Below are 53,707 nucleotides of genomic sequence, written 5' to 3'. Positions count from 1 at the left end.
GCGGACCGGACAGGGCGAGGCGCTCCGTTTCGAGCTTGCCGCGCCCAGCCTGTCGAGCCGTAGCGGCGCACGCTTCGCGGGCAGCGCCGACAGCCGCATCGGTTACCTCTTCGCGGCACCGCGCCCCGAAGTCATTGCGACGGGGCGCTGGACCTTCGGCGGCGGCGGCCTTCCGGTCGGCGCGATGGAACTCGACCGCCGTGCCGACGGCCGCATGACCGGGCTGGCGCAAATCGACGCCTATCAGGCGGGGGGCGCGCGTCTGGTGCTCGATTCCGTGCGCTTTTCGAGCGCGCCAGGCACCGCGATGCGCTTTTCGACCAGCGCCACCTTGTCCGGACCGCTCGCGGGTGGGCGGGTCGAGGGGCTTCGCGTGCCGATCGCCGGTGGGCTCGCGGCAACTGGCGGGATGGCGTTCAACGGCGGCTGCCACCGCGTCACCGCGAATAAGGTCGACGTATCGGGGCTGCGTCTTGTCAACAACGGTGTCGATCTGTGCAGCGCCCCCGGCGCGCCGCTGTTCAGCGTGGGACCGGCGGGGGGGCGCGGCGCCGTGCGGCTTCCGGGCCTCAAGCTGCGCGGCACCAGCGGGGCATCGCCCTTTGCGCTCGACAGCGGTCCCGGCGAGATCGATCTGGCGCGGTGGCGCTGGTCGCTTGCCAACGCCGATGTCCGGATCGGGGCCGGGGACAGCGTGACGCATTTCGCCGCCGGACGCCTTTCGGGCGTGGCGGGGGGACAGGGGATGGCCGGAACGCTTGCCGATGCGCAGGGCAAGATCGGCGCCGTCCCGCTCGACATGAGCGAGATTGCCGGCAACTGGCGCTGGGCCGACGGCGCGCTGACGCTCGACGGCGGGCTGGTGCTGACCGATGCGGCGGCGGACAAGCGCTTTGCGCCGCTGATCAGCCGCGACGCGCATCTCCGTTTCGCCGACGGCGTGATCGACGCAAGGGCCGGTTTCGACGAGCGCGAGAGCGGCCGGAAGATACTCGATACGGTGATCCGCCATCGCTTTGCCGACAGTAGCGGCGCCGCCGATCTGATCGTCAAGGAATTGCGGTTCGACGATAATTTCCAGCCCGAACAGCTCACGACGCTTGCGCAAGGCGTCGTTGCCAATGTCCAGGGCTCGGTCGTCGGCGACGGGCGGATCGAATGGAACGCCGACGGCGTGACGAGCCGGGGCACTTTTGCGACCGCCAATACCGACCTCGCCGCTGCGTTTGGCCCGGTGACCGGGCTGACGTCGACGCTGACGTTCGACGATCTGCTGGGGCTCCATTCGGCGCCGGGGCAGACCGTCGCGCTGAATGAGGTCAATCCGGGCATTCCCGTCGTGGACGGCAAGATCGACTATCAGCTGCTCGGCGGCAATCGGGTGCGGATCGAGGGCGGGCGCTGGCCCTTCGCGGGCGGCGAGCTTCTGCTTCACCCCGCCACGCTCGATTTCAGCGCCACCCAGCCGCGCCGCCTGATGTTCGATGTGGTCGGCGTCGATGCCGCGGTTTTCCTTCAGCAGTTCGGGTTCGAGAATATCAACGCGACGGGCAAGTTCGACGGGACGCTGCCGGTCGAATTCGACGGGCTTGGCGGGCGCGTAGTCAATGGGCGGATCGATGCGCGCGACGGCGGCGGGACGCTCGCCTATGTTGGCGAGCTTTCCAATCACAACCTCGGCACGATGGCCAATTTTGCGTTCGGCGCGCTGCGGTCGCTGAAATATGACGATCTGACGATTGTCCTCAACGGCAACCTCGACGGCGAAATGGTGACGGAAATCCGCTTTGGCGGGATTGGGAAGGGCGTCGGCGCGAAGCGCAATTTCCTGGTCGATCAGGTCGCCAAAATCCCGCTGATCTTCAACATTCGTGTCGAAGGGCCTTTCCGCGGCCTGATATTCTCTGCAAAGAGCTTTTACGATCCATCGGTCCTGGTGGAGCAGAATTTGTCGCAGCTCTTGCAAGCGCAGCGCGACGCCGAAGCCGCCGCAGCGGCGAAGGCGGCGCCCGTTCAGCCTCCAGCAAGCGAGCCCGTGCAATGACGGTAAGGAAGACAGGAAAGATGAGGAGAGCGGCCATAGGCGGTCGGTGTCTGTTGCTGACGATCGGAACGATGGGCCTTGGCGGCTGCGTTCAGGTGTCGGCGCCCGACAAGCCGATCGAGATCAACCTGAACATCCGCATCCAGCAGGAAGTGGTGTACAGGATCGACGGCGACGCGAAAAAGCTGATCGAACAAAATGGCTCTATCTTCTGACAGGGACGAAACAAGATGATGAAGCAGATGTTCAAACCCGCAATCGCCGCACTGGCCGCCGCCGGAGCGGTCGCCGCGCTGGTCACGCCGGCGCTGGCGCAGCGCGACCCCGCCTATGAAAATGCGCGCGCTGCGGGCCTGATCGGCGAACAACCCGACGGCTACCTCGGCTTTGTGACCACGCCGACCGATGCGGTGCGCAAGCTGGTCAGCGACCTCAATATCAAGCGCAAGGACGCTTATACGCGCAACGCGCCGGCGGGCAGCACGATCGAACAGTTCGCCTTTGTGACGGGCTGCAACCTGATCCTGAAAACCGCGCCGGGCGAGAAATACCGCACGCCCGACGGCAAGTGGCTGACGCGCGACAGCAGCCCGCCGGTGCGCGATCCGCGGTGCGCCGCCAACTGACAAATTAGCAGCAGGCCTTCGTGCCTCATTATGCCGCCGCGCCCCTAAACGCGGCGGCATTTTTGTGCGCCTGCGCACGGGCATTGACTTAATCGGGCGGCGTTCCTAAACGGGCCGCGCCTTAGGGGTCCCCCGGCTTTTTCCGGGCCTTTTTCGCGGGCGGCACCGATTCTTTTCGGTTCTGTTTCAGGAGGATGGCGGAAGATGACGGGGAAGGGCAGCGATCCGGATCAAACTTCGGAGGATTCGCGCCTGGTCTCGCTCGAAGAGCGATTGGACCGGGCCGAAGCCGCAGAAGCGAAACGGACCGCAGGCACCGCCAGTCCGGAATCCGATGCCAATTACCGGCTCGGGAACCGGGTGCTGGCGGAACTGCTGGGTGGATTGATCGGTGGCGCCTTGTTCGGCTGGCTGATCGACCGCATCGCGGGCACGTCGCCCTGGGGGTTGTTGGGAATGTTGTTCATGGGGATCGTCGTGGCGTTCCGGAACATCATTCGCATCGCTTCGGGTCCACGCAAGTAGCGCGGATCAAAGGGAATTTCTGGCGGGACGGCCCGATGAGCCGCCCCGCAATGCGCGTGGAGTGAAGAGTGGCGGCGGAATCCGGCAAGATCGACCCGATGCACCAGTTCGAGGTGACCCCGCTCGGCGGCGGTTTCCATCTGGGCGGGCACGAAATCCTGTTCACCAACAGCGCGCTGTGGATGGTCGTCGCGGCCATCACGCTCGGCATCTTCATGTGGGGCGGCATGCGCCGTCAGCTCGTTCCCGGTCGCTGGCAAGCTGCCGTCGAGGGCTTCACGGGCTTCATCTCGAGCATGATGACCCAGAATATCGGCAGCGAAGGGCGCAAGTTCACGCCCTATGTCTTCTCGCTGTTCATGTTCATCCTGTTCTGCAACCTGCTCGGCATGCTGCCGCTCGGCGTCTTCGGCATCCATCCCTTCACCGTGACCAGCCATATTGCGATCACCGGCGTTCTCGCGCTTGTCAGTTTCGCGATCGTGCTCGTCGTCGGTTTCTGGCGCCACGGCCTGCACTTCTTCTCGCTCTTCGTGCCGCATGGCACGCCGCTGCCGATGATTCCGATCATCGCGCCCATCGAGTTCGTGTCCTTCATGGTCCGTCCCTTCAGCCTCGGCCTGCGTCTCTTCGTCGCGATGACGGCGGGTCACGTTCTGCTCAAGGTGCTGTCGGGCTTCGTCATTAACGGCTTCAACGCCGAAACCGTCTGGCTCGGCTCGATCGTCTCGGTCCTCAGCTTCATCCTGATGATCGGTATCAGCGCGCTCGAACTGCTCGTTGCCGGTATCCAGGCCTATGTTTTCGCCCTGTTGACCTCGCTTTACATCAACGACGCGGTCAACCTTCACTAATCCCGTTTATATCAAACGCTTACACCCAAGGAGTATTACAATGGACGCAGAAGCAGCAAAGCTGATCGGTGCTGGTCTCGCCGCTATCGGTGCCGGCATGGCCGCCATCGGCGTGGGTAACGTCTTCGGCAGCTTCCTCGAAAGCGCGCTGCGCAACCCCGCGGCCGCCGACGGCCAGCAGGGTCGCCTGTTCATCGGCTTCGCGGCTGCCGAACTTCTCGGCCTGCTCGCGTTCGTCGTCGCGATGATCCTGCTTTTCGTCGTCTGATTTCGGACGATCCGGCGTGGCCGGTCCTCGGATGGGGACCGGCTGCACCGATTTGCAGGTTTTTCATAAGTTTAAGGTTCGCCTTTCATGCCCCAGATAGCCCAGCTAACCGCTGATAACTGGTACCTCGCCTCGCAGCTTTTCTGGCTGCTGGTCGTGTTTGCCGGCATCTACATCGTCATCGGCCGCGGCATGCTGCCCAAGATCGAGGCGACGGTTGACGCGCGCGATCGCAAGGTCGCCGACGATCTGGCGGCGGCCAAGGCCGCACACGCGGCCGCCGACGGCCTCGAGGAAAGCTATCGCCAGCAGAGCGAGGCGAGCCGCGCTGCGGCGCAGAAGGCGGTTTCGGACGCCAAGGACAAGGCCGCTCGCGACGCCGAAAAGCGTCTGGCAAAGGTCGATGCCGAGCTTTCGGAAAAGCTGGCAGCGGCCGAAGCCGATGTGGGCGCTGCGCGTACCTCGGCAATGGCGGAAATCGAATCGGTCGCTGCCGAAGCGGCGACCGACCTAGTGGCCAAGCTGTCGGGCGTGAAAGTTGCCGCAACCGACGCAAAGGCTGCGGTGAAGGCGGTGCTGCATGGCTGATTTCCTGATGATCCTGTCCGAAGCTGCCGGCGCTGCCGGGGAGGCGCATGCCGATCCGACGGCTTTCGGGCTTAACGCCACCGTGTGGGTGTCGATCGCGATGCTCGCCTTCCTCGGCATTCTTGTCTGGAAGAAGGTGCCTGCGATGATCGGCGCGTCGCTCGACAAGAAGATCGCAGAGATTTCGAAGCAGCTCGGCGAAGCCGAACAGCTTCGCCTCGATGCCGAATCGCTCAAGGCCGAATATGAGGCCAAGCTTGCCGATGCGGCGAAGGAAGCCGACGAGCTTCGCGCCCGCGCCGAATCCGAGGCCGAAGCGCTCGTCGCCAAGGCGAAGGGCGATGCGACCGCGCTGATCGCTCGCCGCAAGCAGATGGCCGAAGACCGCATCGCAGCGGCCGAAGCCAACGCGGTTGCCGAGGTTCGTGCCGCGGCGGCCAAGGCGGCGACCGATGCCGCCGCAGCGCTGATCGCGGCCAAGCATGACGCGGGCGCCGACAAGGCGCTGATCGATCAGGCGATCGCGGCCGTTGCCAAGAGCTGATCTTTCCCGATCGGGCCATGAAAAGCGGCCGTCTCGTCTAAGCGAGACGGCCGCTTTTTCGCGTCAATACTCGTCGAAATTGTCGGCCGCATCGCTGAACGGATCGCTGACCGCGGTGCCGCCTTTGCGATAGCAGGCGAAATCCATGATCGCCTCGTTGATGCTGTTGGCGGCGGGCGTCTTGTGCTCGGTGATCGTCTCGGACGGTTCGCTCTCGATGAAGCTGCCGTCGGCGCGATAATAGCTATATTCGAGCGTGCGGAAATAATTGCCACCGCAATCGAGCTCCTCGCGAATTTTTGCACCCACGATCGGTCCGCCGTTGAGCGGTTTGGCATAGACGCTCAGCACGTCGCCGACGATCTTGCCGCTCAGCGCGCGCAGGCTCGCAAGGGCGACATAGGTGCGGGTCGAATCATTGCCGCCCACCAGATACCATTCGGCGGCGGCAGCCGGCGTGGCGAGCGGCAACAGCGTGGCCGCCACAAAAATCATGCGCATAATATCCCCCCTTATGGTGCGCCCCGTGCACGGCCTGCCACAGCCGTTCGGGCGCGCAAAGCCGAAATTGGCGGCCTCAATATTTGATCATGATCCGGCGGGCGAGGGCGGGCGAGACGCTGTTGACGAGTTGCAACAGCTTCACCGCCCCCGCATTCACCTCGCGCTTGCCGGTGCGGATGCCGCGCACGATTTCGGCGGCGCAATCGTGCGCGCTCATCTTCTTCCCGGCGCGACCCGCGGTCATATTGGTTTCCACCACCGGCGGCAGCGCCTCGATCACCGCCACATTGCTGTCGCGCAGCAGGTGGCGGATCGCCTGCGTATAGGCGCGCAGCCCGGCCTTGGTGGCGCAATAGATCGAACCGCCGGCGCGCGGTGCGATCGCGAGCCCCGAGGTCACATTGACGATCGCGGCGGCAGGCTGGGCGCGCAGGATCGGCAGCAGCCGCGTGCAGAGTGCGATCGGCGCGTCGAGGTTGGTACGGATGCACTGCGCCGCGCTGTCGAGAGTTGCCGGCTCGTCCAGCTCATAATCGCTGCCGACCCCGGCATTGTTGACCAGAAGCGCCAGCGGTCGCCCTGCGACCCCCGCGACGACGGCATCGATTCCCGCCGGCTCGGACAGATCGCCGGCGATCGTTTCAAAACCCAGCGCCCGCATCCCCGCCAGTTTTTCGGGTGAGCGGCCCGTCACGACCACCTCGGCGCCCGCCGCCTGCAATTGCAGTGCGATTTCGCGCCCGATTCCGTCGCTTCCGCCCGTCACCAGCGCCAGTTTGCCGTGTAATTCCATCGCCCCCTCCATGCTTTTACCTGCCACACTATGGCGGGCCGCGCGGCCATCGCCTACATGGAAATGATGGTCCGTCCCAACGCTCCCGAACGATTCAACGAAGAGAAGGCCACCTATGTCGTCCGCGGCGAGGGGGAGGGGGCCGACAAGCCCGATCTGGAGCGCGGTGCCGAGGTCATTCGCGGCGTCGTGCGCAAGCTGCCGGTGCGCCCCGGTGTCTATCGGATGCTCGATGCGCGCGGCGACGTTCTGTACGTCGGCAAGGCCCGCGCGCTGAAGAACCGCGTCACCAACTACACCCAGGTCGCGCGGCTGCCGCAGCGGTTGCAGCGCATGGTCGCGCAGACGCGCGCTATGGAGATCGTGACGACGACAAGCGAGGCCGAGGCGCTGCTGCTCGAGGCACAGCTCATCAAACGCTATCGTCCACCCTACAATGTCCTGCTGCGCGACGACAAAAGCTTCCCCTTCATCCTGCTCCGCATGGATCATGACTTCCCGCGGGTACAAAAGCATCGCGGCGCCCGCCGTGCCAAGGGACGCTATTATGGCCCGTTCGCCAGCGCGGGGTCGGTGAACCGCACCCTCAACGCGCTCCAGAAGACCTTTCTGTTGCGCAGTTGCACCGACAGCTTCTTCGCCAATCGTTCGCGGCCGTGCCTGCTCTATCAGATCCGCCGCTGTTCGGCGCCGTGCGTCGATCGCATCGACAAGGCCGATTATGCCGAACTCGTCGGCGATGCGCAGGACTTTCTGGAGGGTCGCTCGACTGCGGTGCAGAAGCGACTGGGCGACGCGATGACGCGCGCGGCCGAAGCCATGGATTTCGAGCTCGCCGCGGTGCTCCGCGACCGGTTGAAGGCGCTGACCTTCATCCAGGGTAGCCAGTCGGTGCATGCCGACGGGCTGGGCGATGCCGATGTCTTTGCGCTGGCCGCGAAGGGCGGGCAGCTCTGCATTGCCGGTTTCTTCATTCGCGGCGGGCAGAATTGGGGGCATCGCAGCTTCTTTCCCGCGCATGTCGCGGGGGTGCCCGAACCTGAGGTGATGGCGAGCTTCCTCATGCAATTTTACGAGGGCGTGCCGCCCCCCAAGCTGATCCTCGTCGATCGCGAGCCCGAGGACGCCGCGGTCCTTGCCGAAGCGCTCGGCGAAACGGCGGGCCGCAAGGTCGAGATCAGCGTCCCGCAGCGCGGCAATCGCAAGCGACTGCTCGAACAGGCGGTGCGTAACGCCGGCGAAGAACTCGACCGCCGCCTTGCCGAAAGCAGCAGTCAGGCGAAACTGGGGCGTGAACTTGCCGATCTGTTCGATCTCGACGAACCGCCGCAGCGGATCGAAATCTACGACAACAGCCATATTCAGGGCACCAATGCGCTCGGCGCGATGGTCGTCGCGGGGCCGGAAGGCTGGATCAAGGGCGCCTATCGCAAGTTCAACATCAAGCGCCCGGAAACGCAGCCGGGCGACGATTTCGCGATGATGCGCGAAGTGTTCCAGCGCCGCTTCGCGCGTGCCCTCGAGGAGGATCCCGAACGCAACAAGGGCGAATGGCCCGATCTGGTGCTGATCGACGGCGGCAAAGGGCAGGTGTCCGCAGCGGGCGCCGTGCTCGCGGAACTCGGTATCGACGATCTTCCTTATGTGGGCGTCGCCAAGGGACCGGATCGCAACGCCGGGCGCGAGACATTCTTTTTGCCCGACGGCCGCGAATTCACGCTGCCCCCGAACAATGCCGTGCTTTTCTACATTCAGCGATTGCGCGACGAGGCACATCGCTTCGCCATTGGCGCGCATCGGCAGAAGCGCGCGAAGGCGATGGGCAGCTCGCCGCTTGACGAGGTTCCGGGCATCGGACCGGCGCGCAAGAAGGCGCTGTTGATGCATTTCGGCACGGCGCGGGCGATCCGCAGCGCCAGCCTCGACGATCTGAAAAAGGCGCCGGGCGTCAGCGCGGCGGTCGCGCAGGCCGTTTATGATTTCTACAATCCGGGAAGCTGAGGAGAAGAACGTGGATTTCGCAGCCGCCATGCCGCTCGCCGGAACGCTGGGCGTGACGATACAGGAAGGGACGAAAGAGCGCGTTACCGGGCGGTTGCCCGTGCGGCCCGACATCTGCACCGCGGGCAATATCGTCCACGGCGGCGCCATCATGGCGTTTGCCGACTGTCTGGGCGCGGTCGGCGCCTTCCTGACCTTGCCCGACGGCGCAAGCGGCACGACGACGATCGAAAGCAAGACCAATTTCCTTGGCGCCGGCCCGGTCGGGTCGGTGCTCGTCGGCGAAGCGACGCCGGTCAAGATCGGGAAGCGCCTGTCGGTCTGGCAGACGCGTATCCGCACCGAAGCGGGCGAAGAGGTCGCGCTCGTCACCCAGACGCAGATGGTGCTTTGGCCGGCCTGACCGCCGATGCCATCGTCTGCGCGGTTCGGGCGCATGGCGAACATGGCGCGATCCTGCGCGCCCTGACCGAGCGTGCCGGCCTTGTCGCCGGCTATGTGCGCGGGGGGCGATCGCGGCGCCTGCGCCCGATACTTATGCCGGGAAACCTCGTCGCGCTCGACCTGCGGGCGCGGACCGAGGATCAGCTTGGCGGCGCCACGGTTGAAATGATCGCCAGCCGCGCGCCGCTGCTCTTCGAACCGCTGGCGGCCGCCGCGATCGACTGGGCGACCAGCCTGACCGCGGCGGCGCTTCCCGAAAGCCAGCCCTATCCGTCGCTCTACGCCGCGCTGTCGGCGCTTCTGGAGGCGATTGCGGTGGCGCCGGCGGCGCGGCTATGGGCAGCGGCGCTCGCGCGCTATGAGTTGCTGTTGCTTGCCGAGCTCGGTTTCGGGCTCAGCCTCGACGAATGCGTGGCGACCGGCACCGCCGACGATCTGGCCTTTGTCAGCCCCAAGTCAGGCGGGGCGGTCGGCCGCGCCGCCGCGGCTGGATATGAAGCGCGGCTGATGCCACTGCCGCCTTTTTTGCGCGGCCGCGATGCCGATCCGTCGATTGCCGACGTCATCGCCGGACTTGCCATCACCGGACATTTCCTCGACCGCGACATTCTCGATGGCCGAAACCGCGACTTGCTGGCGGTGAGGGAAAGATTGCTCGGCAGGCTGGGCAGGGCGGTTGCGTGAGGGGCCGCCGCTGTCTAAGCGGCTCGCGAAGATAGGAAAGGGCGACGCACGTGCAAATCCTGCTGCTGGCTGGCGACGGTATCGGACCGGAGATTATGGTCGAGGCCGAAAAGGTCCTCGCCGCGCTGGCGCTGCCCATCACGATCGACCGCGCGCTTGTCGGCGGCGCGGCCTATGCCGCCACCGGCCACCCGCTGCCGCCTGAGACGCTCGCAAAGGCCAAGGCGGCCGATGCGATCCTGTTCGGTGCGGTCGGCGATCCGCGCTTCGATGCTGTCGAGCGTCATTTGCGGCCCGAGCAGGCTATTCTCGGCCTCCGGTCGGAACTCGGCCTGTTCGCCAATCTTCGTCCGGCCAAGCTGTTCGCGGGACTCGAAGACAGCTCTGCGCTGCGCCCCGAAGTGGCCTCGGCGATTGACCTGCTGATCGTGCGCGAACTCAACGGCGACGTCTATTTCGGCGAAAAGGGCATGCGCACGACCGCGACCGGCGAGCGCGAAGGCTATGACGTCATGGCGTATAGCGAGAGCGAGGTGCGGCGCATCGCGCATGTCGCCTTTCGCGCCGCGCAAGGGCGCCGGAAGCGGCTGTGCTCCGTCGACAAGGCGAACGTCCTTGAAACCTCGCAGCTCTGGCGGGACGTCGTGATCGAGGTTGCGGCCGACTATCCCGACGTCGAGCTCAGTCATATGTATGTCGACAATGCCGCGATGCAGTTGGTGCGCAATCCGGGGCAGTTCGACGTGGTCGTCACGGGCAATCTGTTCGGCGACATTTTGTCCGATCAGGCATCGATGTGCGTCGGCTCGATCGGTCTTCTCGCATCGGCCTCGCTGAGCGAAGGCCGCGAGGGGCTGTACGAGCCCATTCACGGCAGCGCTCCCGATATTGCGGGTAAAGGGATCGCCAACCCGCTCGCGATGATCCTGTCGCTCGCCATGCTGCTCCGCCATTCGGGCGGCGACGCGGCGAGCGCGGCGCGCATCGAGAGTGCGGTAGCGAAAATCCTTGCCGACGGATGCCGCGGCGCCGATTTGGGCGGATCGATGGGCACCGCAGCGCTTGGCGATGCGGTTGTCGCGGCTTTGAACGGATAGAGCGAGATGAAAAAGACGACGGGATTCGATCGCAGCAAGACGAGGAACTGGCGTCCGGCGACGCAGGCGGTGCGCGGCGGGACGTGGCGCAGCGAACATGGCGAAACGTCCGAGGCCCTGTTCCTGACCTCCGGCTATACCTATGACAGCGCCGAGGAAGTCGCGGCCCGCTTTGCCGGCGAGGCGCAGGGCATGACCTATTCGCGCCTGCAAAACCCCACCGTCGCGATGCTGGAGGAACGCATCGCGTTGATGGAGGGGGCCGAGGCGTGCCGGACGCAGGCCACTGGCATGGCGGCGATGACGACGGCGCTGCTCTGCCAATTGTCCGCTGGAGACCATGTTGTTGCTGCGAAAGCGGCCTTCGGGTCGTGCCGCTGGCTCGTCGATACGTTGCTGCCGCGCTTCGCGATCGAGACGAGCGTCGTCGATGGCCGTGATCTTGACGCGTGGAAGGCAGCGATCAAGCCGAACACCAAGCTTTTCTTTTTCGAAACCCCCGCCAATCCGACGATGGATATCGTCGACCTGCAGGCGGTGTGCGATCTCGCCAAGGCGCATGGCATCACGACCGTCGTCGACAATGCCTTCGCGACCGCCGCGCTTCAGCGCCCGCTGGAATTCGGCGCCGACGTCGTAGCCTATTCAGCGACCAAGCTGATGGAGGGGCAGGGCCGCGTCCTCGCCGGAGCGGTGTGCGGAACGGAAAAATTCATCAACGAGGTGCTGCTGCCGTTCCAGCGCAATACCGGACCGAACCTGTCGCCGTTCAACGCATGGGTTGTTCTGAAGGGGCTGGAAACGCTCGACCTGCGTGCCCGCCGCCAGTCGGAGAATGCGCTGGCGGTCGGCAAGGCGATCGAGGGGCGCGTGCGGCGTATCCTGCATCCCGGCCTGGCCAGCCACCCCCAGCATAATCTGGCGATGCGCCAGATGGATGGCTGTGGTCCTATCTTTTCCTTCTTCCTCGACGACCGGGTGCAGGCGATGGCGTTTCTGAACGCGCTCGAACTCGTCGATATTTCGAACAATATCGGCGATGCGCGCAGCCTGTGCTGCCATCCTGCGTCGACCACCCATTACGGCGTCAGCGCCGAGGCGCGCGCCGACATGGGCATCGAAGAGGGGATGCTGCGCATCAATATCGGGCTGGAGGATCCGCGCGATCTGATCGCCGATCTGGACCAGGCATTGACCAAGGTCGGGCTTTGAGCGACGCTGGCGGCGCGATGATCGACTCCCTCTTCCCCTTTGCCGCGACAACCGGGCCGATCACGGTGCGCGTGTCGGTCAGCTACCTGCCCGAACAGTCGCATCCGGCGCTGGGGCGCTGGTTCTGGGCCTATCATGTCCGCATCGAAAATCACGGTGAGGCCGCGGTGCAGCTGTTGACGCGGCATTGGCGGATCACCGACGGCCGCGAGCAGGTGAGCGAGGTTGAGGGCGAAGGCGTTGTCGGCGAACAGCCGCTCATCGCGCCCGGCGGGTCGTTCGACTATGTTTCGGGATGCCCGCTGCCGACGCCCGAAGGCGGGATGGTCGGCACCTATGTGATGGAAATGACCGACGGGTCGCAGATGCTGGCGGCAATTCCGGCCTTTCCGCTCGTGGCCCCCGCGACCGCGTCATGAAGCGCACCCATCTGCCTCTCAACGCGCTGCGCGTCTTCGACGCCGCTGCCCGCCATCTCAGCTTTACCCGTGCCGCCGACGAGCTGGCGGTGACCCCGGCGGCGGTCGGTCAACAGATCCGCGCGCTGGAGGACATGCTAGGCGTCGTCCTGTTCCGCCGCACCCCTAAGGGTCTTGAACTGACGGGGGAAGCACATGCCGGGCTCGACGCGCTGCGGCAGGGCTTTTTGCAGTTCGAGGAATCGGTCCGCGCAATGCAGGCGGGGCAGTCGTCGCAATCGCTGACCATCGCCGCGCCGCGCGACCTGACCGCCAAATGGCTGGCGCCGCGTCTCGCCCGGTACAGCCAACAGGCGCCCGACGTGCGGTTCACGCTTGTGTCGGCCGATAGCGGCATTGATTTTACCGAGGCCAATCTCGATCTCGCGATTTTCTGGACCGACGGGGCCGGCGACCATGAAGGGGTCGCTCTGTCGGCGGCATCGATGGTCACCGTGGCGGGGCCTGGCGGCGGCAGCGACACGCGGATTGCGTGGCCGGGATGCCCCGTCGCCGAGGGAGAGCCCGCGTTGCGGCTTGGCGATGCCGGGCTGGCGATCGACGCCGCGGCCAACGGGCTGGGGCAAGCCTGCGTCCCGGCCATGCTCGCCGAGGCCGATATTGCCGCCGGGCGGGTGCGCCAAGTGGGTGAGGCGATGGATACGAAACGCGGCTATTGGCTCGTCGCGCCGACCCCGCAATGGCGGCAGGCGAAGGTCAAGGCGCTGGTGGCGGCGCTGACGGCGTAACGCCGCCCTCCTTGGCTGCGAGCGCGAGCAGCCGGGTGACGAGACCGGCGAACTTGTTGCCGTCGAGGTCCAAGGCCGCATTGTTCCAGCTTGCCGTGACGACGAACCATTTGCCGTCGGCCTTGCGCTGGCCGAGCAGGCTCATCGACACCACGCCAAGCTCCGACCCGCCCTTGTAGCCAAGGTAGGACCAGTCCGCCGCCGCTGCGGGGCCGACGCCATTGTTGATCGCCAGCGCCGCCATCGTCGGCGCCGAACCGCGCGCGCGCAGATCGGCAAAGGCCCGCGCCACATCCATCGGCGAGGCGAACCATTCGAGGCTGTCGATAAAGCGCGGTTTTCCTTCGAAGCTGACGCCGTCAACATTGGCGAGGGTTAAGCGATCGGCATTGTCATCGACGATCTTGCGTTGCTCCGCTTCGCTGCCGGAGAGAAAGGCTGAACGGAGATCAGCGAAATTGTTGCCCTTGAGCGCGAAGGCCTCGACCGTCGTCAAAAAGGGCGTGTTGCGTGCGGGTGCGCTATTGCCAGCCGCCCGCATCCGCGCTTCGATCGTCTCGCGGCCGAGCAGATGGATCAGCGTGTCGGCGGCGCCATTATCGCTGACCGAAATCATCCAGTTCGCCAGCGTTTGTAGCGTCACCGGCGTATTCAGCGGCCAGTTGGCGGTCGCCGCCGACGAGAAGCTGGGATGGGCAAGCGGGGCGACATCGTCCCAATGCCGCTTCCCCGCCGCGACCTGCGCAGCGAGCTCATCGAGAACATAGAGTTTGAATATCGATCCGACAGCAAACTGCCGATCGGTGCCCGAACCCGCAATATGACGAATGTTGTCGCCGTCAACTTCGGCGACAAGAAACCCGGTATCGCCCGGTAAAGCAGCGATTTCCGCTGCAACTGCGGCGATGCTATCGTTGGCAGCCACAAATCCGGTTACTCGAAGTCCCAGCACCAGCGCTTCGGGGGCCGGGCCGACATCCAGGCGGATCGTCGCGGTCCCGCGTTCGAAGCGGAGCAGTATCGTGCCCGATTGACCGTCGTCTGATGTCGCTCGCTTGACCGCGACCGGCTTGCCATATTGGCCGACCAGATTTTCTCTGATCTCCCCAAACCGCGCTTCCGGGATCGCCGCGCGGAAGGAAGGCGCAAAATAGTCTGCATAGGGCACCCGCCCTTCGAACAGGGCGACGAGCTGACCGGCGCGGCGGTCGAAGGCGCTCTGTTCGGCGCGTGCGGTTGTGCCCGGCTGAGCGTGGACGGTCCCGACAGGCAGCGCGGCCAAGGGGACGGCGAGCAGGGCAGCTGCAGCAAGGCGGTGCAGGCGGTTCATATCATTCTCCTTGTTCGGGGGCAGGGGCAGGCGGATCGCGATCGATGCGCGCTATCTGGCGCCGCAGCATCGCGGCGCCGCGCCGGTTGAGGAGCCAGATGGCCCCGAAAAGCAGCAACGGCCCGCCGATCAGCAGCGTGCTACCAACCATGCCATAACGGTCATCCAGCGCCTGTGCGGTCATGAACAGCAGCAGACCGGGCAGCAAAGGTGCAAGATACCAGCGCCCGACGCGCGACAGCATATGCTCTTCACGAACGAGGCGCGCGCGGTAATAGGACCGGATGTCCGCGGCTTCGGCCGCCGGATCGGGACGCGAGGTTCGGCGGGTTAGCTGCCAGCTGACGAACAGTGTCCCGGCAATCACGAGCAGACTGCCCAGCTTGAACAGCAGGCCGGGAAGGACCACGGCATAGACGGCAAAACCCGCAATCACGATGGTGGCGGCCATATATTCGCGGCGATTTCGCCGGGCGACGATGTCGCCGAGCCGCGACGCGCGGCGCCTGACTTCCTCGACCGGCATCGGGTCGAACGCGGCCGTATCGCTTTGCCACAGGGTGTGAAGGGTCATGTCGTCGGAATAATCGGTCATGATGCGTCTCCGGGGCTCGCGAAACGGCGCGTGAGCATGGATTTGAAGCGATGGACCTTGGTTGCGACGGTCTCGGACGATACGCCGGTGACCTCGGCGATTTCGGTCGCCGCCAGCCCCTCGAGATAAAGGAGCAATATCTGCCGGTCGGGCGGCCCGAGCCGGTCGATGATCGCCAGCATCAGCGCCAGCGCCTGGTCGGTCTCGGCGCGCTCGGCGGGCGAGGGGGCGTCATCGGCAAGCGCCAGATCCTCGATATCGACCCACGGCCGCCGACGCTTGCGGGCTTGGGCGGCGACGTGCGAGGCGGCGCGATTATGCACCACGCGCCAGACCCAGGTGCTCATCGCGCAGCGGGCATCGAAGCGGGCGAAGCTCTGCCAAAGCGCGACCTGCAACTCCTGGAGAAGGTCGCGTTGCAGTTCGGGATCGGCTTCATAGCCGCGCGCCATGCGGGCGATAGCGCCGCCGAAGCGGTCGATCGCCTCTTCGAACAGCCTGTCTTGCGCCTTTCCGGTCACCCCGATCTCCCAAAATCCCGTGCCAATATCCGGTTAGTCGCCGGCGGCGCGTGTTTCTGACAGGGGAGGCGAAAAATTCGCTTCAGGCGTCGATCGCCGCCTCGTCCAGTGTTGCGGCATTGGCCTGAATGAACTGGAATCGATGCTCGGGATGCTTGCCCATCAGCCGGTCGACCAGATCCTTGACGATCTGCCGCTCCTCATATTCCTGCGGCAGCGTGACCTTGAGCAACGACCGCGTCGCCGGGTCCATCGTCGTTTCCTTGAGCTGGTTGGGATTCATCTCGCCCAGCCCCTTGAAGCGTCCGACCTCGACGCGCTTGCCCTTGAACAGAGTCGCTTCGAGTTCGGCACGATGGGCGTCGTCGCGCGCATAGGCCGACGTTGCCCCGGCGGTGATGCGATAAAGCGGGGGCTGCGCCAGATAGACATGGCCGGTGCGGACGATGTCGGGCATTTCCTGGAAGAAAAAGGTCATCAGCAGCGTCGCGATATGCGCGCCGTCGACGTCGGCATCGGTCATGATGATGATCTTGTCGTAGCGCAGGCGGTCGGCATCGCAATCCTTGCGCATCCCGCAGCCGAGCGCGAGCGCAAGATCGGCGATTTCCTGATTGGCGCGGATCTTGTCCGCGCTGGCGCTGGCGACATTCAATATCTTGCCGCGAATGGGCAGGATCGCCTGCGTCTTGCGATCGCGCGCCTGTTTGGCACTGCCGCCGGCGCTGTCGCCCTCAACGATAAATAATTCCGTGCCTTCCGGGCCGTTGTTTGAACAATCTGTCAGCTTGCCGGGCAGGCGCAGCTTGCGCGCGCTGGTCGCCGTCTTGCGCTTGACTTCGCGTTCCGCCTTGCGCTTGAGCCGCTCGTCCATCCGTTCGAGGATCAGCCCGAGGAGGGCGCGGCCACGATCCATATTGTCCGAGAGGAAATGGTCGAAATGGTCGCGCACGGCATTTTCGGTGAGGCGCGCGGCCTCCGGGCTCGACAGCCGATCCTTGGTCTGGCTCTGGAACTGGGGGTCGCGGATGAAGACCGACAGCATCATCTCGCCGCCGTTGAAGACATCTTCCGCGGTTATCTGCGCCGCCTTTTTCTGCCCGATCAACTCGCCAAAAGCGCGCAGCCCCTTGGTCAGTGCAGCGCGCAGCCCGGCTTCGTGCGTGCCGCCTGCGGGGGTGGGAATGGTGTTGCAATACCAGCTATAGCTGCCGTCCGACCACAGCGGCCAGGCGATTGCCCATTCGGCGCGTCCCTGTTCGTCGGGGAACTCCTGCCGCCCCACGAAAGGTTCGGCAGTGGCGCACTCGCGTGTGCCGATCTGTTCCTTCAGATGGTCGGCGAGTCCGCCCGGAAACTGGAACACCGCCTCTGCGGGCGTGTCGTCGCCAATCAGTTCGGGCGCGCATTTCCAGCGGATTTCGACCCCGGCGAAAAGATAGGCCTTCGACCGCGCCATGCGATAGAGCCGCTGCGGCTTGAACCGGCCATGTTCGCCGAAGATCGCGGGATCGGGCACGAAGGTCACGCTGGTACCGCGGCGGTTCGGCGTCGGCCCCAGTTCCTCGAGCGCGCCCAAGGGCAGGCCTTGAGAAAAAGACTGTCGATACAATTTCTTGGAGCGTGCAACTTCGATGATGGTTTCGATCGATAGCGCGTTGACGACGCTGACCCCGACGCCGTGCAGGCCGCCCGACGTCGCATAGGCCTTGCCCTCGAACTTCCCGCCCGAATGGAGCATGGTCAATATGACTTCGAGCGCCGATTTCCCCGGAAACTTCGGGTGCGGATCGACCGGCATACCGCGGCCGTTGTCGACTACGGTCAGCCGGTTGCCGACGTCGAGCGTGATCTCGATCCGCGTCGCGTGGCCCGCGACGGCTTCGTCCATACTGTTGTCGATGACTTCGGCTGCAAGATGATGCAGCGCCCGCTCGTCGGTGCCGCCAATGTACATGCCGGGACGGCGACGGACGGGTTCGAGCCCTTCCAGCACCTCGATCTGGGAGGCGTTGTAGCTTTCGGTAGCGGGGGCGGAGCTGTCGAACAAATCGTGACTCATGGCCTTGCTATAGAGGGCCGGGAAGGGCGCTGGCAAGCGCGGTTTTCGGGCGATCCAGGGCGCGGCGCGGACCGATTTCCTGCCGCTCGGCTCATCCCGTTTTCAGCACAGGCAGGAACTTCGCCGATAGCCGGCGGGTTGATCGGGTGACTGCAAAGTCACTCAAAAAGTGGAGAAAATATATGAAACTCGCCTCTCTCCTCGTCGCTTCGGCGGCGACGATGCTGGCTGTCCCGGCCATGGCCCAAGACAGCGGATCCACCGCGCGCGACAGGTCGCAGGATTTCAACGGCCCCTATGTCTCGGTCGGCGGCGGCGCGACGCTGCAGGGCAGCGATCGCGGCGAAACGCTCGTCTTCGATACCGATCGCGACGGCACCTACGGCGATCAGGTCACGACCTCGACCGGCGCCGACGCCTTCTCGCCTGGTTTCTGCAACGGCGCCGCGACAGGCACCGCGAACGGCGGCTGCCGCAACGACAAGGACGGACCCGAATTCTTCGGTCGCGTCGGCCTCGACAAGCGTATGGGCAATTTCGTCGTCGGGGCTTTGATCGAGGGTGGTCACAGCGTCGCCCGCGATAGCGTCAGCGGCTTTTCGACCACCCCCGCGAGCTATACGATGAGCCGCGAAGCCGATTGGCAGGCCAGCGCCCGCCTGCGCGCCGGTTACACGCCCGGCGGTGGCGCGCTCTTCTATGTCACCGGCGGCCCCGCCTATGCGCGGCTCGACAACCGCTTTACGACGACCAACACCGCCAACAGCTTTGCCGACAATGGTAAGACCAACGCCTGGGGCTATGCCGCCGGCGGCGGGGCCGAGGTGATGGTCACGAACAACATCGCGGTCGGGCTCGAATATCTCTACACCGACGTAAAGGACGATGATTATGTGGTGAACGTCGGCGCGGGCAGCGCCCCCGCAACCAACCCGTTCCTCCTCAACGGCGGCGGCACCAATATCCAGCGCAGCGATCCGCATTTCCGGACGCACAGCGTTCGCGGAACATTGAGCTTCCGCTTCTAATAGGAGGTAAGGAAAGGAAAGGCGCCGGAGCGATCCGGCGCCTTTTCCTAAGTCATCCTACTGGCCGAGCGGCGCGTCGAAGATGGCGAAATTGCCGTTCGCGCTCGCGACCAACCGATCTTCCTGATAAAGACGCGCGTCGATATTGGCGATGCGCTTGCCCTGATGCAGCACGGTCGCATCGCAGATCAGCCGGCCCTCGCGTACGCCGACATGATAGTTAAACTTGATTTCGAGCGTCGCGCACCATTTGCTGTCGGGCATCTGGCTGGTCAGCGCGCCGCCCATGGCCGTATCGGCGAGCGAATAGGCGACGCCGCCATGCGCAACGCCCTGCGGATTGAAGTGCCGCGCGCGGTCGATGTCGATCGCCATCCGGCATCGACCATCGCCGCGCTCGACCATTTCGAACCCCATGAAGCGCGCGAATTCGAAATCCTGTCCGAACGGCCTCACCGGACGCGCGGCCCCCCGAAGGGCGGCGGCGGCGGCGGGCGGCGCGTCCCGCGCGGCAGTTGCGCCTGATAGGCGCGTCCGCAATGTTCGACGCAATAGGGGAAGCCGGGGTTCACCGCCTCACCGCAGAAATGGAAATCGGGCTCGCCCGGATGGCCCATCGGCCAGCGGCAGATACGATCGTTGAGATCGAGCAGGCTGGTCTTGTCGGCGATCTCGGGACTCGGCTTCGCGGGCACCAGGCGGCGCGGCGGCGCCGGCGGAATCGGAGCCTGCTGGTCGCCGGGTCCCTGACGAATGAAGCCTCCCGGGCCGATCGAGACGATGCGCGGCGCATCAGGCTTGGATGGCGCGTCGGTTTCCGGGGCCGAGGCATCGGAGGCAACCGGCTTCGGTTCGGCCTTGGGCGGTGCAGCTGCCGGACGCGGAGCCGCCGGTGCGGCAGCACGGGGTGCAGCAGGCGCGGCCGCCGGCTTGGGTGCAGCGGGCGCCGCCGCCTTGGGCGCGGGCGCCTTTACCGGCTTGTCGGTGGCCTTGACCGGCGACGGGCGCGATTTCAGCCCCAGACGGTGCGCCTTGCCGATGACGGCATTGCGGCTGACCCCGCCGAGCTCGTCGGCGATCTGGCTGGCGGTCAGGCCCTTTTCCCACATGTTGCGCAACTGTTCGATGCGCTCATCAGTCCATGACATCTTTATTCCTCATCATTCCACGCCGCGGGCGGATCGCATTCCCGAAAGGACGCGCGCAGTCACAGCCCAGCTTGCGGTAAGATCGGGGAGGCGATAGGCGAGAACGCCATGAACGACCAGCCCCAAATTTCGCGCCCGGAGTCGGGCACAGGCTCAGGCGATTTCCGTGCCGCGCCGCATTTCGCGGAACCCGGTGTCCCGCATATCCGGACGCTCAATGTTCCGGGGATGCAGGCGCTATATGTCAAGGAGGTGCGGCGCTTTTTCAAGGTCCAGCTCCAAACTATCTGGGCTCCGGCGGTCACGACGCTACTTTTCCTCGTCATTTTTACCGTCGCGCTGGGCGGTGCGGGTCGCCGCGTCATCGGCGTTCCCTTTGCCGACTTCATTGCCCCCGGCCTGATCATGATGGCGATGCTGCAGAACAGCTTCGCCAACTCGAGCTTCTCGCTCCTCGTCGGGAAGATTCAGGGCACCATCGTCGATTATCTGATGCCGCCGCTCGCCGTGGGCGAGCTGATTATCGCGCTTGTCGGCGCCGCGGTGACGCGCGCGATCCTCGTCGGTATCGCGCTGTGGGCCGCCATGCTGTTCTGGCCCGGCGTCCACGTCGCCCCGCAGCATCCATGGGCGGTCGCGCTGTTCGGCGTCCTCGGGGCGATGATGCTGGGCTTCCTCGGGCTGCTGACCTCGGTGTGGGCCGAAAAATTCGATCATGCCGCCGCGGTCACCAACTTCGTCGTCACGCCCCTCGCGCTGCTGTCCGGGACGTTCTACTCGGTCGACAAGCTCGCCCCCTGGTTCCAGTCGGTCGCGCACGGCAACCCCGTCTATTATGCGATCATGGGGTTCCGGTACGGCTTCATCGGCACGGTCGATTCGACGATTGCCAATCCGGTCGCGACCGCAGCGCTGTTCCTTATCGGCGTAAATGCGCTGCTGGGCGTCATCACCTATCGTCTTCTGGCGTCAGGCTGGAAGCTCAAGGCCTGAAGAGTCCGCACCGACCCGCGAGGGCCGGTCAGGTCAGTGGCGGTGGATCGAGCGGACGCGGTAGCGACCGCGATCGAGCCCGTCGAACATCGCCTCGACCTGCGGGTGATCGACCGGCCCTTCGTCGCCGTCGGCCACCAGATTCTGCTGGCTGACATAGGCGATATAGGCGCTGTCCTCGCTTTCGGCGAGTAGGTGGTAATAGGGCTGTTCCTTGGCCGGGCGGATCGCCTCGGGGATCGCCTGATACCATTCCTCACTGTTCGCGAAGACCGGATCGACGTCGAACACGACGCCGCGAAAATCGAACATCCGGTGCCGCACGATATCGCCCGGCGCAAAGCGCGCGCGTTCGATCAGCGGCGCGGATATAGCGGCGGCGGGCGTATCGGGCAGGGAAGTATTCTTGATCGTCATGTCGTTAACTTATGACGATCCGCGGGGGATTCAAGTCCATTCCCCAGTCCCGCGACGGCCCGCGCCACGGGTCGAAACATGGGGAAAAATGGAGGAGAGTGAGGGATTCGAACCCTCGGTACCGTTGCCGGCACTTCGCATTTCGAGTGCGACGCTTTCGACCACTCAGCCAACTCTCCTCGCTGAGGCGGTTGCCCCTAGCGGCGGTCCGCATATGTTGCAACCCCTTCGTCACAAAATTGCGTCCCGCCGCCATTTTTCACCGGTGCATCAGGGCCGGTCGGCCTCCCACCAATAGGGATCGCGCTTGCGATTGCCGGTTTCGGCTTCGTTGAGCGTCATCGGGTCGTAGAGCCGTCCGCCGAGCATCACGCGGTGGATCTGTTCGGTGTTGCGGATATTTTCGGTCGGATCGGCATCGAGAATCAGCAGGTCGGCGAGCTTGCCGGCCTCGAGCGAGCCGACGTCCTTTGCATAGCCGAGCGCCGTGGCCGGCATGATCGTTGCGGCGCGCAATGCATCGATATTGCTCCAACCGCCGCGTACGAAGGACCATATCTCCCAATGCGCGCCGACGCCGGCCTGCTGGCCGTGCGCGCCGATCGACACGTTGCGGCCGACCGCGGCGATCTTGCCCGCCTCGCGCGCCGAATCATCGTCGACATAGTCGCTTTCGGGCGCAATCACGCGGCGCTTGTTGTCCGCCGCCAGAATGGCAGGCGGGATGTGGCGCGCGAGGATCGGCTGTTCCCACACATTGGTATGCGCGCGCCAATAGGGATCGCCAGCAGGGCCGCCGTACGTCACCACCAGCGTCGGGGTATAGTCGGTCTTCGTCTGGCCCCACAGCTGCACCAGATCCTTGTAGAAGGTGTGCAGCGGAATATTATGCTCGACGGTCGTGTTGCCGTCCTGGATGAGCGTCAGGTCCATCGTGTAGAGCGAGCCGCCCTCGGGCACGACCGCCATATTTTCGGCCTGCGCGGCCTTGACCACCATCTGTCGCTGTTCGCGGCGGGGCTGGTTATAGTTTTTGACGCTATGCGCGCCCTGGGCCTTCAGGCGGCGGACATGCGCCAGAGCGTCTTCATAGCCGTCGATTTCGGCATAGATGCCTGCCGCCTTGGCGCCGTAGATGATCTCGCCGGTCGAGAAGATGCGCGGCGCGAGGATCAGGCCGGCACGCTGCATTTCCGACGACACGAAGATTTCGGACGCGCGCGACGACGGGTTGTGACTGGTCGTCGTTCCCATCGCGAGGTTGACCATCTCCGACCAATTCTGCTGCGGCACCAGCTCGTCATCGCCATGCGGGCCGTGGGCATGGGCATCGACAAAGCCCGGAACGATCGTTTTGCTCGTCGCATCGACCGTCACCGCGCCTGCCGGAACGGTCACGGCGCCCGCGGGCCCTACGGAAACGATGCGGTCGCCGTCGATGACGATCGCGCCATTGTCGATGATGCCGCCGTCCTTGGTCGCCATCGTCACGATTTTGGCGCCGGTGATCACCACGACGCCTTTGTGCTTCGCTGCAGCCTGGGTCATCGAAAGCGAAACGCCTTCGGTGGGCGGCGTGAATTTCACCGCGCGGTCGTCGCCGGGAGCGTCAGCGAACATTGCGCCCAGGTCGGCGCTAAACAGCGTTGCGCCGCGCGTCCAGTGGAGACGCCGGCCGCCGTCCGACCAATGCATATAGTCGGCGCCGCTGCCGCTGATCCGCGTGACGGGCAGGGCGCCGCTCTTGGTCGAAAGCGATACGTCCTGACCGCCGGGCATCAGCGGGGTGACATAGGCATCATGATTCTCGCGGAAGGCGAGGGTGCGGCCGTCGGGCGAAATTTCATAATCGCTGACCAGGTCGCCGCTGGCATGAACGCGCTTGTCCTGACCGTTGAGGTCAGTGCTGACCAGCTGGTTCTTGCCGTCGCCCGACGCGACCATGAAGATCCGGTCGCTATCGGTGCCGAACTGCGGCTTGGCGCCATTGTCGGTGATCCGGACGGGGGCGCCCCCGGTCGCTGCGACGCTGTAGATGCCGGGGTCGTCGCCCCAGCGCTGTGACGTCAAGCCGCCGCCCGAACGGCGCTCGAATGCGATCAGCTTACCATCCGGGGAATAGCGCGGTTCGGCATAGTGGCCGGGGACGCTCGTCACCTTGCGCGACGCGCCGCCGCCTCCAGCGATGGTATGGATTTCGCCAAGACCGGCGTCGGTCCAGCGCACGAAGACGATCTGCTTGCCGTCGGACGACCAACTCGGCCAGAGTTCGAACGCGGCGCTTTTGTCCGCGGTCAACCGGCGCGCGGTGCCGCCCGTCGCGGGCTTGACCCAAAGCTTGCCGAGCGTCTCGAAAACCACCTGCTTGCCGTCGGGCGAGACTTCGGCCCAGCGCGGCATCTGGGTCTGGAAGCTGTCGGGTGCGACCTTGACCACGGGATGCGTCGCATCGATGATCACGCGATCATCGTCGATCTGGAAGGGAATGATCCGCGCATCGCCACCTCCGGGGGCCACGCGGCGCAGCTTTCCGCCGGCCCAGAACAGGATTTCTCCGCTATCGGGCGTCCACGCCATATTCGGGTAGACGCCGGTGACCGCCCAGGTTTCCTGCACATCCTGATCGAGCGCGTCATAGACCTTCTTCTCGGCGCCCGAGGTCAGATCCTTGACGTAGAGTTTCGACTGCGCGCCCTCGCGGCGGACGAAGGCGAGCTTCTTTCCGTCGGGCGAGGGGGTGGGGCGCACCGCGCCGCCATCGCCCGATGCGGCGGTGTCGACCTCTCCCGTGTCGAGATTATAGCGTTCGATATGGAACAGGTCGGTGTTGCTGTCCTGCGCATATTCGAAGATCGGCCCCGGCGTGACGTTGCGCGTGTAATAGACATGCTTGCCGTCGGGCGCAAAAATCGGTTCGCCCAGCTCTTTCTGATGCCGCTCGTTCGGGCGCTTGACCAGCGGAACGCCTGCCCCGCCCGACACATGATAGAGCCAGACTTCGCCGGTGCCGAGCGAGCGCCCGGTGGTGAAATGCTTCTTGGCGACGATGAACTCACCGTCGGGACTCCAGCTCGGCTGGTTGAGCAGGCGGAATTCTTCCTTCGACAGCTGGCGCTTGTCGCTGCCGTCACGGTTCATGATCCAGATATTGTCGCCGCCGCCGCGGTCGGAGACGAAGGCGATGCGCTTGCCATCGGGCGAGAACCGCGGCTGATGCTCATAAGCGAGCCCTTCGGCGATACGGGTGGGCGTGCCGCCCGCGATGGGCATGGTGTAGATATCGCCGAGGAGGTCAAAGGCGATCGTCTTGCCATCCGGCGCGACATCGATGTTCATCCAGCTGCCTTCGTCGACCGCGATCGGCACTTTGTGCGTTACCATTCCGGGCGGCGCGTTGACGTCCCATTTTTCGGGCTTTGCGTCGGCCGCAGGCGTGGCTGCTTGTTGAGCGAAAACCGATGTCGAACAGGCCAGAGTCGCGGCCAGGGCGAGTGCAATGCGCGCCATGAAATTATCCCCTGTTGTAATTATGCTGTGAGCATATGGCGCTCCCCGCAAAGCGCAAGCCGCCGCTTTCGACGAAGCCGCTGGCGGCGTCGACGGACGGCTGCTAGCGCGATAGGTAGCAATAAAGGACTGGGAGAGATTTGTGCCGCTGACGGGAATACGCGTGCTCGATTTCGGGCGCTATATTGCGGGCCCCTATTGTGCCGCCTTGCTCGCCGATTATGGCGCCGATGTCATCCGGATCGAGGCGCCCGGCGGCAATGATGACCGTTTTACCGTGCCCGTCGCCGAGGATGGATCGGGCGCGATGTTCATGCAGATGGCGCGCGGCAAGCGGAGCCTGAGCCTGAAGCCCGGAACGCCCGAGGGCCGCGAGATCGTACGCAAATTGGTCGCCGGCGCCGATGTCGTGATCGCCAACCTGCCGCACGATGTGCTGAGCAAGCTTGGACTGGATTATGAAAGCCTGTCGGCGATCAATCCCCGCATCATTCTTGCAACCGCGTCGGCCTTCGGCAGCGAGGGGCCGCTTTCGGGGAGCGTGGGCTTCGACGCGGTGGGTCAGGCAATGTCGGGGACGATTCACCTGACCGGCACGCCCGACCAGCCCTATCGCGCGCAGGTCAATTACGTCGATTTCGGCACTGCGCTCCACTGCGCCTTCGGGGTCATGGTGGCGCTGCGTGAACGCGAGCGGACGGGGCGGGGGCAGTGCGTTTCGGGTTCGCTTCTCGGCACCGCGCTGGCCTTTTCGAACGCGTTGACGATCGATCATGCGATCAACGGGATCGAACGTCAGCCGATGGGAAATCGCAGTTTCAGCTCGGCGCCCACCGATCTGTTTCGCACCCGCGACGGCTGGATTGTTACCCAGATCGTCGGCGGCGCGATCTTCGCGCGCTGGGCGGCGCTGGTCGGGCGCCCCGAACTGGTCGACGATCCGCGATACGCAAGCGACATCGACCGCGGCGATAATGGTGCCGAACTAAGCGCGATCATGCAGAGCTGGTGCATCGAACGCAGCACCGACGCGGCGATTGCCGAGCTTGGCGCCGCGCGCGTTCCTGCCGCGCCGATCCTGAAGCCCGGCGAAGCGCTGGCGCACCCGCAGGTGGCCGCGATGGGCCTGATCGAGCCGCTTGCCTATCCCGGCTCTCCCGCGCCGGCGCCGGTAATTCGCGCGCCGATCGGGATGTCGGATGCGGCAAAGGTCACAGCGCAGCGCGCACCGCAGGCGGGCGAACATAGCGACGCGATCCTTGCGGAGCTTGGTTATGATGAAGCCAGCATTTCCGCTTTGCGCGCGCAAAGGATTATTTGATCCGCCTTGCGGTGGACGGGGTAACATCGCCTTCCTAAGTTGCGAACCACAACCGAAATCTAGCGCAGGAGTGTCCGATGGCCGACCAGAATGACTATGTGCCGCCGAAAGTGTGGAGCTGGGACAAGGAAAGCGGCGGACGTTTCGCCAACATCAACCGCCCGATCGCTGGCCCAACCCACGACAAGGATTTGCCAGTCGGCAAGCATCCGCTCCAGCTCTATTCGCTGGGTACGCCCAATGGGGTGAAGGTGACCGTCATGCTGGAGGAATTGCTCGCGGCGGGTCATTCGGGCGCCGAATATGATGCGTGGCTGATCAACATCGGCGAGGGCGACCAGTTTTCGAGCGGTTTCGTCGACGCCAATCCGAACAGCAAGATCCCGGCGCTCGTCGATCGCAGCGGCGACACGCCGATCCGGGTGTTCGAATCGGGCGCGATCCTGATCCATCTCGCCGAAAAGTTCGGAGCTTTCCTGCCGACCGATCCCGCGCAGCGCGCCGAAACGCTGTCCTGGCTGATGTGGCAGATGGGAAGCGCGCCCTTTCTCGGCGGCGGCTTCGGCCACTTCTATGCCTATGCGCCCTTCAAGCAGGAATATCCGATCAACCGCTATGCGATGGAAGTGAAGCGCCAGATGGATGTGCTCGACCGCCGTCTGGCCGACAATGAATATATCGCCGGCAGCGATTACAGCATTGCCGATATGGCGATCTGGCCCTGGTACGGCGCGCTTGCCAAGGGGTTGATCTATGACGCCGGCGAGTTCCTGCAGGTGCAGGACTACAAGAATGTCCAGCGCTGGACCGATCAGCTTGCGGCGCGCCCTGCCGTCAAGCGCGGGCGCATGGTCAATCGGGTGATGGGCGACCCCGCGTCCCAGCTGCGCGAACGCCACGATGCGTCGGATTTCGACCTCCGCACTGAGGACAAGCTGCAGGCAGCGAACGGATAATTTTGCGCATTTTGCATGCGGGGCGCGCGGGCGATCGTTAACTTCTGCCCGCGTGCCGTGCATTTCGCCGCCGACCGCTGCGCCCATATTCGGTAAATTGCGCAAAATTCCCACACGCCGCCTTTGAGCGATGCTTGACGCGCAGCGGTCATGTTGGCCGCATGACAGGTCCATACCCCCCAAAACATCGCCCGCCGCCCGACGGTCATTCGCGAGGTTCTGCGTCTGGCCCGCAACGAGCGGGCGGCGGCGGTCGTCGAAATGGCGCTGGTGCTGCCGCTGTTTCTGACGCTGCTCATCGGCATCCTGATCTACGGGCAATATTTCCTCCTCGCACATAATGTGCAGCAAGCTGCGAACGATGGCGCGCGCGCCGCGATTGTCGGCCTCGACGCCGCCGATCGCCGGGCGGTGGCGATCCGCGCGGTTGATCGCAGCATGGCGAGCATCGGCGATTACAGCCCCGCCAACCGCACGATAGCGGTCAGTGAGACAAGCGAAGCGGTGACCGTCGCGTTGACCTACACCGTTCCCGCCGACCATTTCCTCCGCTCCTCCTTCGTTCCGGCGCCCGGCCATGTGATCAGCGCCCGCGCGACCTTCGAACTGCCGGCGGATTGACGATGCGCCGGCGCATCCTCGCAAAGCTGGCGCGCGATACGCGCGGCGGGATCAGCATCGCATCGGCGCTGGCGATGACGATGCTGATCGGCTCGGCGGCGCTGGCGGTCGACTTCGGATCGCTCTATCTCGACCGCCGCAAGCTTCAGGGCATCGCCGATGCCGCCGCGCTGGCGGCGGCGGGACGCCCCGGCAACGAACGGGCGGCGGCCGACCGGATCATCGCCGCCAACTGCAATTGCGCGATCACCATATCGGCCTTCCAAGCCGGAACCTATACCGCCGATCCCGGCATAGCCGCCGAACAGCGCTTCGCCCGCGGCGGTTACACTCCCAACGCAATCCATGTCGTGCTCACCCGCGAGCGTCCGCTGTTCTTCGGGCGCTTTCTGACCGGACGCGACCATAGCGTCATATATGCCAGCGCCACCGCCGCGCGGCAGGGCTATGCCGCGTTCTCGCTCGGCTCGCGCGTCGCCGCGGTGCACGGCGGTCTGCGCAATGCGCTGCTGTCGGCGCTCACCGGGAGTCAGGTCAATCTGAACCTAATGGACTATAAGGCGTTGGCCGATGCCGACATCGATCTGCTCGCTTTTTCCGACGCGCTGCGCACCGAACTCGATGCCGACGTGCTGACCTTTGGCCAGACGCTCGATACCCAGGCGACCTTACCACAAGTGCTGGGCGCGCTCGCCAAGGCAAGCGACGGGCAGGCGGCAAAAGCGATCGGCACGCTCGCCGATGCGGCACTGCCGCGTAGCCTCCTGCCGTCGCGCGCAATCGACCTCGGCCCGCGCGCATCGAGCATCCGGATCGACCCAGCCAATCCGGTGAAGGTCAACGCGCTCAGCATGGTGCGAACGATGCTGTTGCTCGCCAACGCCAATCGCCAGCTCGATCTTGCGACCGGCGTCACCATTCCCGGGGGTTCGGGGGTCGATGTGGCGTTGATGATCGGCGAGCCGCCGGCCAACTCGCCGCTGATCGCGGTGACCGAAAAGCAGGACGTCATCGTGCGCACTGCGCAGGTCAGGCTCAAGCTGGCGGCGAGCGTCAACACGCCGCTCGCCGCAATCGATATCCCGGTCTATACCGAATTGGGATCGGCCGAAGCGCGCATTTCGGACATCGACTGCCACCACGGCAGCGACGCGGTAACACTGGGGATCAAGACGGCCCCCGCAACCTTGTCGATCGGCAAGGTCAATGCGATCGATTTTCAGAATATACAGCGCCCACTGAACCCGCAGCCGGTCAAGCTGCTCAGCCTGCCGCTCGCGAGCGTAAACGCAAAGGCCGAACTGGTGCTGTCCGATCTTTCCGAAAAGCCCGCACGCTTCACGCGCGACGACATCGACGTTGGCCGCGTCAAGACGGTCGAAAGCGGCGGATTGGTATCGGGCGCCGCCAAATCACTCGCCGATCGGATGGATTTGTCGGTCAACATCCTCGGGATCGGATTGAACGCCAAGGCGCTGACCAGCCTTGTCGGCGACACGGTCGGGCTGGCCGCGCCCGTGCTCGACGGCGTGCTTGAGAGCGTCACCGCGACGCTGGGGCTGCATCTGGGCGAGGCGGATGCGCGGGTCAACGCGCTGCGGTGCGGCAAGGCGCGATTGGTCTGATCGCTCCGTTTCGGCGCCATTGCCGGTACGCCGCGCCGCCAGCCGCCCCGCGTTCCTCCCATAATATGTCCATGGCTTCGAAGGGGAGGCGAATTTGGCGACGGCACAGGAACCCGAACGGGTATCGGCGGCGGACTTCATCCGGGGATTTGCAAGCTGGCGGCTCCGGTCGGCGCGGCGTCCGGTTGTAGTGACACACCATGGAAAGGACGCGCACGTTCTGATCTCGCACGATGATTACCGGCGGCTGCGCAAGCCCGCGAGCGGCGAAGCGGTCGACGCGCTGCAGGCCTCGCTTGCGAACCTCGTCGAGGCGATCCGCGATGCGGTGCTGCTGTTCGATCGCGACCGGCGTATCGTGGCGCTCAACCCCGCCGCGCGCGATTTGGTCGCCGGTGATGACGATCTGCTCGGGCGCCAATTGGTCGATATATTTCCGGGTTTCGGGGCAAGTCTGGCGGCGAGCCATGTCGCCCGGCTGATCGAATGCCGCGAACGCTTTGCGGGCGAGGTGCCTGGTCTTTTGCATCCGCGCCAGTGGCTGCGCGTCGACCTGGTGCCGGTTCCCGCGGGCGGCGCGATGATCCTTCGCGACACAAGCGCGACCTTCGAGGGGGCGGTCGAAGGCGACACGCGCGCCGCGACGATTGCGGCGATCGAGGCGCAGGGAATGATCGGCCACGCCCGCCTTTCGGTGCGCGAGGCGATCGAGGACGCCAATTCTGCGCTGATTTCGATGGTAGGCGTCGACGCGCTGGCGATCCGGCGCGTGCGCTTTTCGGCGCTGTTGTCGATCGCGACGCGGCGCTGCTTTGCCGAAGCGCTCGAAACCGTATTCCGCACCGGCGAACCCGCGCGCGTCGAGGCCGAGCTGATCAGCCGCGAAGGCGAGGCGGTGCCCGTAACCTTGTCGATCGCCGAACGGCGCGGCGCCTATGCCAGCGATGGCGCGGTGGTCGTGGCGGTACCAAGGTCGCCGCGGGCGGGGTGAGCGGTCGATAACGATCGATTCCGGTCATTCCCTCCAAATCGGCGGCGAACGGCGGTTACTGGGTGGAAAGTCGGCCTATGCCTGCTACATCTAGGCGAATGAAGAGTGTCCCAATGGTCCTCGCCCTGCTTTGCTTTTCCGGGTGTGCAAATTATGCAATCTCGATGGAGCAGGCTCGTGCAGAAGAGAGGCTTCCAACGTCTGACGAGGTTGCCGCCTATATCCGCTTGCAGTGGGAAACGGACTACGGCCCACGATTTGCTCGATTTGCGTCTCGCCCGTCGCAGAAGCCCGTTTTAGTGTCTGTGAATAATGTGCGGTGCGACTATTACATCGCCGCGCCGGAATGCTCTTTTGAAGTTGTGGCCCACTTTCTTAACGAGCTCCCGCAGCCGCAGAACATGGTAGATCGATACGGCTGGACAGATGACGGCAAGCTACAATCGGTTATCGTGATGTATCACCAGCGGAGGCGATAGGCGCGGCCATCTCGCATCGTCCGCAACCGGTCGCTCTCCGCCATTCCGACTCCCGTCCCCGATTTGCTAGAACCAGTTCCCCCGCGTGATCGCGGTGCTGCCCGCGGGAAGCGAGTAAAAGTCGCCATCTTCGCCGACGACGATCGGCCCCGGATAGCGCCGCTTCGCATCACCTAGAAACGCGGCGTCAAGGTAGCGCGACGGATAGGGCGGGACGATGTGGCTGAGGACGAGCATTCGCACCCCGGCGACCTTCGCACTGTCCGCCGCTTGCGCGGGGCCGGCGTGATAATCGAGGATGTCGTCCATGATCTGCCCGGTCTGCGGTCGGCCCGACGCCTTGAGCTGCGCAGCGATCAGTTTGACCATTTCGGGTTGCAGCGCTTCGTGCACCAGAAGATCGGCGCCCTTGGCAACCCGTTCTACCATTTTCGATGGCGCCGTATCGCCGCTCAGCACGACGCTGCGCCCCTTGTAATCGAAGCGATAGCCGACCGCGGGTTGCACCGGGCGATGATCGACCGGGAAGGCGGTCACGCGGAGGCCGTCCGCTTCATAGACGACGACCGGTTCGGTGGGCGTCGCGAAGGGGAGGGCCGTCGCACCCGCCGCGGCGGGCGGGGTCACGACCGGCCCGTGGTGCGCTGTGCGATAGCCATTGTCGAGCGCATAGGCCGCGTCGAAGCCGCCGATCACCTGATCGAGTCCCGTCGGGCCGTAGACGGGCAGGGGCGCCTTGTTGCCGCTGCCCGTCCAGCGCAGCAGCATCATCGGACCCATGCCGTCGATATGATCCGAATGATAATGGGTCAGGAACAGCGCCTTGATCTGGCCATTGGGCAGCCCCATCAGCGAGATGTTGCGCGCGCCGCCTTCGCCGGCATCGACAACGAACATCGCCTTGCCGGCAATCACCACCGTACAGGCGCCAGCACGATCGCGGTTGGGGAGCGGCGATCCGGTGCCGCACAGCGCCACATGCAGACCGTCGGGCAGACCGGCGAGATGGTCGCGGCCGACGCCGCGCTCGACGCCGCGCTTGAACACCCACATGCCGATCTGTTGCTGGAACAGCATTGCCGCGCCGCCGCACAGCGCGATCAGCACCGCAAGCGCGACGAGCAGCCGCAAAGATTTCCGCATTTTCCTCTCCCGCCCCTTGGTCCGCTCCTTTCATGCGACGACGCGGGCGTCTGGACAAGGGCCGATGTTCGGCGCAGTCTCCGGACGACTGCGTTTCGTCGCGCAACTTACCTTTACGTAAACGTGAGCGCTTTCTATAAGGGCGCCATAGCCCAAGGGAGAATCAGAAAATGGACATGGAGTTCAGCCCCGAAGATCTCGCTTTCCAGAAGGAAGTGCGCGACTTCATCGCCGAAAATTACCCCGCCGAGCTGCGCGGCAAGCAGGACGAAGGGGATGAACTGACCAAGGAAGACTTCCTTGCGTGGCACAAGATTCTCTACAAAAAGGGCTGGGTCGCGCCGGCCTGGCCGGTCGAATATGGCGGCACCGGCTGGACCCCGACGCAGCGTTTCATCTTTTCGGAAGAAACCGCGCGCGCCGATTGTATCCGCCTGATGCCATTCGGCCTGTCGATGGTCGGCCCGGTCATCTACACCTTCGGAACCCCCGAACAGAAAGCGCGCTTCCTGCCGCGCATCCTGTCGGGCGAGGATTGGTGGTGCCAGGGCTATTCGGAGCCCGGTTCGGGATCGGACCTTGCCTCGCTGCGTACCGTCGCGGTGCGGGACGGCGATGAATATGTCGTCAACGGCCAGAAGACCTGGACGACGATGGCGCAGCATGCCGACTGGGGCTTTTTCCTAGTTCGCACCGACAAGGACGCCAAGCAGCAGGAGGGCATTTCCTTCCTGCTGATCGACATGAAGTCGCCCGGCATCACCGTGCGTCCGATCATCACGCTCGGCGGCGAGCATGAGGTCAACGAAGTCTTCCTCGAAGACGTGCGCGTGCCGGTCGAGCAGCGCGTCTATGAGGAGAACAAAGGCTGGACCTGCGCCAAATTCCTCCTCGCGCACGAACGCACGGGCATCGCCGGTGTCGCCTCGTCGAAGCGCGGCGTCGAACGCGTCAAGGCGATCGCGCGCACCGAACTCGACGGCGACAAGGCGCTGCTTCAGAACCCCTTCTTCAAGCGCAAGGTCGCGGAACTGGAGATCGACCTGACCGCGCTTGAATTCACCGAACTGCGCAGTCTGGCCGGCGCCAATGCCGGCAAGGGACCGGGACCGGAATCGAGCCTGCTCAAGATCAAGGGGTCCGAAATCCAGCAGCGGCTCACCGAACTGACGCTGGAAGCGGTCGGCCATTACGGGGCGCCCTATTTCCGCGGCTTCGGGGAAGGCGATAACGAGCACCCGATCGGTCCCGACTATGCACACCGCGCCGCGCCGACCTATTTCAACATGCGCAAGACCACGATCTATGGCGGGTCGAACGAGATCCAGCGCAACATCATCGCGAAGATGGTTCTGGGACTCTGATCACATAATCAACGTCATCCCGGTGGAGGCCGGGATCTCGACCTGTTGCCATGATGCGGCAGTGAGATTCCGGCTTTCGCCGGGATGACGATGAAATCGAGGATAACGACAATGGATTTCACCTATACCGAAACGCAGGACATGATCCGCGACACGCTGTCGCGCTTCCTCTCGGACACCTATGATTTCGAGACGCGTCAGAAGTTCATCAATTCGGACAGCGGGCGCGATCCGGCGATCTGGACGGCGCTGGCGCAGGAACTCGGAATGCTTGGCGCTGCCTTTTCGGAAGAACAGGGCGGCCTTGGCGGCGGGGCGCTGGAAAATGCGATCGTCATGGAGGAACTGGGCAAGGTCATCGGGATCGAGCCCTATCTGCCGACCGTCGTGATCGCGGGCGGCGCGTTGAAGGCCGTTGGCGGCGCGCAGGCCGATGCGATGATCCCCGAAATCATCGGCGGCAACGCCATCGTTGCCTTTGCATACGCCGAACCGCAGGGGCGCTATGATCTCGCCAATCTACGCACGACTGCGAAGAAGGATGGAGCGGGCTATGTCCTGAACGGTCACAAGGGCGTCGTCTATGCCGCACCTTGGGCGACCCATCTGCTCGTCACGGCGCGGACCGGCGGCGGCCAGCGCGACCAGGATGGCGTGTCGCTGTTCCTGATCGACGCCAATCTTCCCGGCATCGTGCGCCGCGATTATCCCACCGTCGATGGCAACCGCGCATCGGAAATCTATTTCGAAAATGTCGCGGTCCCGGGCGATGCGCTGCTCGGCGGCGAAGGCGCCGCGCTGCCGCTGATCGAACAGATCGTCGATGAAGCGACCGTCGCGGTCTGTGCCGAGGCGACCGGCGTGATGCAGAAGCTGCACGAAGGCACGCTGGAATATACCCAGCAACGCAAGCAGTTCGGCGTTCCGATCGCCAAGTTCCAGGTGCTGCAGCACCGCATGGTAGACATGTTCATGGAAGTCGAACAGGCGCGGTCGATGACGATCATGGGCACGCTGAAGCTCGACCTCGCGGCCGATGCGCGCAAGGCGGCTGTTTCTGCGTGCAAGTCGAAGGTGAGCCGCGGCGCGAAATTCGTCGGCCAGAATGCGATCCAGACGCACGGCGGCATCGGCATCACGCAGGAACTGGCGATCGGCCATTATTTCAAGCGTGCGACGATGATCGAGGGGCAGTTCGGCAGCGCTGACTATCACCTCGACAGGTTCGAGCAACTGACCCTCGCCGAATGAGGGTGTGCCGTCGGCATCGCGCTCAATAAGCGATGTCGACGGCGACCCGCAGCGTCCGCGGCCGCAGCGGCGTCAGATAGCCGGGGCTCCCCTCGACGAAGGGCGTTCCGAGCGCGAACCGATTCCCTTTTAAATCGAGCAGATTGGTCAGCGTCACCGACAGGCCGCGCCGCCCGTTGCCGAGCCGCATCGCAAGGCCGGTATCGACATAATCGCCCTGGCCCTCGCCAAGCACCGGCCCGATCCCGAGCCGCGACGGTCCGATATAGTTGGCCCAGCCGTTGATCCGGATTTCCTCGTCGTCGCCGACGGGCGCCGCATAGGTGATCGCTCCGCGCACCGCATGGCTTGCGACATTGGGGATCCGCCCCAGCCGGCCCGGCGCAAAATCGGCAACCAGCGCGATTTGGGGAGCCAGATCATCGACGCGGCTATGGTTATAGACCGCGCCCAGATCGAAGGAGAGAGTGGGCGTCACGCGGACGGCGAGCGAACCCGAGATGCTGGTGATACGCCCATCGCCGATGTTGGCGGTCGTCGGAAAGCCGTTGCCGTCGATGAAGTCGGCCTGAATGTTGAACCAGCGCGTGTGCGATACCGAAATATTGGCATCGAACGGGGTGCGGCCGCGCTCGCCGAGCCTTATGCCGCCTTCCCACGTATGAACCCGGTCGTTGCGATAACGGCGGACGAAATTGCCGTCGACGGCAAGGCCGCCGGGCCGAAACCCCTCCTGATACCGCGCATAAAGCGTCAGGTTCGATAGCGGCCGCGCGAGAATGGCGAAGGAAGGAAGAAGGTCGCTTTCGTTGCGATGCGCGGTGATCGCCTTGCCCGACGCTGCGAGCGCCAGAGCGAGGGCGACGTCTTCGCCGCTTCCGCCCAAGCGTGCGTGCGAGTAACGCAGCCCCGCCGTAGCAATCACATCGGGCAAAAGTTCGGCCGTCAGCTCGCCATAGCCGGTATATTCGGTAACGCGGTTGGTGACGCCGGTCAGTGCCGACCGCATCTGGATGCCGCCGAATTCGCGGCGCTGCTGCGTTTCATTGTCGACGATGCTCGCGCCGACCACCCAACCCCAACCGTCGCTATAGGGGCGCGACAATCGCGTCTCGCTCGCCCACATGCGCGTATCGTTGAACTGGTCCAGAACGCGCGGGTCGCCGCCCGCGGGGGTGGCGTCGAAGCGCTCGTAAAGCCGGTGATCGATATAGGCGTTCGAGGATTGCAGGCGCAGATTGTCCCAGTCGCGTGTAACGACGAGCGTGCCCATCCCGTAACGGCCGCGCGCATTCTGCTCGACGAGCGAATTGCGCGTCAGCGGCGGTGCATCCTTGTCGGCATACTGGGCATCGTCGGCGGTCGTCGATTGATAGACGCCGCCGATATCGACGGTCCAGTCGGCCGCCGGGACAAGGCGCAATGTCCCGCGGCCGCCGCGCACCGTGACGCGATTGACGTCATTCTGGCCGAGCAGCGAATTGTCGATATAGCCGCCATCGGTGATCATATAGCCGACAAGGCGCAGTGCGCTGCCGCTGTCGCCGATCGGGACATTGGCGATGGAGCCGATGTCGCCGCCCGGTTCGCCATGCTGGGTTGCGGTCAGACCGGCGATCGCCTGTACGCTCGCCTCTCGCGCGTCGGGTGCGCGCGGCACGACGCGGATGATGCCGCCAAGCGATCCCGCGCCGTAGAGGGTGCCTTGCGGCCCTTCGAGCACCTCGACGCTGTCGATGTCATAGAGGCGCAGGTCGGGGTCGGGGGCGTTGTAGCTCAGCCGAATGTCGCCGAAATATTGCCCGACGGTTGCCTGTGTCGGCCCCGTGAAGCTGGAATCGGCGATTCCGCGGATGAACAGCTTGTTGCGGCCCGAGCCCAGATGGGTCGACGACACGGTGGCCATTCGCGACAGGATGGATTCCGTACCGCGCTCGCCGCCGAATGCCAGATCGTCGCCATCCATCCGGGTGACGACGCCCGCAAAACTGGAATAGGGCAGGTCGGCCTTTGTCGCGGTCACGATGAATTCATACGGCGGCGCTTCGGGCGGCGGCGCTGCCGCAGGCACCGCAGGCGGGGGCGGGCGACGTACGGAGCGCGGGGCGACCTGCTTCTCGATTCGCCAGCTTGTGGCGCTGACCCGCACTGCGCGCACGCCCGTGCCGTCGAGCATCTGCCGGATCGCTTCGTCGACCGACATCCGCCCGCGCACCGGGCGCATCCGCGTCCGCCACAGCGCCGGGTCGCTGACGCTGATGCTGACACCGCCCTGACGGCTGAGCAACGGAAGCGAGGTCGAAAGACTGGCGCGGGGCACGTCGAACGCGCGTTCTTCAGCCGCCATCGCCTGCGCGGGCAGGATGATAGTCGCGAGTCCCAGCGCAAGAGACAGGCGCGCGTGCATCGTCAGCGGCTGACCACCCAGCCATCGCCGCGCCGCTCGGCTTTGGCGCCCGACAGCGCCGCAAGGTCGGCCACGGTGCGATCGCTCGCCTTGTCGACGACGAGGGTACCGCGGAACGACAAGCGCGACGCCGAGGGATCGATCTGCACGGATATCCCAGCCGTCCGCTTCAGATCGTCGGCGACGGTCTGAAGCGCCGCGCCGTCATAGACCAGCAGGCCGCTCCGCCATCCACCGACCGTGGCCGTACCGACGCGCCGTATGCGTGGCGGCTGCGTATCGCCGTCGCGCGCGTCGATCGCTTGCCCAGCCACCAGGCGCAGCTTGCTGCGATCGGGGGAATAGAGCACGACGCCCTCCGAAACCGCGACCGCGGTCCGATTGCCGGCGCGCACCACATTGAAGGCCGTCCCGAGATCGATGATCTGCGTTCCGCCCGTTTCGACGACGAAAGGGCTGTCGGTGCGGTGCACGACATGGAACATCGCTTCGCCGCTTTCCAGCCGGGCAAAGCGCGGATGGTCCTTGTCGAGCCGCAGGGTCGAGCCGCCGTTGATCTCGATCCGCGAGCCGTCGGCAAGGGTGATCGTGCGATGCTCACCCGCGGCGGTCTGGATCACGTTCCGGCCGCCCGACAGGTCGAGCGAGGGGAGGGCGACGACCCCGACGATCGCCGCGGCGACCGCTCCGCCAAGCCACCAGCGACGCGGCATGCCCCGATCGAGTTCAGCCGGATCATTCGCCGGGGATACCGACGGCGCAGCGGGGGGCAACGCATCGAGATCGAGGTCGAGGCTCGCCAACGCGTCGTAGATTTCGGCATGTCCTGGGTCCTCGGCAAGCCAGTCGGCAAAGCCGTCCCAATCGGCAAAGTCGGGCGCGCGTTGGCGGACGATCCAGTCGATCGCCTGGGCTTCGCTCGCGGTCACATGGTCAGCCGGCATCGAATTGCCTCCTGACGGCAGCGAGCGCGGCGTAGACCTTGCGGAGATCGGCCTCCACCGTACTTATGCTGATGCCCATTTCGGCGGCGATATCGCGTTGCAATACCCCGTCGAAGCGGAATCGACGAAAGACCTGTGCCGGGCGATCGCCGGTCGCAGCGATGGCGCGCTCGGTCATTGCCAATTGCTCGCGCGAGATAAGCACCGCCTCGGCGCCGGGTTTCTGCGCTGCGCTCGCTTCGCCCCACGCCTTGTCACGCAACTGGCTCTGACGCACCGAACGATAGCGGTCAAGCATCAAATTATTGGCCGCGCGCATGACATAAGAGAGCGGGTCGGCTACAGGGCCGCTGTGGCGTTCGGTCAGGCGCATCCACAAATCCTGAAACAGATCTTCGGCAGCATCGCCCGCGCCGCGAACCGTCAGAAACCGGATGATCCGGTCGCGGTTGGCGAGCAGGACGCCCTCGATGCCGTGGGCCGCGTCGGATCGGTCATTTGCCTCGGTCATTCTGAACTTGTTTCGGAACGCCATTCCTTTTCGATCCCGGCCCGCCCGACCGGCACCATACGCCCCCCCGCTGATGCCGCCATATAGCGGCAGCGAGGAGGCTTGCAACCGCGGTCGAGCGCGGCCACGCACCGGTACCAGTGCGAACGCGCGCATCGGCATGGTTCCGGGGGTTGTCATTCTGTCGGCCTTTGCAAGGGGGAGGCGGGGGTAGGGAGTGCCTCCCCCTTGCGGCTGCGACCGGCCCCGATGGGGGGCTTAGAGGCCGACGCGCAGGCTTGCACGGAACGCCCAGCCGATATGGCTTTGCTGTTCTTCCGCGGACACTTCGGCGCCGGCCTGAAAGGCCGAATTGCCGACGATGCCGCGGATGCGGCCGACCCAGCCGCTCGTGCGATCATCGGGGACCAGGGTAAACGGCGTGCCGTCCTTGAACGACGCGACCGTCGCACCCAGCGACCCGCTGACGATCTGGCGGCGGCCACCTTCGATTTCGAAGCGTGTCCAGCCGTCATATTCGTCGGCGCCCCCGAACTCGAGCCCAAGCGCGACGGTGCCGCTGACCGACAATTCGTCGCTGCTGCGGCCGGCGACGGTCAGATCGAGCGCGTCACCGCCGCCGGTTTCGGCATAGCCGTCTTCCTTGAGCTTGAAATAATCCACCGCGAGCGTGGGCCGGAAGCTGATCCCGCCAAGCTGCGCGTCGCGCGCGATCGAGCCCGATGCCGACCACAGCGTCGCATCCCATTTGCCGCGCATCGTTTCGCGAATATCCTCGGCACCGGCTTCGGCGCTGAACACGCGTGTGCCCTTGAGCCGGATCGGAGCGCCGGAAACGCGCGCATGGGCCAGCCAGTCGTTCGAATTCAGGCGCCAGTAGAGCGCGCCTTCCCACTGGGTCGAGCTGACCTCGCTGTCGTTGCTGCTGTTGCCGTCCTTACCGCTGAGGAAGGCCGCCGACGCACCGAAATTGCCGATGCCGCTCTTGATCTCGGCGCCGAGCGAAATGCCCCAGCCGCTGACATCATAACCCGCGGTATCGCCGATGCTCTTCGACGTGCCCCATACGGCCTGGTTGACCCAATAGCCCCATTTGCCCTCGTCCTGGAACGGCGCGTTGGGGTCTTGCAGATAGCGTGCGAGCGCGCGCGAGCCCGAGGTGACGGTTTCGAAGACGCCGCCTTCATGTTCGGGCAGCATCTGGTTGAGCTGATTGCGGAACTGGTCGCCATCGACGATGTCGAGGAAGACGCCTTCGACCACCTGGTCGGCCGAAAGCGCATCGACGACCGCGTTGAACGCCGACGCCTGCGACCGGTTGAGGCCAAGCTCGCTCGTGCTCTTTCGCGCGATGTTGACGCGCAGCTCGTTCGCCGTCGAGGTCAGCGTGCCCTTGTAGAGGAAGGGCACGAGCGTCGATGTGGCCGTCAGATTGTCCGCGCCGGTCAGCGTTCCTGCCGTCAGGACGACGTGGTCACCCTCGGCATCCTCGATGCTCGACAGCTTCAGCGCCAACTTGGAATCGGCGGCAAAGCTGGCCGTGCCGGTCACCTGCAACGCCGTGCCGGTGCTGCCGCTGTCGAGCGTGACCGCGACGATGCCCTTGTTGGTCACCGCGAGCGACGAGATGGTGGCCGCGCCGGCAATGTCGAAGGTGCCGCCGTCGACCGACACCGCAAGACCCTGCGCATTGGCGAGTTGCCCCGCAAAGCGGGCGGTGCCGCCGATCGACAAGATGTCCGTGCCGCCGCCGAAGTCGGCATTGCCGGTAAACACCGACGTTCCCGTCAGCGCCATCGTGTCATTGCCGCTGCCGAAGCGCGCATTGCCGGCATAGGTGGCGTCGCCAGACAGCGCGAGGCGGTTGTCGCCGGCGCCGAAATAGCTGTTCCCCTTCACCGAACCGTCGGCGATGTCGAAGATATCGTTGCCGGTACCGAAGCGGACGTCGCCCGTAATCGACGGCGCGGTGACACCCGATGCAACCGCCGTCTGCTTGACGGTCGCACCGCCGCCGTTGGCCGACAGGTCGATCGCGACATTGCGATCCGACGACGCGAGCGCGCCGCTGGCGCTGATCGCGCCGCTGTTCTCGACCATGTCGACATTGCCCGACAGATCGACGATCGCGCGCGCGGTCGCGGCATCGCCGCCGGCCTTGGCCGAGATCGACCCGCTGTTACGGATCAGCGCCACGTCGGCGCCCGCTTCCACCAGGATGCCGGTGATCGACGAGGTCGCGCTGCTGCCGCCCGTCGCATCGATCTTGCCCGCGTTGCGGATTTCCGGCGTGATCGTTCCCGCACCGGCGCGGATCGCGGTTGCCGACGCATCCTTCGACGTGGCTTGAACGCTGCCGCTGATACCCACGCCGCCGGCGATGGTAACATTATGCCCCATGCCGCCGAGTTGGATCGCCGTCGCGTCCTTGCCCGCATAAAGGCCGTTTCCCTGCACCGAACCGTCGATGATCAGGCCGAAGCCGGTTCCCGTTCCGGCAACGGCACCGATCGCGATGTCGCGGTCCGCCGAGCCGATCCGCATCGCGGGGGCCGAACCGAAGGAGCGGACGACCGCCGATCCTTCCTTGTCGTCGTCGATGCCGTCCTTGTCCTCATCCTTGTCGGCAGCGTTCGTGTCCTTGGGCGGGACAGCCAGGACGATGCCGCCGCTGACATCGCCTTCGATCGACAGCGCCGGGCCGCCGATCAGCAGATCGTCGGCGTCGAGCTTCGCCGGGTCGGATGGCGCCGCCGTGTAGCGATAGCCGGTGGCGGTGAGCGTGCCCTGCACGACAAGCGCGCCGTTGATGTTGCCCGAAAGCCGCGCGGCGACTGCATCCACGCCCTGCGCGGTAATCGTGCCGGCGAGGCGGACATTGCCGGTGACATCCTGCAGTCCGACGCCGAGTGCGCGGTCGCCGATGACCGATACCTTGCCGTCGGTCGTGAAATTGCCGGTGAGCGGTCCGCCAAGCCGGATGCCCGCCGAATCATTGCCCTCGACCGTCACTTCGCCGCTGTTGACGATATTGCCGGTAAAGGCGCCGCCGGTTGCGATGCCGACGCGGTTCGATCCGACCGCAAAGGGCCCGTCGAGATCGCCGTCATTGTCGATGTCGGTGGGGGTATAGCTTTCGTCGATGATGATCTTGCCGGTCGCCGAATTGGTGATCGTGCCGGTCACGCCCGCATTGGCAAAAATGCCGCGCGCGCCGTCCGAATTGGTGATCTGGATCGTGCCGTCGTTGGTGACCTTGTTGTTGCTGTCGATCGTGACCGCCGTGCCGCTCGTCGGCTTGATCGAGCCTGCAGAGCCGATCTTGATATCGTCGGCTGCGCCCGATTTGACGGTCGAGGTGCTGACCGGCGTTGTCGTCGCGGTGGTGATGCTCGTTTCGGCGTATGCAGGCATGGCGATGATCGTCGCCAGGCAGGTCGATGCCAGCAGGGTCTTGCGCATGGAGTTCCTCTTTTGATGTCCCCCCGGGTCGATGGCCCGGAACCGAACACAAGACGGAGCGCGCCGCGCGCGACCTTGGAAAAAAGTCGCGCGCCGGCTTTTGGCCGCAAGAAACGGAACGGATCGGATGCACGGTCCCGCTATTCGCCGCCTCTCACCGCACGACGAAGGGGAAGAATGCCAATGACCGCCGAACCGGAAATACGGACGCCGCAGCCTGAATCTGATCTGGAAGGGCAGGGGTGGCACCGGCTTCCGAAGCTGCTCACCCCGTCCGATTGCGCCGATCTTTGCGCGATGTTCGACGCCGACGAGCGCTTTCGCAGCACGGTGACGATGCAGCGTCATGGTTTCGGCCGCGGCGAATATCGCTACTTTGCTTATCCCTTTCCCGCTGTCCTCGAACGGTTGCGGCAGCGCCTGTATGAAAGCCTGGCGCCGCTTGCGAACCGATGGGCGGCGCGTTTGGGAGCGAGCGCTTCCTTTCCCGCCGATCTGTCGGCCTTCACACGCCTTTGCCACGCGTCGGGTCAGGTTCGGCCGACGCCGCTGCTGCTACGGTACCGCGCCGGCGACTATAATTGCCTCCATCAGGATCTGTACGGCGACCTCCATTTTCCGTTTCAGGTGGCGGTCCTGCTGTCCGAGCCGGAAGTCGATTTCGACGGCGGCGAATTCGTCCTGACCGAACAGCGCCCGAGAATGCAGTCGCGCGCACATGTCGTGCCGCTGCGGATGGGTGACGCGGTCGTGTTCGCGGTCAACGAAGCACCGCGAGCCGGAACACGCGGCACCTACCGCGTCAAAATGCGCCACGGCGTCAGCGAAATTCGCAGAGGCGAGCGCTTAACGCTCGGCATCATATTTCACGACGCGCGTTAGGCGCGTGCGGCGATGGCGGACAGGGTGGTTTTGTTAAGTTAAACCCATGTATTTGAAATATTTTTCAAATTACATCCGCTTAATTTCGGACCCACACGGTTCCACCGCGCATCTGAATTAATGATTCAGTCCGTGTAAATTTTCTGCCATTGTTCGCTACGATTGTCTAACGTTTTCTTTTCTACTCATCCTTACAACGAGAGCAGAAAAATATACATGCCTCGAGGAAATTTGAGGCTTGAAGTTTGCAGGCGCAGGACCGGGAAAGCGAGACACATGGGAGGCGACTGACGAGCACGACTGGCCGACAACCGACGCTAGATTTCTGATCAAAAATTGGTGCAAGCGGCCGTAGCCCCGGATTCGGCTGCTCAAAAGGGAATGCAGGAATCCTCTTCTCGTAAATCCTGACCAACCCCCTCGCGCTAACGGTTCGCGCATCGCCGCCGCCGCAGCTATGACTCCATTCGCGGAGCAATGTCATCGTTATTGTTATCGTCCTGCGTTACTGGCTTCTTAGCCGGCAATTTTAGCGCCGACCGTATAGCCGCCATTTCTAAGGCGAGCTCTTCATCAGCTTCCGCTGCGGAAAGAAATTCATCGATTGCATTACGAGTCTCGGTGTCGCTACCAGCGACCGCTGCCTCAAAGAAGGCGGCTCTCTCCGTAATCAGCTTACGCCCTGCTTCGCTTCTCAGCATTGGCTGAACGAGATGACGGACGGTCTTGTCGGCGTCGTCGGAAAATTTCCCTTCAATTAGCAGGGCCATTCCTCCAGCAGACAAAAGGTTGTCCAAGCGAGCGACCTCAGCGCCGGAGTGCAGGGCATCTCTAAGGTGGCGATAGAGGGTCGCCCGCATACTTTTCGATACGAACTGCGAAAGATCGAACCAGCGCTGTCGAATTTCGTCGCTCGCCTGAAGGAGGGACCCCACCTGCTCGGCCAATGCGCCCCGCAGTTCTTCACCGAACGGCCTCTTTTCGCCAAGCTCGTTGCGATAAATCTTTAAGAGCCCTGCGGGAGCCAAATTTTCGAGAATGACTTTGCGCCACCCTGCCAAGTCTACATTATCCAGCCTGGCGCGTACCAACTTGATCAAGCGGTCGCGGTCAACGTCAATCGCCTTAGCCAAGCTCGTTATAACTCGGTTCAAGTTTCGCCCAAGCGGCATGGCTTCCACGCCCGTCCAAAAATCGTCCTTCTCGCTAGCGCGCACGATCGCAGCGTCCAAAACACCAGCACCTAAAACCTTTTCCATGATTTCGATATTTTTAAGAAGGAAGGCTGTCGGAACCGACTGTCCGCCGTTTTTGTCGATGGCGCGCTTGACCAAAGCCCAAACTAGCGGTTCGGGGCTAGGAATCGATGACATCATTCCGAGCAAATATGGAAGTCCATCTTTCCAAAGATACCATCGCAACGCATTATCGACTGCTTCGACGACATCGGGCTTGGCCGCGATAAGGTCGTCCCAGGTTTTTCCGTTCGGCGCGGGAAAATCGACGCCCCGCAGCAGCATGAGGGCTATGACATCGCCCAAGCGACTATCGTCGTCGATACTGTCGGCATTCTCGGCCAAAACATTGAGCCGAGTAGAATCGAAAAGTTCGTCACAGACAGTTTTGGCCGTCGCAGAATACGCTCGAAGGAGACCGATGGTGTCAAGCGCCGGGCCGGTTTGACTTTCGTCGAAATCTTGTTCTTGTAGGATTTTCTTTGCTGCCTCGACCAGTGGGTTCCAAGCTGGCTTTTTGTTGTCCTTAAACTGCACCGTCGGCGATCCGTCCGCGACGCGACGCACAATTTCGGGAACTGTTTTTGCTAACTCCTCGGTCGACAGGCGCGTGACAAGCGCATCAACAAATGCCGAGGCCGCCAATTCTGTGCGAAGCATCGCTCGATTGGCCGGCTCCAGTTCGGCAAGCAATGACAGAAGGTCATCGATCGGCCTTTTCAGCGCTACGCCGGGTGCTTGAAAGTTCTGTGCGGCTGCGAGTGTGTGAAGGGTATCCAGCGATGCTGCGATCTCCGGGAAAGTGTCAACATCGAGTTTAACTCGCGTCAACATCTCTGACAGGATGCGCGCAGATCCGACGAGGAAACCACCCTTTGGATCGTGCGCTGGTACCAACAGCCGCAATACATCGGCAAAATCGGGGCGCCAGTTCTTAGGGGCAGCCGAAGTCTTCCATGCTTCTGCAAGACCGGCGATTATGCGTTGAGCCCAGAGCTCATCTTTGCTGGCCGACCTGCCAACGAGTAGCGCCGCGTTCATTACAAACGTTCCGTCGATTGCGGATTGATCGTCATTCAGGGGTGGTTCTGCGAATACCGCCTCGGCAACTTCGACTGCTCCCGGGCCGGAAATAAGTTCGTCAAAAACACTGCGATCGTTAGCGGCAGTCGCGGAACGTATGGGTTCGGCGAGCAAAGTCTGAAAGGCCTTTTCTGGCACCACGCCGAAATGGAGAGCGAGGGTTTGGCGCCGCCAATCGGGCACAGCCGTTTGGATAATTGAACCCTCCTCGCTCACAAGCGCGGCGATGCCATTTTTGGAAATGTCCGCGCGGCGGCTGACGTAATGGATCATCGTAAGGAGATCGACAGAGCCATCGCCCCACTGCGCTAAGAGTGCGCCGCTGCTGTTGATGAGTTTGATAAGCTTGCGCGGTGTGGTTCGCTTACTAGCTGAAGTGCCTGGGTTTGCACGCTCGACGATCTTAGTGGCCCAATAAATGCGATCCGTGTTGGCGAGATCGCCGAACGCTTCCTTCAGCTTATCGGCCAGGTAAAGCCGCCAGTCCGACATGACCGGCTCGTTGATTTGAAAGGTGATATCGAAGGTTTTGTCGATGAATGACTCGGAGAGTTGCGCGGCAATCTCCTCGTCGTGCTCAATGGCGAACATTCTCTCGATCGCCTTTTCGTCGATCGGCAAGATAATTGCGGGAGGCGCCAATCCTTCTTCGCCGGAAAGCATCTTGTTGTTGCTGAGAAAAAGACTTCGGATGGTTGCCCAAAGCTGCATGGCATCATTTTCAGCCAAGCGATCGAGATTGTCGATCACGATTACAAGTCGGCGCTTCTTCTTGCGGCACGATGCCAGAAGGTCGTTGAACACCGTCCGGAACTCGATGGCGGTCGGCTCCGGGCTGATCTTGGTCCTGTTCTCGGCATTCTCGACCGAGTGATTTGTAAGCAATGCGACGACCGACTGATCTCTATGTGCTTCGTCGTGCTCCAACCAGAAGGCTTTAGTCCTGAGTGCCTTCCACCTGCCTTCGGTCCCTTTTTCTGCGAGTGGCCGCCATTTCAAATAATAGAATAATATCACCAGCAAGGGCGCTAGGACGGCGAGAAGACTGATTGCGAGGAGGGGCCGGGCAACGCCGATACCACCGGTTCCGAAGGCCTTATCGATTAGATCATAGTCGAGAAGACCAAGCCCGAAGGGCACAAAGGCCAATGATAAGAAAATGGCGCGGCCAGTCTCGGAAAACTGCCGCGTTGTCTGCGTGGTCGTCACCTCAGCCTTACCTGAAAGCTGCGCAAGCCGGGGGTTCCATTCGGCGGGCTTGATTAACGACGCGCCTGCCAGATCCTCTATCAGAGCTTCGAGAAATGAACGACGCGGCGGGTCATTTTGGTGCAGCCAAGCATCGTAGGTGAAAAAATGAATATGCCCGCCGCCGTCGAAGTTCTTCTCGATTTGCCTGACTACCGTACTTTTTCCACTGCCCCATCCGCCAAGCAGGCCGATCACGTGAATTGGGTCGCTCCGCGTAATTGCCGCCGCAACAGCGTCGGCAACCCGCGAGTGCGGTCCGAACTTGTCTTCATCCGCAGGATGATCGGTGAGGAACTTAACCGCCGATGGAGCGATTGCTTCGGGTTGCTCGCTAATTTTTCATCTCCCCCGCAAACGGCCTCTTGCGGGCCGATTAACGTGACCGAATAATTAGTGCGCAATTCAGCAACTACAATGGTCGTCCGGGTATTGAAGGCGATCCATATGGAGATTCGATCCGTATTGGAGCGAAATCGATATTGGCCCTCAGCAGTAAGGAAACATCAGCCTATATTGATTCTGGGATGCCAGCTCGCTTCGAGGACGTGGTTCCGTGCCCCAAACGGATCGAGATCCGTCTAGTGACCCAAGCGACCGGGAGAGTGGTCCACCCATAGTCCACTTCGTCCATAGAGGGGGCTCGGCGCTCCTCCATCACAAACCACCGTCGCGCTTACGCGGCAGGTTTGAACATTCGGCAAAGAAGTTCCCCACGGCTGGCATCAGGCGCCAAGATGCCTATTCCGGCTCGAAGAGGGGAATAGACGCCGAAGCGTGAGCGGCGCGCCTGTTGCGAGATTGCCGACCCGACCTTCGGATATCGCCCTCGTCTCCGCGGGGCCGGATCGGCGCCGCCGTTCGGCTGGTAGAAGTGCCGCGCTGCCGCTCAATCAAGTCGCGAAGGCTTTCCGTCAGAATCAAGGTCGCCGCGCCCATCTTGACGATCTCGACCTCGCCTCTGGCGATGAGCAGGTAGAGAGTGCTGCGACTGATGCCCGTAAACCGACAGGCGTCTGGAACCCGCATACTGATCGGCTCGATGCCAAGTAGCGATGAGGGTGGCAGGGAAGGGCGTTGAATGGGCATTGGGGCACGAAATCCTTTGGCGGTGACAGGACGGCCGGGAGGAGCCGCCCCGCCGCGCTCAATTATCGAGAATTGCGTCGCCCTGTGCCACACGACGTTTCCCCTCCAGCGCTTCTTTTTCTACGACCAGCGACCGATACTCGACCCTGTGGATTCTGGATTGTGGCTGGACGGACCCGCATTCAGGAATATCCCCCCGCGTTCGCCGTCGCCGTCGCCGTCGCCGTGGGAGTGGCGAGGGGGAGCAGGGTTCGTTTGGGGGCGTGCCTACACCTCATCGCAATGCCTGTTCCGCACCGCAAATTCGTGCGCGGCTGATCCGCCGCTCGCGTCTTTTTCGTCCGCCATGCTCTTGTCCGACGAGAGTGCGATGCGCAGCCTCGACAAGTCTAGGAAAACCGTCACTTTGCGAAAAATGAGGCAGCGGTGTAGTCGGATTAGCCTCTCGAAAAGTGGCAGAAAACCGCTATGCACCCGTGCGTAAGGTGTGTGCCTATAAATTGTGGGTCCGATGCGAAGCATCGCGGCCCGATTAGGGAGAAGTTGGGAACAGCATTCATCAGATAATTAGCCGCTCCCAAACTACCGGCTATGACTTCATGAGCGTGTCGATCCGGGGGCTGATATCCGCAGCTAGCTTCGCAACGCCTTCTTGGTTGTTGAGGTATTGGACATATCGATGGTGCTGTAAATCAAAGGGGACGTCGCCGGGATGCTGGACTATCGGAACGACGTGTCGGCCAAGCGTGTGGGCGATACCGGCTTCGTAAAAGACGTTAGCATTCTTCCCGCTGAAATCGCAGATGACGACCTTCGATCGGAATATCAGCGAATAGATATCTTGGATTACCGTGCTGTGTTCCCAAATGTTGTCCGCCCGGTTGCACTGATAACCGAGAGCTTCCACGGCACCTTTGATGGCATCGTACACCGCTGTAAATTCGGCACCAAAGGGCATCATCACCGACACCAAATCGGATTGAATTCTCTCGGGAGGTGTCAGGAAGATGGATGATTGCGTAGTCTCCAGTGCACCGGCCTGTTGGAGAATATGCAGCAAATCGCCATCGCGAACTGTCCAGTGGCTGTGCTGCATGTCGCCTATCCCGCGACGCGGAAAATTGCTCAGTCCAAGAGCGTCCGCAAGCCGATCTGCGGCAATCGGCGTGATGCCGGACGGAAGGCTGTAGGTCACTTTCAGGTCGCGGCCGTTCTGGACGACGCTGGTAATCCAACCAATCCGCGCCATCGGAACCTTATTGTACCCGATCTCCTCCGTAAACACGGTGGGTATTGACGTGCAGAGCGCCTTCAACGCCCCGCCGGCTGGCGTCTGCCCCTCATAATCAGTCATATTCGTCGGAAGGTAAAACCGGCCTCCCGACACCGTTGAGGTGCCGCTGCCATCGAAGAAGCCGATAATTACGTTGTATTGCGCCATGCAGACTGTTCCCCTTGCAGACTATTGCACCGTTTAGCGTCGAGAGGGTCGAATAGGAAAGTTTTCCCGGTGTGGAGTTCGCGTGGCTTCTCGCGCGGCAATTCCAATAGGTTCGTTCGACTGTGTGATCTGTCCGCTGGTGGGATCAAATGCTCCCTGTGATCAAGCGGCGGAGACGGTCGAAACTTCGAAAATCAGGGGAGCCAAATAAGAGGGCGAGATAAAAGCCGTGCCAGCTTCGTTGCAAATTGTGGCAGTTTTTCAATTGTATATACGTATGGCTAACCGCACCCCGTGCCATCTAAGTGTCAGTTTTCTCTTTTGATTACAGCTGCATACGGTATGGCCAGCAAGCCAAATGCGGTCATTGATGCGGGGTTGGCTTGGAGCTAGTTTGCGAGGAGGGTGCCTATCGCATGTGCGAAACCTAATGGCCTTCGAGGAGCCATGCTTCAACAGTCACCCTATCCACTTTCCACCGCTTGACAGCGCCCGGCGCTGCTTTCGCCGCGTCGAAAAGGGCAAGATTGATCCCTTCGCCGACAGAGCTCCGATACACGACACCGTCCCAGCCTGTTTTCTTTATGAATTCGCAGAGGTATTGACTGGGCACGTAGTCAATCGCGGCTCCCTGAGGAACGACGGGCCGTGTAAGTTCGTCACCGAGGCGCTCAAGGAAAGCAATGTCGCTCCGTAGGGCTCCAATCTTATCCTCGTCGCCCAAATCGAACGGCGAGACGCGCTCCTTGGGCGCTCGCAAGTCGACTAATTTTAGGACGGCCGGATCAATGGCGAAACTAGCGACGGACGCAATCTCGCCCGTGTGGGGACGAATCTCCGAAATCGCCGTGAGTTCGTCAGAACCGACGTAAAGATAAGGGATTCCCGGCGGATTGGCTCGGCCGTGAGATGCTATCCGGCCCGGAGGTGCGCCCATTTGATCAATCGGGAACGGTGCTTCTCCAGCCTGAATGCGTGCGCGAAACCACTGCGCTGGCATATCCTCCGCCTGCAAAAAGTTTAAGAGCTCAGCCAACCGCTCCTTGTCGATATCGGAATCAGGAAAATACCTGTTCCGATTCATCAGTTCGACCCGCAACTCTTCCCATCGGAATAGCCGATCGCTCTTAAATCTTGCCGCTGGTACATATGTCCGCCGGCCAATCGCATCGTCTTCGGTAATGGCCGCCAGAAGATCTCTAATCCGAAAATCGTCCATCACAGGATTGCCGAACAGACCCCAATCATTTCGCAAATGCTCCACGATGCTGACGCCCTCGGCATCGGCATCGTAAATGTTTAGAACTGTAGAGAGCAGATCGCCCAAATTTCGCGGGTCAGCAGTCGGAACATCTCTGGTGCCGCAGTAGTCGCACTTACCAATCCCATCCGAACGAGACGGAAAAATCTTGTCTAGGCCTCGGTCGCCGAAGCAGTTCGAGCAACAGCGCATGGCTTAATCGAAAAAGTTAACCAAGGTCTCGATGTGGTGCTGCATTGAGAGCTTCTTCACGTAGCCGAGACCGGGAAAGTGGTCCTGCTCGTGCAGTCGGCGGAACTCTTCCACCGCACGGCTTTCAAAAACTGGACAGCCCGGACGGTCCAGTTCGGTTATCATTGCATCAAGTGCCTCAGCAAATTTGCCTGCGGGGTCAGTGGGGGTGTCCTGGCGCTCCGACAAAAAGTGATGAATGAACATCGCGTTGTCTTGCGCTGGGTCTATGAACGTCAAATGGATTGCAATCGCGTACGCAGGCCCACCGCTTTCGGAATAATCATCCCCCACCGTTAAAAAGTCGCCAAAACCTTGCATTCCCTCCTCGCCGAAGGTGATGTGTAGGTCGGAGAAAAACTCCACGGGCGGATGATCACGATTACGACGCCGTTGAAAACCATCACGGACGAGCACACGTTGGTCACTCGGGAAATGACGTCGATATAAGCGGCTAGATTGCCCATCCACGAAAATATGCGTCATTTCGTTCACTACGTCGCCCAACGCGGCCGAAAGGTTCACACCATCTGTGAATCCGGCATGGATCAACGCGAGATCGCCGTCCTGATGCATTTGAATACATTGCATGGCTTGCTCGACCGTGGTGCCTTCACGGAGCAGGATACCGGGCAAGACATTGTCTGCGTCGGAGAAATTCTCTTCCAGAAACTCGGAGATGCTTTCGCCATCGGCTGCATAATCGCCGTGGTAAGGATTTACGATAACGATAGCATTACCACCCGCGTCGCAAACGGCGGTCAGGGCGCGAGCAAGCCCGGAAAGAGCTTCCTTTACGGGCTCGATAATCGGGATGAAATCGGAATTAGCCATCAATTCCGCATTTTCCCGGATGGTGATCAACTCATATTGTTTGCCGCGAAAATAGGGATGATACATTTGTCTATGCCCAGTTTGCCGCTTGAGAAATTGGCGTGTTAACGGCAGCAACCAAATTTTGATGGTCACTTCGCCGGATCGGGACCGAAAGCGCGGCCGCGTGCAGCGACTGCGGCAATTCGGAGATGAGCGAATTGAGCGGCATCAAATCTCGGGACTTCTTGAGAACCTTCACCATTTCTACGTGCGCGGCAGTTGGCGACAGGTTTGCAAAAAGCGCTTTCAGCGCCCCATGAAGCCGCGTGTTTGGGACACCGGGAATCGGTACATTCAAATTCTTCAGAATTTGCACGGCTTCCGCTGTCCTGAGCGACTCAAATAGTGAGACCGGGCAAATCCGATTTGGATCGTCGATGGCGTCGCGAACGGTCGTGATGCGATAGCGGCGCGTCAGGCATAGAATGCCAACATCGTTTGGAGCGATTTCCTCAACGCCTTGAATATGATCCTCCGATGCGATCACGTAAGCTTTCGCAAAAACCTTGCGGTAGGCGTTCAGTTGAGCGGCGAGCCGAGCTAGCGAATCTCGTTCGGATTTTATCTCATATACCGTGGCGGTGCCGTTAAAGATCACAAGGTCTGCTTTGCACTGGCCCGCGCGAAATTCGGTTAGCATTGATGCTGTGCGCAGTGAGTGGGTGCCCAAGAGCACCTTATGAGTCAGCGCAGCCTTGTAAATGTACTCGTCGCGATGCCCAACGGCTCGCAATACTGAAAAGGCGGCATCAAATGCGTTGGCGATGGGCTCAGCTCCATCCAACTCATCGAGAAATCCCGTTTGCGTCAACAAACGAGAAAAAAGGGGCGAACGCCCCCTCCTCGACATTTCTTTGAAAACGGCCGAAGAAAAAAGGCGCGACGCGGCAGAAATTTGGGCAACATTTGCGGTCACAGAATCCTCATTCTCTTCCCATTATATAGTGGATTCCCGCGATGTTATCCAGCTATCGCCCGAATTTCCCGCAGATCCCCCCGTGCGCTAGCTTGCGGCCAGAGCGGCATCGCCATACAAGCTACGGCCAATTATGTCACGCGTCGTGCGGGCGACCTAAGTCGTTGACCGCTAACGACCGATTGCGGAGTTGCCAAATCCGCAGTCAACAACCAAGATGGCCCTAGGCGATGGGGCATAGAAGATATGCAGAGTTACGAAATGCTCATCACGCGGCTCGACCGCGCCGTGTTCGAAGAAGCGCTTAATATGCAGTCGGGCTACGTCTTAGATTTTTCAGATCGCACCTTTGGAGATTTCTTCTGCACAGAAGTTGGTGTCGATCCTGACGCCCCGCCTTGGTCCTCTTTGTTTTCAGCCTATGGAACTTCGAAAGCCAAGCGCCTGCGGTCATTTATAGCACGCGCGCAACCTCACCTTGTTGCTCGTGCGCTACGTGCGCTCTGGGAGTACCGGGAGAACAACATCCTTGGCACCAGCGGGCCACGCGAGGATCGTTTAAGAGAAGTATATTTCAAGATAGTTGGCAAATTCGAAGGGGAAGAGCACGTTGTTGATTCAACAGGGATCGAAGCATTCGAGGCAAATGAAACGCTTCAAGAGTTAGTCGCTGCGATACGCAGGGACTTGGACGCTGGCCGTCCAAATGCTGGGTTGGACCGACTGCATACCTATTGCATGAAGCGCTTCGCATCCTTGGTAATCAAACACGGGGGTGAGCCTTGTGGCGAAAATGACGCCCTGCATGCCAGAGTGGGGAAATATGCTAAGGTGCTGAAAGCATCACGAAACCTCACGGAAATGTCGGACCGCATCATCAAGAGTTCCATTTCCACTTTCGAGTCGATGAACGACATTCGGAACAACAAGTCCTTTGCGCACGACAATGAAACCCTTGTCCCGATGGACGAGGCGAAGTTCATCTATGACAGCGTGACCGCCCTGCTACGTTTCATCAAAACGATGGATGCGCAAAAGTTTGAAGATTGATGCAGATGACACACGCTGGCTTGAGTGCCCGCAATGTCCCGCGAAGCTGATGTTAGAACTTGCCTCAGCGTTGGTCGATTGTCGGGCGCGGAGGCGCTGAGCGCTTCACTGCGCCTGTAAGGCAGCTTTCGGGGTATGAACTGAGTCCGGCAACGTCCACTTCAGGTGCGAAGCTGACGTCCGCAATGAAGCAGGGTGCGTCCGCTTCCCATCTGTGGACGCCCCAAAAGACGCAAGCGATTTTTGGAGGTAGTGCACGTAGTCGGATGCGGCCATCTGTCCGGCCTTGCAATGCAGCATCGGAGGCTGCGGGCCCGTATGGGAGTTC

The 53,707-nt window shown here is 62.9% G+C and carries 48 protein-coding genes and 1 tRNA gene; 27 read left to right on the top strand and 22 right to left on the bottom strand.

The genetic code is table 11. The features are described 5' to 3' along the window. From P1IM2_RS05595 to P1IM2_RS05560, 8 genes are all read left to right on the top strand, one after another. Nucleotides 1-2,044 (top strand): YdbH domain-containing protein (locus tag P1IM2_RS05595; RefSeq protein WP_186401741.1); only part of this gene is annotated, 2,044 nt, incomplete at its 5' end. Nucleotides 2,045-2,097: 53 nt separating this feature from the next. Further along, a complete protein-coding gene (locus P1IM2_RS05590) occupies nucleotides 2,098-2,259 on the top strand; it encodes a YnbE family lipoprotein (protein WP_371830003.1) in 162 nt (53 codons plus the stop codon). Nucleotides 2,260-2,274: 15 nt separating this feature from the next. Continuing rightward, entirely contained in the window at nucleotides 2,275-2,670 is a 396-nt protein-coding gene (locus P1IM2_RS05585) for a YdbL family protein (RefSeq protein WP_058811390.1), read from the top strand. Between the two features lie 204 nt (nucleotides 2,671-2,874). After that, nucleotides 2,875-3,195 (top strand): AtpZ/AtpI family protein, encoded by a 321-nt coding sequence (locus tag P1IM2_RS05580; RefSeq protein WP_003044116.1) that lies wholly within the window; start codon nucleotides 2,875-2,877, stop codon nucleotides 3,193-3,195. Nucleotides 3,196-3,263: 68 nt separating this feature from the next. Beyond that, nucleotides 3,264-4,049 (top strand): F0F1 ATP synthase subunit A, encoded by a 786-nt coding sequence (locus tag P1IM2_RS05575; RefSeq protein WP_003044113.1) that lies wholly within the window; start codon nucleotides 3,264-3,266, stop codon nucleotides 4,047-4,049. A gap of 40 nt (nucleotides 4,050-4,089) precedes the next feature. Continuing rightward, a complete protein-coding gene (locus P1IM2_RS05570; protein ID WP_003044110.1) occupies nucleotides 4,090-4,317 on the top strand; it encodes a F0F1 ATP synthase subunit C in 228 nt (75 codons plus the stop codon). 87 nt (nucleotides 4,318-4,404) lie between these two features. Next, on the top strand, nucleotides 4,405-4,905 hold the full coding sequence (locus P1IM2_RS05565) for a H+-transporting two-sector ATPase subunit B/B' (RefSeq protein WP_003044101.1): 501 nt from the start codon (nucleotides 4,405-4,407) through the stop codon (nucleotides 4,903-4,905). Further along, nucleotides 4,898-5,449 carry a H+-transporting two-sector ATPase subunit B/B' gene (locus P1IM2_RS05560; protein ID WP_003044099.1) on the top strand — a complete coding sequence of 184 codons (552 nt, stop codon included), beginning with the start codon at nucleotides 4,898-4,900 and terminating at the stop codon, nucleotides 5,447-5,449. Before P1IM2_RS05565 ends, P1IM2_RS05560 begins: the two co-directional genes overlap by 8 nt. 63 nt (nucleotides 5,450-5,512) lie before the next feature. Here the strand turns inward: P1IM2_RS05560 and P1IM2_RS05555 are convergent, their stop codons facing one another. Together P1IM2_RS05555 and P1IM2_RS05550 are read right to left on the bottom strand one after the other, a co-directional pair. Then, nucleotides 5,513-5,950 (bottom strand): surface-adhesin E family protein, encoded by a 438-nt coding sequence (locus P1IM2_RS05555; RefSeq protein ID WP_186401740.1) that lies wholly within the window; start codon nucleotides 5,948-5,950, stop codon nucleotides 5,513-5,515. A gap of 76 nt (nucleotides 5,951-6,026) precedes the next feature. After that, nucleotides 6,027-6,746: an SDR family oxidoreductase gene (locus P1IM2_RS05550; protein WP_058811863.1), complete on the bottom strand. Its 720-nt coding sequence runs from the start codon at nucleotides 6,744-6,746 to the stop codon at nucleotides 6,027-6,029. Nucleotides 6,747-6,812: 66 nt separating this feature from the next. Between P1IM2_RS05550 and uvrC the strand changes: the two genes are divergently transcribed. From uvrC to P1IM2_RS05515, 7 genes are read left to right on the top strand one after another with little or no spacing between them, the layout of a single operon-like run. Continuing rightward, the gene (gene uvrC / locus P1IM2_RS05545; RefSeq protein ID WP_186401745.1) at nucleotides 6,813-8,747 is read left to right on the top strand and encodes an excinuclease ABC subunit UvrC; all 1,935 of its coding nucleotides are present in this window, start codon (nucleotides 6,813-6,815) and stop codon (nucleotides 8,745-8,747) included. 10 nt (nucleotides 8,748-8,757) lie between these two features. Continuing rightward, nucleotides 8,758-9,150, top strand: coding sequence for a PaaI family thioesterase (locus P1IM2_RS05540; RefSeq protein ID WP_082813210.1), 393 nt, complete (start codon nucleotides 8,758-8,760; stop codon nucleotides 9,148-9,150). After that, entirely contained in the window at nucleotides 9,138-9,875 is a 738-nt protein-coding gene (gene recO / locus P1IM2_RS05535) for a DNA repair protein RecO (protein ID WP_186401739.1), read from the top strand. Before P1IM2_RS05540 ends, recO begins: the two co-directional genes overlap by 13 nt. Nucleotides 9,876-9,925: 50 nt before the next feature. Then, nucleotides 9,926-10,972, top strand: a complete 1,047-nt coding sequence (gene leuB, locus P1IM2_RS05530) for a 3-isopropylmalate dehydrogenase (RefSeq protein WP_186401738.1) — start codon at nucleotides 9,926-9,928, stop codon at nucleotides 10,970-10,972. 6 nt (nucleotides 10,973-10,978) lie between these two features. Beyond that, nucleotides 10,979-12,184, top strand: coding sequence for a trans-sulfuration enzyme family protein (locus tag P1IM2_RS05525; RefSeq protein WP_186401737.1), 1,206 nt, complete (start codon nucleotides 10,979-10,981; stop codon nucleotides 12,182-12,184). A gap of 17 nt (nucleotides 12,185-12,201) precedes the next feature. Further along, nucleotides 12,202-12,603, top strand: a complete 402-nt coding sequence (gene apaG, locus P1IM2_RS05520; RefSeq protein ID WP_040590068.1) for a Co2+/Mg2+ efflux protein ApaG — start codon at nucleotides 12,202-12,204, stop codon at nucleotides 12,601-12,603. Beyond that, nucleotides 12,600-13,391: a LysR family transcriptional regulator gene (locus tag P1IM2_RS05515; protein ID WP_058811395.1), complete on the top strand. Its 792-nt coding sequence runs from the start codon at nucleotides 12,600-12,602 to the stop codon at nucleotides 13,389-13,391. The genes apaG and P1IM2_RS05515 overlap by 4 nt, the downstream gene beginning before the upstream one ends. Here the strand turns inward: P1IM2_RS05515 and P1IM2_RS05510 are convergent. The 4 genes from P1IM2_RS05510 to parE all read right to left on the bottom strand — a co-directional run bounded on the left by P1IM2_RS05510 (nucleotide 13,360) and on the right by parE (nucleotide 17,899). Next, on the bottom strand, nucleotides 13,360-14,721 hold the full coding sequence (locus tag P1IM2_RS05510; RefSeq protein ID WP_186401736.1) for a serine hydrolase: 1,362 nt from the start codon (nucleotides 14,719-14,721) through the stop codon (nucleotides 13,360-13,362). The genes P1IM2_RS05515 and P1IM2_RS05510 overlap by 32 nt on opposite strands. Before the next feature lies 1 nt (nucleotide 14,722). Beyond that, entirely contained in the window at nucleotides 14,723-15,316 is a 594-nt protein-coding gene (locus P1IM2_RS05505) for a hypothetical protein (RefSeq protein ID WP_186401735.1), read from the bottom strand. After that, entirely contained in the window at nucleotides 15,313-15,837 is a 525-nt protein-coding gene (locus P1IM2_RS05500) for an RNA polymerase sigma factor (protein WP_186401734.1), read from the bottom strand. The genes P1IM2_RS05505 and P1IM2_RS05500 overlap by 4 nt, the downstream gene beginning before the upstream one ends. Nucleotides 15,838-15,919: 82 nt before the next feature. Further along, a complete protein-coding gene (gene parE / locus P1IM2_RS05495; RefSeq protein WP_186401733.1) occupies nucleotides 15,920-17,899 on the bottom strand; it encodes a DNA topoisomerase IV subunit B in 1,980 nt (659 codons plus the stop codon). Between the two features lie 182 nt (nucleotides 17,900-18,081). Here parE and P1IM2_RS05490 point away from each other — a divergent pair, with 182 nt between their 5' ends. Further along, nucleotides 18,082-18,927: an outer membrane protein gene (locus tag P1IM2_RS05490; RefSeq protein ID WP_186401732.1), complete on the top strand. Its 846-nt coding sequence runs from the start codon at nucleotides 18,082-18,084 to the stop codon at nucleotides 18,925-18,927. Nucleotides 18,928-18,984: 57 nt separating this feature from the next. Here P1IM2_RS05490 and P1IM2_RS05485 read toward each other — a convergent pair whose 3' ends face one another. Then, nucleotides 18,985-19,383, bottom strand: coding sequence for a PaaI family thioesterase (locus tag P1IM2_RS05485; protein ID WP_186401731.1), 399 nt, complete (start codon nucleotides 19,381-19,383; stop codon nucleotides 18,985-18,987). After that, the gene (locus tag P1IM2_RS05480) at nucleotides 19,380-20,075 is read right to left on the bottom strand and encodes a GcrA family cell cycle regulator (protein ID WP_062902463.1); all 696 of its coding nucleotides are present in this window, start codon (nucleotides 20,073-20,075) and stop codon (nucleotides 19,380-19,382) included. Before P1IM2_RS05480 ends, P1IM2_RS05485 begins: the two co-directional genes overlap by 4 nt. Before the next feature lie 108 nt (nucleotides 20,076-20,183). Between P1IM2_RS05480 and P1IM2_RS05475 the strand changes: the two genes are divergently transcribed. Next, nucleotides 20,184-21,068: an ABC transporter permease gene (locus P1IM2_RS05475; RefSeq protein ID WP_003044048.1), complete on the top strand. Its 885-nt coding sequence runs from the start codon at nucleotides 20,184-20,186 to the stop codon at nucleotides 21,066-21,068. A gap of 33 nt (nucleotides 21,069-21,101) precedes the next feature. Here the strand turns inward: P1IM2_RS05475 and hspQ are convergent, their stop codons facing one another. From hspQ to P1IM2_RS05460, 3 genes are all read right to left on the bottom strand, one after another. Further along, entirely contained in the window at nucleotides 21,102-21,485 is a 384-nt protein-coding gene (hspQ, locus tag P1IM2_RS05470) for a heat shock protein HspQ (RefSeq protein WP_062902462.1), read from the bottom strand. Between the two features lie 89 nt (nucleotides 21,486-21,574). After that, nucleotides 21,575-21,664: transfer RNA gene (locus tag P1IM2_RS05465), tRNA-Ser, on the bottom strand. Nucleotides 21,665-21,755: 91 nt separating this feature from the next. After that, nucleotides 21,756-24,992: an amidohydrolase family protein gene (locus P1IM2_RS05460; protein WP_186401730.1), complete on the bottom strand. Its 3,237-nt coding sequence runs from the start codon at nucleotides 24,990-24,992 to the stop codon at nucleotides 21,756-21,758. Nucleotides 24,993-25,134: 142 nt separating this feature from the next. Between P1IM2_RS05460 and P1IM2_RS05455 the strand changes: the two genes are divergently transcribed. The 6 genes from P1IM2_RS05455 to P1IM2_RS05430 all read left to right on the top strand — a co-directional run bounded on the left by P1IM2_RS05455 (nucleotide 25,135) and on the right by P1IM2_RS05430 (nucleotide 30,985). Beyond that, nucleotides 25,135-26,313 (top strand): CaiB/BaiF CoA-transferase family protein, encoded by a 1,179-nt coding sequence (locus P1IM2_RS05455; protein WP_186401729.1) that lies wholly within the window; start codon nucleotides 25,135-25,137, stop codon nucleotides 26,311-26,313. A 77-nt stretch (nucleotides 26,314-26,390) separates the two neighbouring features. Beyond that, entirely contained in the window at nucleotides 26,391-27,269 is an 879-nt protein-coding gene (gene yghU / locus P1IM2_RS05450) for a glutathione-dependent disulfide-bond oxidoreductase (protein ID WP_003044038.1), read from the top strand. A gap of 261 nt (nucleotides 27,270-27,530) precedes the next feature. Further along, entirely contained in the window at nucleotides 27,531-27,890 is a 360-nt protein-coding gene (locus P1IM2_RS05445; RefSeq protein ID WP_082819954.1) for a TadE/TadG family type IV pilus assembly protein, read from the top strand. Nucleotides 27,891-27,892: 2 nt separating this feature from the next. Further along, nucleotides 27,893-29,515, top strand: a complete 1,623-nt coding sequence (locus P1IM2_RS05440; protein WP_186401728.1) for a TadG family pilus assembly protein — start codon at nucleotides 27,893-27,895, stop codon at nucleotides 29,513-29,515. A gap of 94 nt (nucleotides 29,516-29,609) precedes the next feature. Then, entirely contained in the window at nucleotides 29,610-30,506 is an 897-nt protein-coding gene (locus tag P1IM2_RS05435) for a PAS domain-containing protein (protein ID WP_186401727.1), read from the top strand. A 113-nt stretch (nucleotides 30,507-30,619) separates the two neighbouring features. Further along, a complete protein-coding gene (locus P1IM2_RS05430) occupies nucleotides 30,620-30,985 on the top strand; it encodes a hypothetical protein (protein WP_186401726.1) in 366 nt (121 codons plus the stop codon). Between the two features lie 66 nt (nucleotides 30,986-31,051). Here the strand turns inward: P1IM2_RS05430 and P1IM2_RS05425 are convergent, their stop codons facing one another. Next, entirely contained in the window at nucleotides 31,052-32,128 is a 1,077-nt protein-coding gene (locus P1IM2_RS05425) for an MBL fold metallo-hydrolase (RefSeq protein WP_186401725.1), read from the bottom strand. A 170-nt stretch (nucleotides 32,129-32,298) separates the two neighbouring features. On the opposite strand from P1IM2_RS05425, the gene P1IM2_RS05420 reads away from it, so the two are divergent. Together P1IM2_RS05420 and P1IM2_RS05415 are read left to right on the top strand one after the other, a co-directional pair. Continuing rightward, entirely contained in the window at nucleotides 32,299-33,492 is a 1,194-nt protein-coding gene (locus tag P1IM2_RS05420) for an acyl-CoA dehydrogenase family protein (RefSeq protein WP_003051642.1), read from the top strand. A gap of 111 nt (nucleotides 33,493-33,603) precedes the next feature. Continuing rightward, entirely contained in the window at nucleotides 33,604-34,743 is a 1,140-nt protein-coding gene (locus P1IM2_RS05415; RefSeq protein ID WP_058811631.1) for an acyl-CoA dehydrogenase family protein, read from the top strand. A gap of 22 nt (nucleotides 34,744-34,765) precedes the next feature. Here the strand turns inward: P1IM2_RS05415 and P1IM2_RS05410 are convergent, their stop codons facing one another. The 4 genes from P1IM2_RS05410 to P1IM2_RS05395 all read right to left on the bottom strand — a co-directional run bounded on the left by P1IM2_RS05410 (nucleotide 34,766) and on the right by P1IM2_RS05395 (nucleotide 42,067). Further along, entirely contained in the window at nucleotides 34,766-37,150 is a 2,385-nt protein-coding gene (locus tag P1IM2_RS05410) for a TonB-dependent receptor domain-containing protein (RefSeq protein ID WP_186401724.1), read from the bottom strand. Nucleotides 37,151-37,152: 2 nt separating this feature from the next. After that, a complete protein-coding gene (locus P1IM2_RS05405; protein WP_062902452.1) occupies nucleotides 37,153-38,094 on the bottom strand; it encodes a FecR family protein in 942 nt (313 codons plus the stop codon). Beyond that, nucleotides 38,084-38,767 (bottom strand): sigma-70 family RNA polymerase sigma factor, encoded by a 684-nt coding sequence (locus P1IM2_RS05400; RefSeq protein ID WP_313906801.1) that lies wholly within the window; start codon nucleotides 38,765-38,767, stop codon nucleotides 38,084-38,086. The genes P1IM2_RS05405 and P1IM2_RS05400 overlap by 11 nt, the downstream gene beginning before the upstream one ends. A gap of 96 nt (nucleotides 38,768-38,863) precedes the next feature. Continuing rightward, a complete protein-coding gene (locus P1IM2_RS05395; protein ID WP_186401723.1) occupies nucleotides 38,864-42,067 on the bottom strand; it encodes an autotransporter domain-containing protein in 3,204 nt (1,067 codons plus the stop codon). Nucleotides 42,068-42,250: 183 nt separating this feature from the next. On the opposite strand from P1IM2_RS05395, the gene P1IM2_RS05390 reads away from it, so the two are divergent. Continuing rightward, nucleotides 42,251-42,949: a 2OG-Fe(II) oxygenase gene (locus tag P1IM2_RS05390; protein WP_186401722.1), complete on the top strand. Its 699-nt coding sequence runs from the start codon at nucleotides 42,251-42,253 to the stop codon at nucleotides 42,947-42,949. A gap of 455 nt (nucleotides 42,950-43,404) precedes the next feature. On the opposite strand, the gene P1IM2_RS05385 is transcribed toward P1IM2_RS05390, so the two are convergent. The 6 genes from P1IM2_RS05385 to P1IM2_RS05360 all read right to left on the bottom strand — a co-directional run bounded on the left by P1IM2_RS05385 (nucleotide 43,405) and on the right by P1IM2_RS05360 (nucleotide 52,329). After that, entirely contained in the window at nucleotides 43,405-46,833 is a 3,429-nt protein-coding gene (locus P1IM2_RS05385) for a KAP family NTPase (protein WP_260833924.1), read from the bottom strand. A 423-nt stretch (nucleotides 46,834-47,256) separates the two neighbouring features. Continuing rightward, a complete protein-coding gene (locus P1IM2_RS19010) occupies nucleotides 47,257-47,544 on the bottom strand; it encodes a helix-turn-helix domain-containing protein (protein ID WP_313906802.1) in 288 nt (95 codons plus the stop codon). A gap of 649 nt (nucleotides 47,545-48,193) precedes the next feature. Further along, nucleotides 48,194-49,045, bottom strand: a complete 852-nt coding sequence (locus P1IM2_RS05375) for a hypothetical protein (RefSeq protein ID WP_186401720.1) — start codon at nucleotides 49,043-49,045, stop codon at nucleotides 48,194-48,196. A gap of 427 nt (nucleotides 49,046-49,472) precedes the next feature. Then, nucleotides 49,473-50,372: an RES family NAD+ phosphorylase gene (locus P1IM2_RS05370; RefSeq protein ID WP_260833923.1), complete on the bottom strand. Its 900-nt coding sequence runs from the start codon at nucleotides 50,370-50,372 to the stop codon at nucleotides 49,473-49,475. Between the two features lie 129 nt (nucleotides 50,373-50,501). After that, complete coding sequence (locus tag P1IM2_RS05365; RefSeq protein ID WP_186401718.1) at nucleotides 50,502-51,437, bottom strand: sce7725 family protein; 936 nt, start codon at nucleotides 51,435-51,437, stop codon at nucleotides 50,502-50,504. 4 nt (nucleotides 51,438-51,441) lie between these two features. After that, nucleotides 51,442-52,329, bottom strand: coding sequence for a sce7726 family protein (locus tag P1IM2_RS05360; RefSeq protein ID WP_260833922.1), 888 nt, complete (start codon nucleotides 52,327-52,329; stop codon nucleotides 51,442-51,444). Nucleotides 52,330-52,575: 246 nt separating this feature from the next. Between P1IM2_RS05360 and P1IM2_RS05355 the strand changes: the two genes are divergently transcribed. After that, a complete protein-coding gene (locus P1IM2_RS05355) occupies nucleotides 52,576-53,379 on the top strand; it encodes an abortive infection family protein (RefSeq protein WP_222102998.1) in 804 nt (267 codons plus the stop codon). Nucleotides 53,380-53,707 lie beyond the last annotated feature (328 nt).

The sequence above is a fragment of the Sphingopyxis sp. P1IMeth2 genome, assembly GCF_900185685.1.
GTDB classification, from domain to species: Bacteria; Pseudomonadota; Alphaproteobacteria; order Sphingomonadales; family Sphingomonadaceae; genus Sphingopyxis; species Sphingopyxis terrae_A.
This window is presented reverse-complemented; position numbering and strand designations above follow the sequence as displayed.

Bases quoted from the DNA above. Each gene is read 5' to 3' on its own strand.
- parE (WP_186401733.1), bottom strand. From the start codon at position 17,899: ATGAGTCACGATTTGTTCGACAGCTCCGCCCCCGCTACCGAAAGCTAC.
- P1IM2_RS05490 (WP_186401732.1), top strand. From the start codon at position 18,082: ATGAAACTCGCCTCTCTCCTCGTCGCTTCGGCGGCGACGATGCTGGCT.
- P1IM2_RS05525 (WP_186401737.1), top strand. From the start codon at position 10,979: ATGAAAAAGACGACGGGATTCGATCGCAGCAAGACGAGGAACTGGCGT.
- P1IM2_RS05395 (WP_186401723.1), bottom strand. From the start codon at position 42,067: ATGCGCAAGACCCTGCTGGCATCGACCTGCCTGGCGACGATCATCGCC.
- P1IM2_RS05365 (WP_186401718.1), bottom strand. From the start codon at position 51,437: ATGTATCATCCCTATTTTCGCGGCAAACAATATGAGTTGATCACCATC.
- P1IM2_RS05550 (WP_058811863.1), bottom strand. From the start codon at position 6,746: ATGGAATTACACGGCAAACTGGCGCTGGTGACGGGCGGAAGCGACGGA.
- yghU (WP_003044038.1), top strand. From the start codon at position 26,391: ATGGCCGACCAGAATGACTATGTGCCGCCGAAAGTGTGGAGCTGGGAC.
- P1IM2_RS05460 (WP_186401730.1), bottom strand. From the start codon at position 24,992: ATGGCGCGCATTGCACTCGCCCTGGCCGCGACTCTGGCCTGTTCGACA.
- P1IM2_RS05510 (WP_186401736.1), bottom strand. From the start codon at position 14,721: ATGAACCGCCTGCACCGCCTTGCTGCAGCTGCCCTGCTCGCCGTCCCC.
- P1IM2_RS05375 (WP_186401720.1), bottom strand. From the start codon at position 49,045: ATGGCGCAATACAACGTAATTATCGGCTTCTTCGATGGCAGCGGCACC.
- P1IM2_RS05405 (WP_062902452.1), bottom strand. From the start codon at position 38,094: ATGCCGGCTGACCATGTGACCGCGAGCGAAGCCCAGGCGATCGACTGG.
- hspQ (WP_062902462.1), bottom strand. From the start codon at position 21,485: ATGACGATCAAGAATACTTCCCTGCCCGATACGCCCGCCGCCGCTATA.
- uvrC (WP_186401745.1), top strand. From the start codon at position 6,813: ATGGTCCGTCCCAACGCTCCCGAACGATTCAACGAAGAGAAGGCCACC.
- P1IM2_RS05410 (WP_186401724.1), bottom strand. From the start codon at position 37,150: ATGCACGCGCGCCTGTCTCTTGCGCTGGGACTCGCGACTATCATCCTG.
- P1IM2_RS05580 (WP_003044116.1), top strand. From the start codon at position 2,875: ATGACGGGGAAGGGCAGCGATCCGGATCAAACTTCGGAGGATTCGCGC.
- P1IM2_RS05425 (WP_186401725.1), bottom strand. From the start codon at position 32,128: ATGCGGAAATCTTTGCGGCTGCTCGTCGCGCTTGCGGTGCTGATCGCG.
- P1IM2_RS05570 (WP_003044110.1), top strand. From the start codon at position 4,090: ATGGACGCAGAAGCAGCAAAGCTGATCGGTGCTGGTCTCGCCGCTATC.
- P1IM2_RS05415 (WP_058811631.1), top strand. From the start codon at position 33,604: ATGGATTTCACCTATACCGAAACGCAGGACATGATCCGCGACACGCTG.
- P1IM2_RS05430 (WP_186401726.1), top strand. From the start codon at position 30,620: ATGGTCCTCGCCCTGCTTTGCTTTTCCGGGTGTGCAAATTATGCAATC.
- P1IM2_RS05515 (WP_058811395.1), top strand. From the start codon at position 12,600: ATGAAGCGCACCCATCTGCCTCTCAACGCGCTGCGCGTCTTCGACGCC.
- P1IM2_RS05440 (WP_186401728.1), top strand. From the start codon at position 27,893: ATGCGCCGGCGCATCCTCGCAAAGCTGGCGCGCGATACGCGCGGCGGG.
- P1IM2_RS05555 (WP_186401740.1), bottom strand. From the start codon at position 5,950: ATGCGCATGATTTTTGTGGCGGCCACGCTGTTGCCGCTCGCCACGCCG.
- P1IM2_RS05475 (WP_003044048.1), top strand. From the start codon at position 20,184: ATGAACGACCAGCCCCAAATTTCGCGCCCGGAGTCGGGCACAGGCTCA.
- P1IM2_RS05505 (WP_186401735.1), bottom strand. From the start codon at position 15,316: ATGACCGATTATTCCGACGACATGACCCTTCACACCCTGTGGCAAAGC.
- apaG (WP_040590068.1), top strand. From the start codon at position 12,202: ATGATCGACTCCCTCTTCCCCTTTGCCGCGACAACCGGGCCGATCACG.
- P1IM2_RS19010 (WP_313906802.1), bottom strand. From the start codon at position 47,544: ATGCGGGTTCCAGACGCCTGTCGGTTTACGGGCATCAGTCGCAGCACT.
- P1IM2_RS05565 (WP_003044101.1), top strand. From the start codon at position 4,405: ATGCCCCAGATAGCCCAGCTAACCGCTGATAACTGGTACCTCGCCTCG.
- P1IM2_RS05400 (WP_313906801.1), bottom strand. From the start codon at position 38,767: ATGCCGATGCGCGCGTTCGCACTGGTACCGGTGCGTGGCCGCGCTCGA.
- P1IM2_RS05480 (WP_062902463.1), bottom strand. From the start codon at position 20,075: ATGTCATGGACTGATGAGCGCATCGAACAGTTGCGCAACATGTGGGAA.
- P1IM2_RS05420 (WP_003051642.1), top strand. From the start codon at position 32,299: ATGGACATGGAGTTCAGCCCCGAAGATCTCGCTTTCCAGAAGGAAGTG.
- P1IM2_RS05390 (WP_186401722.1), top strand. From the start codon at position 42,251: ATGACCGCCGAACCGGAAATACGGACGCCGCAGCCTGAATCTGATCTG.
- P1IM2_RS05355 (WP_222102998.1), top strand. From the start codon at position 52,576: ATGCAGAGTTACGAAATGCTCATCACGCGGCTCGACCGCGCCGTGTTC.
- P1IM2_RS05560 (WP_003044099.1), top strand. From the start codon at position 4,898: ATGGCTGATTTCCTGATGATCCTGTCCGAAGCTGCCGGCGCTGCCGGG.
- P1IM2_RS05585 (WP_058811390.1), top strand. From the start codon at position 2,275: ATGATGAAGCAGATGTTCAAACCCGCAATCGCCGCACTGGCCGCCGCC.
- P1IM2_RS05445 (WP_082819954.1), top strand. From the start codon at position 27,531: ATGGCGCTGGTGCTGCCGCTGTTTCTGACGCTGCTCATCGGCATCCTG.